Origin of the sequence: Leuconostoc garlicum (assembly GCF_001998805.1) — a bacterium.
Classification (GTDB): domain Bacteria; phylum Bacillota; class Bacilli; order Lactobacillales; family Lactobacillaceae; genus Leuconostoc; species Leuconostoc lactis.
In genome coordinates this window covers 230686-288356 of record NZ_CP016329.1, presented here as the reverse complement: position 1 = coordinate 288356, position 57671 = coordinate 230686, and the positions used below count along the sequence as shown (strand labels likewise).

The window sequence follows — 57671 nt, the reverse complement described above, 5'->3', positions numbered from 1 at the left end:
GAATTGGCAGAAGGGACCGAAAGCGATTTTCTATTTGGTAATGAATTATTAAAAATGTTACTGACGCTTAATGGTGTAACACCACAACTATTTTTTGCGTTGACGTTCCAGGATGATGCACTAGATCAGCAACTCATTCAAATCGCCACACGGATGCACCGTACGGTTGTACATGCCATTACGTATCGTGAATTACAACAAAAAGGGATTTTAACTGACGCGACCCAACGGGCTTATTTGGCTGGTGTGAAGTCAGAATTAACGGTTGAAAACGGCGAATTAGATGATGAAAGTCTCTGGCGCTTGTTGGCTTTGCTAGACGCTCTTGTATTTGCTGACGCGAGTGGGGCAGACTTTTCCGAATTGGCAACGCTGTACCCATTGGCGTATACAGCGGCGACCAAGTTGGTCGCACCAATTCTAGCTGCTGACTTAAAGCAACCACGGCACATCCGGCGTCAAATGACAGCGCTATTTGGTGGTGTCGATGAGGTGTTAACAGCTTGGGGTAAGCCAACAGTGAACGCTAAGGAATATGTCACGTTAATGAGTGTCCTATCTGAACGTCAACTATCATTGCCGGTCAGCCAAGTCTTTACGATTTATCATTCAGAAATGATTGATTTCCAAACAAAGAAGTCTGCCTATGTTGGCTTGGGAAAAATCGATTCACAAAATAGCTTTGTTGTGTCAAAGCCAGATGATCAAGATTCAGCGACATTCTTTAAAGCACTTTATCAAATGAAAGTCGGTGACCTCTTTAATAAGCTTGCTTTGCCATACATTCAACGGCGCTAAGGGGTGAGCAAGATGTTGGTCACACCAGAAATTCAAGCACAATTTGATACGGCTAAAAACATTGTTTTCATGACTGGTGCGGGTATTTCCACACCATCGGGGATTCCGGATTATCGCTCAAAAAATGGGTTATACCAAGGTAATACATTACAACCGGAATACTTATTGTCAGCGACTGCGTTTCAAGTGGCACCGGAAATGCAGTATCAATTTATGAAAGAGAATATGTATTTCCCGGATGCTGCCCCGAACGTCATCCATGACAAAATGGCACAATTTACCCAAAAAGGCCAAGCACGCATTATCACTCAAAATGTGGATGATTTACATGTGAAAGCCAACACGGTAGCATCACGCTTAATTCGATTTCATGGGTCATTGTATGACGTTTATGCGCCAGTTGACCAACAACCGGCAACGGTGGCTGAGTATTTGACAAGTATGCGCCGTGCTGATGGGGCGCTACTGCGGCCACGGATCACGTTTTATGAAGAAATGCCGTTTGAGGTTGATCAGGCTGTGACGTGGGTTAACCAAGCTGATTTGATTGTGATTGTCGGGACGAGTTTTCAAGTGTATCCCTTTGCTGGGCTATTGCAGTATGCTGTCGCTGGCACACCGATATTAGCCATTAATCTGACACCGATTGAGACATCTTATCCCGTCACGCAAATCATTGGGGATGCCACAACTTTTTTTGATACACTGACAGTATAGCCAACAGCGTTGGCTTTTTTTAATGTCGTGGCGTAGACAACGCAAAATTTAGGGATCAAAGGCCACTAATGACGTTTTGTTACACAAATGTAATTATTTAATGAAAGGGCTTACGGTTCCAGTTGTTATAAGTTAGGTTTATCATTTTAGCCAAAGATACGTCAAAAAAACGTCGGTGAGCCATGGCCGGCGTTTTTATTGTGTTGACGAACAGGGGGAAAAGTGGGATATTTAATATATATTAGGGCGTAAATAGCCGAGTTAGATACCTTTCATAAGCTTTCAACAACTGAGTTGAATGAAACCCTTTATGAAAAATATTTAGCACTTTAATACGCGTTTAGCTCACGGTTAAGCTGCGCCAAAAAAAGTGAATACTAAATGCGTACTTTAGTCGGAATTCGTATGTTTTTGTCCTGAAGAGAAATCCAAAGGAGAAGTAGAATGCAAGATTCAACAAAAGATCAAGCAAACACTAAGAAACATTTCGTCGAATCAACTGAGGAGCAACTCAGTTTAGGCGATGTAAATGGTTCAATCGAAGCCCCAAAGGACGGCTCATTTTGGCGCAAACTTTTAGCCTTTTCGGGGCCAGGTGCGTTAGTTGCCGTTGGGTATATGGATCCCGGTAACTGGGTGACATCTGTTAATGGTGGTGCTCAGTACCACTACGTTTTGTTGTCAATTGTTTTGATTTCCTCACTGATTGCCATGATGTTGCAATACATGGCGGGTAAGTTGGGGATGGTTAAGCAAGAAGACTTGGCACAAGCCACACGTGCCCGCACAAATAAAGCGGGTGGTTATGCGTTATGGGTGATTACGGAATTGGCCCTGATGGCAACTGATATCGCCGAAGTTATTGGTGCGGCCATTGCCTTGCACTTGTTGTTTGGTTGGTCAATGATTGCCTCAGTGCTGACCACGGCCTTTGATGTCCTCCTCTTGTTGTTACTGATGAAATTTGGTTTCCGCAAGATTGAGGCGATTGTCATGACATTGATTTTGACAATCTTATTGATTTTCGCTTATCTTGTGATTTTATCAAAGCCAGATGTTGTGGCGATGTTTGGCGGATATTTGCCACAATTGCAAGCAGTATCAACCCATGGGCCAGCTGGCGTCGATTCACCATTGCTGATGTCACTTGGTATTATTGGTGCGACCGTTATGCCGCATAATTTATACCTCCATTCATCAATTGCCCAAACGCGTAAAATTGATCGTGAAAATCCAGGTGAATTAAAAGAAGCTGTACGTCTGATGACGTGGGATTCAAACATTCAATTGTCATTAGCCTTTGTAATCAACTCATTGTTGTTGGTATTAGGTGCGGCCTTGTTCTTTGGCCATGCCGATCAGGTGGGAACGTTTGGTGCCATGTATGATGCGTTGGACAATAAGGCCATTGCTGGGGCGGTTGCGTCACCAGTATTGTCAACATTGTTTGCGGTGGCCTTGCTGGCCTCTGGTCAGAACTCAACAATCACAGGGACGCTAACGGGTGAAATTGTCATGGAAGGCTTTATCCGGTTGCGTATTCCAATGTGGATCCGTCGTGTTATCACGCGTGGCTTAGCATTGATTCCAGTAATTATCTTTACGTTGTTGTATGGTGGTGCCGAAGCTGAGTTAGATCAACTTCTGGTTTATTCACAAGTCTTCTTATCACTTGCCCTACCGTTTGCGATGGCACCGTTGATTTACTTTACGTCATCAAAGAAAATCATGGGCGAGTTTGCTAACCCACGTTGGATGGCCATTTTAGGTTGGATTATCTTTGCCGTCTTGACGATTTTAAACCTTCAGATTATTATTGACTTAGTGACAAAGGTAATGAGTCGTTAATTGTGTGTTAAAAAAGGAGAGACTGTATGAGTGAATTAAACCTAAACATCGAACCAATACAATTTAAGCGCATTTTGGTTGGTGTTGATGAGTCTGAGCAAGGGTATGTTGCGTTGGCAAATGCTATTCATCAAGCAAGTGAAGATGATGCGCACTTGATTATTGCCTCAGTACTGGAAATGGATGACCTATCAACCATTGATGCCCTCCACTTAGATGCCATTAAAGAACGTCGTGCGACGATCGAAGCTAATTTAGCCAAGTATGCTGCTTATGCCAAGTCAAAAGGCGCTGAAAACGTCACAACTATCTTTGCGGATGGTGACAAGGCTGGTGAAGTACTGTTGCAAGACGTGGCGCCAAAAGTTCAGGCAGACTTGATTATTGTTGGCGCACATTCGCGTGAAGGGTTCTGGGAATCATTAGGTTCTCAAGCCGCTTATATCGCACGTCATGCCAAGATTTCATCAATGGTAGCCCGTAAGTAATATAATAAAAAAATCGCCGATCGGCGATTTTTTTGTACACACGAAACCCCAGTAGCCTAACGCGGCTGCTGGGGTCTTTTTTGAGAGATTTATTTAAGAGAAAAGAATATTTGGGAGAGATTATTCGATGAGAAGTGTGACCCGTACGGGGTTTCGTGCGTTGATGGGACCCGTCAACTGGTGCCAAACATGGCAAATACCTACCTTCCTAAACGCGTCGTTGTTTGAGATGACTTGTTTTTTGATTGTCTATACTATAACGTCGAGAGATTAAATCAGTATAAAATAGCGTTGTTTTTAACACATGAAATAAATTTCATGTTATAATATATGAAAAATAATTCATATAAAAATTGGGGGATCCTTATGGTTGAAACATTATTAACGGCTTTAACATCATATATTGGGACCACGTCAGATTATTTCGTGGTACTACTCTTACTATTTGCGCAATTCCGTACGCAGCCGCAACGACAAGCCATTATGTGGGGCGCTTATCTGGGGAATGCGTTGCTAGTGTTTGTGGCGGTCGCAATTGCACTCTTGCTAAAGCGTGTGCCGGAAGAATGGGTGCTTGGTTTGTTGGGCTTTGTGCCAATTGCAATGGGCTTACAAAAGTTTTTCTCATCAAAGGATGAGGGGGAAGAGGTTGCTGAAAAGTTAGCACGACTAGATAAGCGTAAAATTGTGATGACTGTCATTGGACTCACGGCGGTCACTTGTGGTGCCGATAACTTAGCGCTTTATATTCCTTACTTTACGATGGCTAATTTTGCCTACTTACCAGCTATTTTGGTGATCTTCATCATCGTTTTGACGGTTGTGATTTATTTGGCTAAAAAGTTTACTGATTTTGCGCCAGTTCATCGTCTTATGAACAAGTATGGTGATTGGATTCAATTGATTATTTATGTTTTGTTAGGTAGTTATGTCTTATTTGATGCCGGTACCATCCAGCATTTGCTTAGCCTGTTATAATAGGAGTATGAACAAGAAATCGATTACTGAACTAGAAAAAATTTTTAAAGTCTTAGGCAATCGCCAACGTTTGACCATTTTGTCATTGTTGCAGGAACGCTCGTATACCGTTTCGGAAATTATGGCACAGCTTGATATGGAACAATCCGCCGTGTCACATCAATTAAAGGTATTGCGTGAAGCGCAGCTGGTGACAACGCAACGTCAAGGGCGTTTGGTTTTGTATTGCCTGAGTGATTCGCACATTTTGATTTTGTTAGATAACGCGCTCAAGCACGTCGATCACGTGTTTCACAACGATCAAGAAAAATCTGAGATTAAATTTGAAAAAAAGGGTTGACGAATTTGTTAATTCCTGGTATTCTTATATAGTTGTTTGATACGAAAAAAAAGCATAAGAATACATGCCGTTGTGGCGGAATTGGCAGACGCGCTGGACTCAAAATCCAGTGGTGGCAACACCGTGTGGGTTCGACTCCCACCGACGGCATCCTTAAAAAAGCTATCTCTTAATGAGATAGTTTTTTTGTCGCAATACAGGTCATAAAAAACACGCCAATAAGTTGGCGTGTTGTGATTAATTTTGTAGTTCTAACAGTCGCTTGCGCAAAGCGTCATCGTAAGCGGTCAGGTAAAGGCCGTACTTACCACGCTTGATGAGGACGTTTAAGACATTAGCAATGAAATCTTGGTATTGTGCCGGCGTAAATTGCATATCTTGGCGCTTCTTAAAAATTTCCTTGTGGGAATATTTTTCTGGGATAATGGTCATTTGATCGGTTTTTGGATCATAACCAAAGGATGGGCCAATAATCATGCCGACATAATTCAAATCAAAGCCTTGTAAAGTATAAATTGTGCCAACCTGGGTAATGGATGATTCGCGTTTCGCCCAGTGCGTGCGTTGCGGATCCCATTCATCCCAAGGCAAGGAGAAGGTATCCATTTCAACGTTGTGCCGCCCATCAATACGTGGGAAACCAGAAGTGGCGACCACGCGACTTAGGCCAACGGCTTTGTTTTGTGCTTTGATTTTTTCGTAGAGTTCGCCAGCCGTAGCAAACACTTCAAATTCAAAATCGCTGTCTTTTGGGAAGGGTGTCAGTGGCTGCTGTGCCGTGAGGCGATCCATCCAGTCCACTTGGGCTTGGCTGGCTACCATACGATACTGGAAATCCATATCGAATTGGCGATAAGGATGTTGGCCAATCGTTTTGCGTAGTAATTCTTGTGACCAATACATTTTAGATTGGAACACTTGGTTGAAATCGTAAACGACGACAACGACTTTGGCTAAATTCATTAAATCAGTCAACTGATTATTGCCGCGGTAATGTGCGTAAGGTTCAGACTTTGAATAGAGTAAATGGGCTTCGTCGACAAAAATCACATCGTATTGGCGGTGATTTTTCTGGGCGTCGTTAATGAGTGCCGTTGGTCGGCGGATCGCTTTAGGATTGAGGCCAGGAAAATCTTTGGCCATATCTTGGTAGGCTTTATACAGCTCAGGATGATTCACAACGAGCGCGGTTTTAAACCGTTTGTCTGTCATGTATTGTTTGACAAGTTGCATGAGGACTACGGATTTACCGGTACCAGCAGCACCTTGGATAACTGCTACGGCATGTTCTTTACCGGCTAAATGTTGCTTAATGTAGGTGTTCATGTCGGCAATGACATGTTTTTGATCATCAGAAAGATTGTCAATGAGAAATTGTTCTTTTAAAATTTTATTCATGATTACGCTCCAATACGCTCTATTATACTATAATTGCCTGATCATCATGAAGTAGCTGGTTAGCATGTGTATAATATAAGATATGAGAGATGAAAAAATGAGTGAAGTGATGACAACGCAGGCGACGATAGACCTGCTCGTGACGGTTGATGATCACTATGTGAAGCCGTTAAAAGTGTTACTATTTTCGATTAAACAAACCAATCCTGGGCAGCACTTTGATGTTTGGTTGTTGCATGCCAATATTACGCCATCAGTCTTGCAGGCGCTGGCGACTTTTGTTGACCAGTTGGGGTTTAACTTGCACGCGATTAAGGTACCGCTTGCCGCGTGGGCCGAAGCGCCTACTGCTAAATTCAAACAATATCCACCAGAAATGTATTTCCGGCTGTTGTGCGGGGATTATTTACCGGACACTTTGCATCGGGTCATTTATTTAGATCCAGATATTTTAGTGATCAACCCGATCAAACCGTTATTTGACATGCCGCTGGCAGGGCATATGTTGGCGGCCGCCAGTCACATGGGATTGACGGGTATTACGCAAACGATTAATCATGTGCGTCTCGGGACGCGTCAAGCCTATTTTAATTCCGGTGTGATGTTGATGGATTTGGATAAAATGCGTCAACGGGTGCGCTTGCAAGATATTTTTGATGTCATAGCATCGCGCGGTCGGGAACTGATTTTACCCGATCAAGATATCTTAAATTATTTATACGGGGCAGATATTTTGCCAATTCCAGAGGAAGTTTGGAACTATGATACGCGTGACAACATTGTGCATTATGCTAAGAGTTTTGGCGAAGTGGATATGCAGTGGGTGATGAAAAATACAGTCATTCTCCATTTTTGTGGCCGACCAAAGCCGTGGGAGAAGAGTATTATTAATCGCTATGCCGTGCTTTACCAACATTATGAACAATTATTGGTCAATACACAATTTGAATAATATAAAAAGGCAATCTCATCAGCTAGCGTTTCGACGCACTGGCTGATGAGATTGCCTTTTTTGCTGTTTAAGCAGACCATTGATTGGTTTGGAAATCGGTTAAAATACGATCAAATTCTAAGATTTGAGCCGCGTTTGAGAGATGATAGGCCTGATGAAAGTCATCCCACAGTTGTTGGACGCGCGCAGGCACGTGTTCCAGTAAAGTGTCGCCGGTAGCTTGGCTATAAGCGTTACGGCTCCACTCTGCAATAATGTTGTATTCTTGTCCGAGCATAAAATGTCATACCTTTAGTGTAAAAAATTTATTAGATATCCAATATAACATATAAAACCTTACACACCTATTTTTTTGCTTCCTAAAAGTAATAGGTTAGTATATTTCAAGTTAAATCAAATAATAATTTCATTTTATCATAGCGTTAAAAAAGTTGCACAAGTGGTATTGTTTTTAAAATAATGAGCTTGTCATATTATTTAGGTTAGATTATAATTAGTTTTATTAAGTAATAAGGAAATAGGATGTATGAAAAATTGGCAAAAATTTGCAGCGGGTGGCGCAGTTGTCGTCGTTGCATTAGCAGGAACGCGTGCCGCTGGTCTCTGGGGCACATCACAAACAAAAGATCATCAGGTATTACACTTTTCACTACCGACACCACTGAACGGATTAGATACCGCAACTGTCACGGATGAGTATTCAATGGATATTGTTGGTAATGCTGGGGAAGGTCTGATGCGTGCTGATAAAAACGGCACGCCACAACCAGCACAAGCAAAGTCGGTTAAGGCGTCTGCTGATGGTAAAACCTGGACCATCACGTTGCGACCAGACTTGAAGTGGTCAGATGGGTCAGCATTGACAGCAGATGATTTTGTTTATGGTTGGCAACGTGCTAACGACCCGGCAACAAAGTCGGAATATGCGTATTTGTATAGTGGGATTAAAAATGCCGATAAAATCCAAAGCGGTGACGCTGACAAGAAAACTTTGGGCATTAGCGCTAAAGGCAACGTTTTGACCGTCACCTTAGAAAAACCGCTCCCGCAGTTTGAAAGTCTATTGACCTTCCCAACATTTTTCCCACAGCAGCAAAAGTTTGTGGAAAAGCAGGGCAAGCAATTTGCCACCACTGCGGCCAAGTCTTTGTATAATGGCCCGTACAAGTTTGAAGGTTGGCAAGGGACGAACAACCAGTTTAAGCTTGTGAAGAATGAGCATTATTGGGATGCCAAAAACGTTAAAACACCAGAAATTGATTTCCAGGTCATTCAAAAACCTGAAGTGGCTGTACAAATGTACAAGACTGGTAAGCTAGATGCAGCGCTAGTGAATACGCCGCAGTTAGCACAGGCCAACAAAAACAATAAGGGCTATCGCGTTACGCCACAAGCAACAACTGTTTATTTAGCTTATAACCAAAGTGGCAGCGTGAAAGCCTTGACGAATGCTAAAATCCGACAAGCGTTGAATTTGGCGACAAATCGTTCTGAATTGAACTCACAAGTGCTATCTGGTACGTCAACAGCAGCAAATTCCTTTACACCAAAGGGCTTGAGTCAAGCTAATGGAGAAGACTTTGCAACGTATGCCAAGCAAGATTATGCATATAATCCAACTAAGGCGCGCGAATTGTTCAAGGAAGGGCTGGCTGAACTTGGGGTCAACGCTGTCACGTTGGAAATTGAAGCAGACACTGACCGTGTGGCCAATGCTAAAGATGTCGTGAACTACTTGCAAGGCCAGTGGAGCAAGACATTACCAGGTTTGACCGTGACCCAAAAGTTTGTGCCATTTAAGCAACGTTTGCAAGATGGTAGCAATAAGAACTTCCAAGTGATGCTGACGCAGTGGGGTGCTGATTACGCTGAACCAACAACCTTCTTGGATTTGGCCGCCACTGACAACCCGAACAACTATAATCACAATAGCACACCGGCCTATGATGCCTTGTTAGCCAAGGCTAAGGGCGTTGATGCGACTGATGATAAGCAACGGTCGGCTGATGAGTTGGGATTGGAAAAAATTATCCATGAACAAGCATTGTTGAACCCGCTTTATTATCAGGCACAACCAGAATTGGTAAATCCAAATATCAAGGGCTTCTACCACCATGCGGTAGGGGTGCCACTTGATTTCAAGACGGCTGTGCGCCAATAAAAAATGAAAAAGAACAGGTTGCGTTATCGCTACCTGTTCTTTTTTCAGGATAAGAAAAGCCATGCTAACCCAATTGTTAACATGACTGCTGCAATCGTAATGACCGCTTTTCCTTTAAGCGGCCAAAACAATTGCGCGATACATTGCTGTATGACTCAAAAGTTATGACCCCCTTTCCTAGATTGTTTACAGTGTACAAGTTCATACCGTTAAAATCAAATCATTTGCTTGAGATGAGTTTGTTATAATGAAAGATATCAAGTTAAAAAATGGAGGCGCGGCGTGACGAACACGCCCATGATCGATGACAAATAAAATACCGGTAATTTTTGATACAGATCCAGGGATTGATGATGCGGCGGCACTCACGGTGCTGTTAACGGATGATCGTTTTGACGTGAAATTAATCACTGCCGTTGCTGGTAACGTCTCTGTGGATAAAACAACCAAAAATGTTCTAAAATTAACCCATTTCTTTAACCGGCCAGATGTTGCGGTTGCACGTGGCGCGGCAAAGCCACTTGTGAAAGCCTATCAAGATGCGGCCAATATTCATGGTGTCGATGGTTTGGCTGGGTATCACTTTACCGAACCATCAACTAAAACCGTGTCCTTATCAGCGGTTGAAGCGATGCGGGCAACGTTGCTGGCGAGTGATGAAAAAATCACTTTGGTCGCTGTTGGCGCCTATACAAATATTGCCATGTTACTGCAAAGCTATCCAGAAGTAACCGATAAAATTGCGCGCATTGTGGTGATGGGGGGCAGTTTGTCCGGTGGTAATATGACGTCTGTTGCTGAATTTAATGTTTTCACGGATCCAGATGCAGCTAAAATTGTGTTTAATAGTGGGTTGGATGTGACGATGATTGGTTTGGACGTGACGCTAAAGGCGCTGCTGACGGCTGAATCAATGGTAACACTTGCGACAATGAATAAAACGGGTGAAATGCTAACGGCGTTGTTTAATGCTTATGGGGATGGCTCCATGGCAACAGGAAAACCCATGCATGATGTGAACACGTTATTTTATTTGCTTTCGCCGGAAAAGTACACAATTAAGGACTATTGGGTTGATGTGGTGACTGACGGACCAGCCATCGGGGCGACAGTGGCAGATAGCCATGCGAGAACCCATACGACCACGAATGTCCATGTGGCGACCGACATTGATGTGGCTGCCTTTAATGCGTGGTATTTATTAGAAATTGCGCAAATTAATGATGCGGCTGTGAATGCTGGAAAGCTTGAAAATTAGGCTTTTTTCAGGTATTCTAGTATTAGTTGTAATTGGCGCTTTTCGTGCTGCAAAAACTTGAAAACGGAGTAAGAAATTGACAGTCGATGAGTTTGTTTCAGCTTTGAAAAACGCTGGTATCCAGTTAACTGAAAATCAAATCCAACAATTTGAACAATACTTTGATATGTTGGTGACGACGAATGCGCATGTGAATCTCACGGCGATCACAGAGAAAAAGGATGTGTACTTAAAACACTTCTATGATTCTTTGACGGTGGCGCAATATGAGAAAGACCTACAGCAGACGACTGGGACGCTGATTGATGTGGGTACGGGGGCAGGTTTCCCGTCACTACCGCTTAAAATTGCCTTTCCAAACTTGCAAATTACCATGGTTGACGCGTTGCAAAAGCGTGTGAAATTCTTGCAAGATGTGGTCACAACGCTGGGCTTAACAGGCGTGACAATTGTGCATGGCCGTGCAGAAGACATTGGCCAAGACCCAAAGTATCGTGAACAATTTGACTACGCCACGGCACGGGCTGTGGCACGGACGAGTGTGCTTGCCGAATATACCTTGCCATTTGTAAAAATTGGTGGGGAATTCTTGGTGATGAAGGGTTCTGCTGCAGAGCAAGAACTAGCGGATGGCCAAAAAGCCTTAGCCACGTTAGGTGGTCAGTTACGTGAATCATTTGAATTCACCTTGCCTAATGGCGATACACGCTACGTACAAATTGTTGATAAAAATAAAAAAACACCAAAGAAGTATCCACGACAAGCTGGTACCCCTAGCAAAAAACCGATTGGATAATCTTAAAAACGCTTGGCGCCGATGCGTGCCGATCGGAACAAATAATTAGTGTTGACAGAAAGGACGTCAAAACCAAATGGCACAAATAATCGCATTAGCCAACCAAAAAGGTGGTGTCGGCAAAACGACGACGAGTGTAAACTTAGGTGCAGCGCTTGCCCAGGCCGGACAACGTGTTTTACTTGTGGATATTGATGCGCAAGGGAACGCAACCAGTGGTTCAGGCATTGATAAATCAGAACTTGAACGTGATAGTTATGATGTCATCGTTGATGGTGCGCCGTTACACGAAGTGATTGTGCCAACGGATAACTATGATTTGGTGCCAGCAACGATTCAATTGTCAGGTGCTGAAATTGAACTGGCTGATAAAAAAGAACGTGAATATCGCCTCAAAGCAGCACTTGCCACTGTGGCTGATGATTATGATTTCATTTTGATTGATAATCCACCAGCTTTAGGGTTACTGACGGTTAATGCTTTCACGGCAGCAGATGCCATCTTAATCCCCGTGCAAACGGAATTTTATGCCTTAGAAGGTTTGGGGCAATTGCTCAACACCATTGAACTGGTGCGTCAGCAGTTCAATCCGGACTTAGATATTGCGGGTATCTTATTGACAATGTATGACGGTCGGACGAATTTAGCCAAGCAAGTTGCCGAAGAAGTGCGTAATTATTTTGGTGATAAGGTCTATGAGACCGTGATTCCACGCACGGTGCGGTTGAGTGAGGCGCCATCATATGGCCAAGCAATTATTGATTTCGATCCACGCTCAGTTGGTGCACAAGTCTATACAGAACTGGCACAGGAGGTCTTGAAGCAATATGGCAACTAAAAAAGGTGGTCTGGGAAAAGGGCTTGGTGGCTTGTTTAATGCCAACAATGTGACGGAAGAAGCTTTAGAACACACAAAGTCAGTGACAAAAAAGGCGAGTGATACTGAGCAAGTTGAACGGCTGGCATTAGATAAAATTACCCCTAATCCGTTTCAGCCACGGCATCATTTTGATGCGGCTAAGTTAAACGAACTCGCCAAGTCGATTAAGGCTTCAGGGGTGCTGACACCAATCATTGTGCGCTGTTTGGGACGCGAATACCAAATTATTGCGGGTGAACGACGGGTGCGGGCTTCAAAGTTGGCCGGCCTAACAACAATTAGCGCCATTGTTCGGACAGTTGATGACGAGACGATGGCGGCAGTGGCTTTAATTGAAAACTTGCAGCGTGATGATTTGGATGCGATTGAAGAAGCGCAAGCTTACCAAGCATTAATGACGCAGCTGCAATTAACCCAAGCTCAAGTCGCTGAAAAGGTTGGTAAAGAACGGACAACTGTGGCCAATGCCGTCAGATTGTTGAATTTACCAACGTCAGTTCAAGATTTGGTGCAAGCTGGTGACCTATCAATGGGGCAAGCGCGGGCCATTTTGGGCTTGAAAGCGAAGTCACAAATTGAAAAAACCGCTGTGCTTGTCGTGGCACGACAATTAAGTGTTCGCCAAGTTGAAGCGCTCGTGAAGCAAATGAATGCGGGCGCTAGTGACAAACCAGAAAAGGTTGTGTCACCTTATGTGGTGGCCATTGCTTCACAATTAGAAGAAAAATTTGGGACAAAAGTCAAAGTCAATGCCGGTGCTAAAGGTAACGGGAAAATTGAAATTAACTATGTTTCTAACGATGATTTGAATCGCATTTTAGATTTATTAGACATTGAGGTCGAGTAATATGGTGCAACCATTAGACTACAAGTTAAATGACATTGTTGAAATGAAAAAGCCACACGCTTGCGGTGCTAATGCTTGGCGTATTACCCGCGTAGGTGCGGATATTAAGTTAAGCTGCACGCAGTGTGGCCGTGGCATTATGATGTCACGCTTTGACTTCAATAAACGTTTAAAGAAAATTTTACACTCAGCAGATGCTGAGATGTAATGGGTTTGATTAAGAAAGGAAACGTGCTCCAAAGATGCTAACGATGACGTGGGTATCTTTGTCACATACTTAAGATATGGCACTTACTGCTGGAATCGTCGGCTTACCAAACGTCGGCAAATCAACACTTTTTAATGCAATCACTAAAGCGGGCGCTGAAATGGCGAACTATCCCTTTGCCACGATTGAACCTAACGTAGGGATGGTTGAAGTCCCAGATGATCGTTTAGCACGGATTCAAGAACTCGTGCCTGCTGATAAAATCATTCCAACAACGTTTGAATTCACTGATATTGCTGGTATTGTAAAAGGGGCTTCACAAGGTGAAGGCTTAGGCAACAAGTTCTTAGAAAATATTCGTCAAGTGAATGCCATTGTGCACGTGGTGCGTGCGTTTGATGGCGATGATATTATTCACGTTAATGGGGTAGTTAATCCATTAGACGACATTGATACCATTAACACCGAGTTGATCTTGGCTGATTTGGAAACAGTGGAAAAGCGTTACGCAAAAGTTGCGCGTGCCGCCAAAGGGCAAGATAAAGATGCCAAAGCGGAATGTGCCGTTTTGGAAAAAATCAAGCCAGTGTTAGAAGCCGGCAAGTCAGTCCGCTCAATCACGTTTAATGATGATGAACAAAAAATCGTCAAAGGGTTATTCCTATTAACGACGAAGCCTGTCTTGTATGTTGCCAACTTAGCAGAAGACGACATGGCTGATCCAGAAGGTTCAAAGTACTTTAATGACATTAAAGCCTTTGCGGCAAGTGAAGGCGCAGATGTGATTGGTTTGTCAGCTAGTGCAGAAGAAGAAATTGCCCAATTAGCTGATGAAGATAAGGCTGAATTCTTAGAAATGGCTGGGGTCACAGAACCTGGTTTGAACAAGTTGATTCGGGCTGCCTATCATTTGTTGGACTTGCGGACATTCTTTACTGCTGGTGGTAAGGAAACACGCGCATGGACGTTTAAAGCAGGGATGAAGGCACCACAAACTGCGGGTGTAATCCATTCCGACTTTGAACGTGGCTTTATTCGTGCCGAAACAATCGCTTTTGATGACCTGGATGCTTTGGGTTCAGTTAAAGCGGTGAAAGAAGCGGGTAAGTTGCGTTCAGAAGGTAAAGAATATGTTGTCAATGATGGCGACATTATCGAATTTAGATTTAACGTGTAAGCATCACGGCCTGACGTGATGAAGCGGCAGGATGCCGCGTACATAATTGCCGGAGGAAGCAAAAATGTCAGAAGAAAAACAGCGACTAACGAAAAAAAATGAAGATTTTATATTTCACTTTAAAAAGCTATTGGCCCAAAACGGCCAATTGTCGCCTGAAAAAATTGAATCAGTGACAAATGAAGTCACTGAAAAATTACTTGAAGCACAACGAACTGGGACAACGGCTGCGCAATTGTATGGGACACCTACACAAGCGGTGGCACAGTTCCTTGATCCAAAGCAAACAGCGCGCAAGTTGCATGAGTATAAGTTCTGGGAATTAGCACTTGATACGTCAATGGCAATTTTGATGTTATTTGCTGGTGTTTTTGGATTGTCATTATTCTTTTCAAAGCAAGCAGGTGGTCAAGGTGCCGGTATTGCCTCACTCTTGTTGATTGCGTTCTTGGGTGGCTCACTTTACACGGCGGTTGTGTTGAAGTTAACGCCTAATCCAAAAGCACAAACAGCGGAACCAAGATCACGACGTTGGTTGTATCTTGGCCTAGCGTTAGTGGCTTGGGTCGTTGGCTTTATCGTCCTTGGTTTGTTACCACCAGTGATTAATCCAACTTTGCCACCAGTGGCTTACATCGTTGTTGCGGCTGTGGCTTATAGTGTTTTCCGTTGGAATCGACAACAAGCTGGCCTAAAGGGTGGCGGCTTCTTAGCCATCAGCCTATTGTCTCAGCAAGCCCGTTTAGAGGCTGCCCAAACTAAGAAGTAGAAGGAGCCGAAGATGAAGATTTTAGTTGTCGACGATGATATTGAAATTGCTGAATTACTTGAAATTTATCTCAAAAATGAAGGCTATGAACCTATCATGGCAACTGATGGTAAAGAAGCACTTTCAAAGCTCAATACCAATCCGGATATTGCGTTGATGATTCTGGATGTCATGATGCCAAATATGAATGGTTTGGAAGTGGTCAAGACAGTCCGTAAAGATAGTCGAATCCCAATTTTGATGTTATCTGCCAAATCAGGGGATATGGATAAGATTCAAGGTTTGATTACTGGCGCTGATGATTATGTGACGAAGCCATTTAATCCGTTGGAAGTGATGGCCCGTGTCCGATCACTTTTGCGGCGTGCGGAAAATGCGGTGCAAGATCAAACACCGGATGTCTTAGATATTGGGTCATTGATCATTAATAAAGATAGCCACGAAGTGAAGACATCTGATGGCGATTTGGTGAATTTAACAGCGTTAGAATTTGGCATTTTGTATCTTTTGGCGTCACACCCAAATCGTGTCTTTTCAGCAGATGATATTTTTGAACGCGTTTGGCAACAAGAATCAGTTGTGTCGGCAAAAACGGTCATGGTTCACGTGTCCCACTTACGTGATAAGATTGAAGAAGCAACGAACGGAGATCAAGTTATTCAAACCGTTTGGGGCGTTGGCTATAAGATTGAAGTAAATTAATGAAAAAATTGGCGTTGTTTTTAAAGCACAATCGCACAAAACTCTATTATGCGGTAGTGACAACTTTGTTACTACTGCTTTTTAGTTGGTCAATTTTTGCGGCGGCAATGCTGATGCAAGGTGATTTACAAAGTGCCCCAACGATCTGGCAATGGGGGACGTGGTCATTGATTGGTGTTGGTGATGTCGTGATTATCATTTGGCAATATGTGCGAATGCGACAAGTCGAAAGTCTCACACGCCTGATTCATGATATGCAGCAAATCGCGAGTGAAAATTCAGATCGCTTGATTGATTGGCAAGCCATGTATGCGCCAAAAACCCAAGCATTAATTGATGTGACCAATACCATTGCCAAACAAACACAAAAAATTCGTGAAGAGGAACGAGAAAGTGAACGTTCCAAAGACGAAATGATTACGAATATTTCGCATGATTTAAGAACACCACTGACAGCCATTATCGGGTATCTCGGTTTAGTTGAAATGAATGGTGAGCAATTAAGTGACGCCGATCGCGCCAAATACATCCACACCGCCTATAGCAAATCTAATCAGATGAAAGTGTTAGTGGAAGATTTGTTTGAATTTTCCAAGACACAGGCGCATGATGCCGTGTTGAACTTGACGACTTTAAGCTTGAGTGACTTATTTGCGCAGTTAATTGCCAGTTATGAAATTGAAGCACAAGAACATAACGTGGCGTTAACACAAATTGTGAAACCGGAGTTAATCGTTTTAGAAGCAGACTCCGATAAATTGGCACGCGCATTGATGAATTTAATCAGTAACGCCTTTAAGTATGGGGATGGCGCAACATTTATCAAATTGACGGCACAAGTTAAAGGGACTGATGTGGAAATTCGTGTTATTAATGATGGTATCAAAATTCCAAGTGAGGCGCTAACCGATATTTTTGATCGTTTCTACCGTGTTGAAAGTTCACGGAATAGTCAAACGGGTGGAACGGGACTTGGCTTAGCCATTGTAAAAGGCATTATTGCACAACACCATGGACAAGTGCGGGCCACATCAGATGATGAACTCACAACTTTTATCGTGACATTGCCTTTACGACAAACGGATATGACCACAGCGTCACCGGAAGTATAGCAACAGGTCTGTTGGCCTGTTTTTTTATTTGGCTAAAAATAATGATTAACTATTTCCAAAATGGCAAAAGTGTGTTATTATATTGGTATAGACCAAAGTGGTATAGACCAATAAGGAGAGTATGATGCGGATTATTAAAGTAAACAATCCAGATGTTGGCGCACAGCGTGCGTTTGAAATTTATGAAGACGCACTTGCCAAGGGCACGCAGGTACTTGGCTTAGCAACCGGCGCTACGCCTATTAAATTATACGAAAAGTTTGTGGATAGTTCACTGGACTTTTCCGATTTGACAGCAATTAATCTTGATGAGTACGTTGGCTTGACGCCACAAGACCCACAAAGTTACCATTATTTTATGCAGCAACACTTGTTTCAATACAAGCCGTTCAAGCAAACTTTTATCCCAGATGGTGCCAGTGATGATATTGAACAAGCTGCTAAGGCTTATGATGACATCATTGCGCAACATCCCATTGATTTACAATTATTAGGTTTAGGGCAAAATGGCCATATTGGCTTTAATGAACCTGGGACACCGTTTAATTCAACGACGCACGTGGTGAATCTAACCGAATCCACAATCGCTGCTAATGCGCGATTCTTTGACAATCCGGCATCAGTGCCGACGCAAGCCATTTCAATGGGCATTGCGTCAGTCATGTCGGCTAAAAAGATTCTCTTGCTAGCCTTTGGAGAAGCTAAGGCAGCGGCCGTGGCAGCAATGGTTAATGGCCCAGTGACTGAGGCTTTGCCGGCATCAATTCTACAAGAACATGCCGATGTGACCATTATTATTGATGACGCAGCCGCATCAAAATTGTGATAAAATAAAATTGTAAGCGCTTAACAAATTTTAAGGAGGAAATGCGCCGCCATCTTATTTTGATGGGGACGCTTGGCTAACGCTATGGCACACATCACACTTGATACAAAAAACATCGAAAATTTCGTCGGCGAACACGAATTTTCTGAAATGCAACCATTAATTACGATGGCGGATCAACAACTACGCAATCGGACGGGTGCAGGCGCTGAATATTCGGATTGGCTCACATTGCCAACGGATTATGACAAGGCAGAATTTGTGCGGATTAAAGCAGCCGCAAAACGCATTCAAAGCGAGTCAAAGATTCTTGTTGTCATTGGTATTGGTGGCTCATATCTTGGGGCTAAGATGGCAGTGGATTTCTTGAATCCAATGTTTAACAATGAATTACCAGATGACCAACGTCAAGGTGTCAAGATTTACTTTGCCGGTAACTCAACGTCAGCCGCATACCTTAACGATTTGGTACGTGTTATTGGGGACCAAGACTTCTCAGTGAATGTGATTTCAAAGTCTGGAACAACAACAGAACCTTCAATTGCCTTCCGTGTGTTCAAGCAATTACTTGAAAAGAAGTATGGTGCTGAGGCTGCTAAGCAACGTATTTATGCCACGACTGATGCTAATCGTGGGGCACTACATGACGAAGCTGTGGCAGCTGGGTATGAAACTTTCACGATCCCAGATGGTGTCGGTGGGCGTTTCTCAGTCTTGACGGCTGTCGGGCTATTGCCAATTGCTGCTAGCGGTGCTGACATTGATGCATTGATGGCGGGGGCCAAGGATGCGCAAGAGGCTTACTCAGATGCTGATTTGAATAAAAACGCGGCTTATAAATATGCCGCTGCCCGTCGTATTTTGTACGATAAGGGTTATACAACAGAACTTTTAATTAACTGGGAACCTTCAATGCAATATCTATCTGAATGGTGGAAGCAATTGATGGGTGAATCAGAAGGTAAGAACCAAAAGGGTATTTATCCCTCATCAGCCAATTATTCAACTGACTTACATTCACTTGGTCAATATATTCAAGAAGGTCGTCGTGACTTGTTTGAAACAGTTGTTAAGCTTGATAATCCTGTTTCAAATTTGGATTTGCCACGCGAAGCAGATAACAATGATGGCTTGCAATATCTTGAAGGCATTACCATTGATGAAGTTAACACAAAGGCGTCACAAGGCGTTATCTTAGCGCATGTCGATGGTGGTGTGCCTAACTTGGCTGTGCACTTACCTGCACAAGACGCCTACACGTTGGGTTACATGATTTACTTCTTTGAACTAGCAGTGGGCGCATCAGGTTATCTATTTGGCATTAATCCATTTAACCAACCTGGCGTTGAAGCCTATAAGACAGCCATGTTTGCCTTACTGGGTAAGCCAGGCTATGAAGCAGAAACGCAAGCATTCCGTGCGCGTTTAGGTGAATAATGATTTAAGCACTCAAGGATTGAGTGCTTTTTTTGTGAGCAAATATCGGTGTCTGCGTATCATAATGATGTGACAGAGGGAGTAATATGGAAACTATTTTAGAAGCAGCCATTGCAAACCATGCCAATGATATTTATCTATTACCACTTTCCGAAACGCACTATAGCGTTAAATTTCATATTGATGGCCGTGCGACACAGCATGTCACATTGACTACGGTTGCTGCCCAACAGATGATTGCTGCGGTGAAATATCGTGCCAAGATGAACATCTCTGAGCGTCGGCGCCCGCAACTTGGGCGGTTTAGCCACAAGGATATTTGGATTCGTGTCTCGACAGTCGGTGACTTTCTCAATCGCGAAACCTTGGTATTACGACTGATTTATCAAAAAGGTCAGCGACAGAACTGTTTAGCAGCAACGCAATTTGAAAAGCTTTATCAGCATATGCCGAGTGCCGGCTTGTTTTTAATTGCTGGTCCAACTGGGTCCGGCAAAACGACAACACTCTATCGGCTACTTGAACGGCTAGCAGAGGATAAGTTAGTCTTAACCATTGAGGATCCAGTTGAGATTCAGCAATCAAAATTTGTGCAACTACAAGTCAATGACGATGCGGGTATCCATTATGATGATCTCATCAAAGTGGCCTTACGGCATCGACCGGAAATTTTATTGGTTGGTGAAATTAGAGATCAATTAACAGCTGCGGCCGTAGTCAGAGCTGCCTTAAGTGGGCACTTGGTATTGAGTACGATTCATGCCATGTCGGCACGTGACGTTATTTTACGCCTACGCGACTTAGGTGTTGAACCGGCACAATTAGCGGTTGCTTTAACAGATGTCGTTTACCAGCGACTGGTCACAACCACGCAGCAGCAACAGGCGGCAATTATTGATCATTTAGGCAGTGATGATATTGCGCGCGTACTGCAAGGACAAACAGTCCCAAAGTTTTCAAATCAGTGGCAGGAGGTATTAGCACATGCATTGGCGACCAATAAAATTTCCAAAGCGCATTATCACCACTTCACACAACTTTAAACGTCAACATCAAGTGATGTTCTTTCAAGAGCTTGGTGAACTATTACAGTCAGGCTATAGTATTGCGCATAGTTTAGATATTCTTGCTGCTGCGCACACACCATGGACAACTTGGTTAGCAACTGTCAATGCGCGCTTAAATCAAGGGGTGCCGTTGCACGTTGTGTTAGATCAAACCGTTTCACAAGCTATTTTGTTACAAATTAAGCTGGCGGATCAGCATGGTAATTTGTCTGAAACGTTGGTCACAATTGGTCAGCATTTAGCCCAAGTGCAACAACAGCAACAAAAAATTAAGCAAGTATTGCAATATCCAATCGTTTTAATTGGATTGCTGGGACTGATGCTGATTGGTATGAAGCTTTTTTTATATCCGATTCTACAACAGTGGCAAGATACAGCAGTGTTAGATTCGGGTGAAACACAGCAGGTGATGTGGTATGTCATCGGCATGATTGTCGTGGCGTTGTGTTTTGGTATCTGGCATTGGCGTCGTTTGCCGGAACGTCAGCGATTGAAAATGCTATCACGATTATGGTTGATTGGACCAATTGTGAAAACAATTGTGACTTATCAAGTCGCGCAACAACTAGCGGTGTTACTGGCTAATGGTTTGACAGTACCAGAAATTTTAGCAGAAATGTGTGGTATTCAGGGTCAGAAAAATCAGCAGTTGGCAATTTTATTAGCTGAAGATGCGCATGTAGCCTTACAGTCAGGCTGTACGTTATCCGAATATATTCTTAAACAACCTTACTTTAATCAGGCATTAGCAGGCTATTTTGTTCGCGGTCACGAACCCAAACGCCTCGCAGGTTATCTCGCATATTATGCCAAGTTACAGTATCATCAAGTGATGCAACGGACGAATCGGTTGATTGACATGTTGCAACCTATCTTTTTTGGCGTGATCGGCATTGCTATCATTGCGGTCTATTTGTCGATGTTGTTACCCATGTACCAAACGATTGGCGGTTTATATCAATGACATTTTTTAAACGTAAGCATCCAGGATTTACATTAATTGAAACAGCAATTGTTCTTTTTATCATCAGTTTACTCATGTTACTGATCTTGCCCAATTTAAATACGCAACGTAAAAAAGCGGTTGCAACTCATGCAACCGTAATGGTATCAACCGTACAATCGCAAATTGATTTATATATTAACGAGCATCCGGATGATAAAATTGTGACGTATTCAGACTTAGTAGCTGCAGGTTATTTATCGCCTAAGCAAGTCCAAAAGGCGAAAGAACTACACATCAGCCTTGATAATAATGAAGCACATCAGTAAAGGCTATACCTTACTCGAATCACTGGTTGTACTCGGGATTGTGGCTGGTTTATTTTTACTCAGTAGTCGGATGCCAGTGTCAGCACCAAATATGTCACAATGGTCTGCGACGTTCAAATCAAGTTGGCAACAAGAACGGATATCGGCGCAAACACAGCAATGTCGGCGGACGGTTCGCTTTCGAGAAAATGGCATTGTTTTTAATCATACGCAACTGGCCTATCCCAAAGGGTATCATCACGACAAGACACAGACAATCCAAATTTTATCAACAGGTTATGTTGCCCCGACAACAGTGATACTCAGTAATGGTCAACATGTGATCAAAATTATTTTTAGTTTAGGAGGTGGGGCATATCGTATTACACAGTCGTAGATCAGCCTTTATTCTTGGCGAAGCTTTAGTCACCTTTGGCTTATTAAATGGGTTACTTTTATTAGAATATGAACAAATAACCCAATATAAACAGCAGGTACAACGTTTAGAAAAACGGTATCAAATGGCCCAACAAGAACGCTTAGCGGCGATGAAAGCATGGCATACCTATGAACAACCGTAAATTACCGGCGTTTACCATATTGGAAACATTGATTGCGTTGGGCGTAACGGGTTTGTTATTTGTCACGATTCAATTACTGTTACCTTGTTTTCGTGTGTCGCATGAACCGCCTTTAGATATGGCGTTACGTGCAGCTATCTACCAAATCACGACACAAAAATACGCGTTAAAGGGGATTTTGCCGCATGAATTACAGCTGATGAGTCATGATGGCAAAAAAATGACACTCAATATTGTTAAAAATCGCCTGCAATTGTCAGGTGAGGGCGCCGGCCAAGTTATTTTTATTTCCGAGGTAACAGCATTTCATGTTAAAGATTATGCGGCATATGTACAACTTGAATTATCAGGACAACAGCATCAGCAAGCAACAGAAGTTCTCTACCTACTGCGTGCGCAGATGGATGATTAAGCGTCAACGCGGGGCGGTTTTTGGCTCAGCGTTGATTATTTTGGCGCTCCTTGGCAGCCTAATGGTGTTACAAAACGTTGCCTGGCATGCGCAATTACAAACGCGTCAACAATTGACGGTGATGGCACAGTTGGACACAATCCAATTTAAGGCAAGTATCCTGTATGCTAAAACACAGCAAACCACGTTTAACTTAGCAGGCGCTAGCGTAACCGTTCAAGATGATAACCTTCGTATTCGCTTGGGGCAAACAATCTATACACGGGCGTTGCTCAGGCACGCGCCTTGAAAACCTTATGAAAACACGTTAAAATAGGGCTATGACACAAGATAAAATAGCACAATATTTCGATGATTTAACAACAAACTCACAGGCCTTAGCCGAGGATGCCGACATCAGTCTCACAGATGCGTTGATTGAACTTTTAGAAGATGTCGCAAACGGGCAAGTAGCCATTGAAGATGGTAAGCCAACCCCAGCAGTTGCTGAACAGATTGAAAAGTTTATTGCGGCGTTTGACTGGCGCAGTATGTCGCCAGCTGATCTCCGAAAGACGTTGCAATTAGCAATCTTAAAAGTCACTCGGGATGACCATACGCAGGCTAATTTCCAAATTACACCTGACGGTATTGGTTATTTGTTGGCTGATTTTTTGTTGCAAACGGCAGACCTTAAATCAGGGGATACAATTCTGGACATGACAGTTGGTGCTGGGAACTTATTGCAGACCGTCAATGACGTCTTGAAAATGAATGACCTAGATGTTAAGCGTATTGGAATTGATAACGATGAGACACAATTGGCCTTGGCAACGGCGGTTGATCAGTTATTGACCAAAGGGACAACGACTTTTTATGAGTCAGATGTTGTCGCATTGACTGAAATGCCAAAGGCCAAGGCTGTTATCGCTGACTTACCAGTTGGTTATTATCCATTAGAGCCAGCAGAAAGTTATCAAACACGTAACCAAGATGACCGCTCATTTGTTCACCATTTGTTGATTGAAAAAAGCTTGGAATTTGCAACTGATGATGGCTGGGTCTACTTGATTGTACCGGCCAATGTCATGATGGGCGACCAAGCAAAAGATCTGTTGAAATTTTTGACACAAAAAGCACAGCTTAAAGCATTTTTGCAATTACCAGCAGCCTTCTTCAAAGACCCACGCGCTGCCAAGGCGATTCTTGTACTTCGTAAACATGGGGTAGGCAGTCATGGCGAAGTGTTAATGGGGCAATACCCACCACTAAAAGATATTGAAGCGCTACAGAAGTTTTTGCAAGATATCAAAGCTTGGGTTAAACTGGATAAAGAGCAGAACAAAGCCTGATGTTGTGACAATGCACTAAATATTAGAGTGTTTACATAACGAAACACTACCATATCTGATATTTTAAACATGTCGCGGATCAGTACACGTTTAAGAAAGACAGGTAGAAATTTAATCATGGCTAAAACAATGGCTGTAAATGCTGGTAGTTCTTCATTGAAATTTCAATTATTAGAAATGCCGGCAGAACAGGTACTTGCACAAGGATTGATCGAGCGGATTGGCATGGATGATGCCATTGTGACGATTAAGTACGACGCCAAAGCGATGAATCAAGGCGGACGCTTGGACGATCAGTCGGTGGATGACAGCAATATTACAATTTCGAAAGATGGGCAAACACGAAAATATGAAACTGTTTTGCCAATCAAAGATCATCAACAAGCCATCAACTTTATGCTACAAAAATTAACTGATTTGGGCATTATCGTTGATTTCAATGAAATTACTGGTGTTGGACACCGTGTCGTGGCAGGTGGTGAGTGGTTTAATCATTCTGTTAAAGTGACAAAGGCGGTCTTGGAAAAGATTGATCGTCTAGCGGATTATGCCCCTTTGCACAATCCGGCGAATGCTATGGGCATTCGGGCCTTTCAAAAGTTATTACCAGATGCTGTTTCAGTTGCTGTGTTTGATACTTCTTTTTATCAAACGATGCCTGAAGAAAATTATTTATATGCGATACCGTATCAGTATTACACACGTTATGGTGCGCGTAAATACGGTGCGCACGGCACATCGCATCGCTATGTTGCCAATCGCGCGGCTGACATGTTACGACAACCACTTAAAGATTTGAAGGTCATCACGATGCACTTAGGTGCTGGCGATTCCATTACGGCAGTGAAAGATGGGAAAGCATTGGATACGTCAATGGGCTTCACGCCACTAGCTGGTGTGGCGATGGCTACGCGGTCTGGGGATGTCGATACGTCGTTGATTTACTATATTCAAGAACGTGAAGGTCTAACAAACGACCAGATGTTGAACATCTTAAATAAAAAGTCTGGCTTGTTAGGATTATCAACGATTTCGTCTGATATGCGCGACTTATTGGCAGTTTACGATACCAATGACCACGCACGATTAGCGATTAAAGTATTCGTGAATCGCATTGTCAAATATGTTGGTCAATATATTGCCGAAATGGGTGGTGTTGATGCCTTAGTCTTTACTGCGGGTATTGGTGAAAATTCAGCCCCAATTCGTCAAATGATTGCCGATAAGTTAGCCTATTTCGGGGTGGCTTTGGATGAAGCGGCCAACCAAAAACGCGGCGAAGAAATTGATATTTCTGCCAAAGATGCTCGGGTTAAAACGTTGGTTATTCCGACGAACGAAGAATTAATGATTGCGCGCGATGTGGAGTTATTCAAGTAATCTCCTTTTAATCTTTCGTCAAACGAAATATGATAGAATAAAACAAGTCGACTAGTGTGTCAGCACGCTAGTCGCTTTAATATTGAAGACATTTTTAGAAGGTGAATTATGGAATCGAGAAAAGAACGGCATCAGCACGAAATTCAAGCTGCTGAAGCACTTGATGCGGCGCAAAATAAGGCATCGTATGATCCCAAAAATCCATTTAATGACGTATATGGTAATGGGCCTCGCCGTAAAAAGCGTGGACCAGTGAAACGATTCGTAGCGATGTTGGCGTTGCTTTTGATTCTATTAGGCGTTGCGTTTGCCCTTAAAGCATTGTTTACGGATAAGTACGCGGCCTTAGATCCTAAAGATACAACGTTTATTACAGTCAAAATTCCGGCAGGCGCGACGGCGTTGCAGATGGGACAAACGTTACAAGATAAAAAGGTAATTACTGACGGCAAGGTATTCTATAAGTACGCTATGTCACAAGGGGCAGAAAAGCTACAAGCAGGGACGTACCGTTTGTCACCAGCCCAACCGATGCAACTCATTTTTAATCAAATGGCGGCTGGCCCATCATCAGCACCAATATTGCCAAAGGGTTATGGTTATGTGAGTGTTGGGCAAACACCAGATGAAGTTGCGGTGAATTTAGCTGATCAGGTGAAATCTGTTTCAGTCCAAGACATCTTGACAGCGTTTAATGACAAGCAATTAATCAACAAGATGTACCAAAAATACCCTGACTTACTACGCGGTGTGAAGCAATCAAGTACGAAGGATGCCAAGTTATTAGATTATGTGTATCCGCAAGCCTTTGACTTAAGACAAGCCAAGACAGCTGATGATATTGTTGGCGTTTTGCTTGAAACATCGAATAAGACAATGACGCCTTACTATAAGACCTTACGGGCCAATGGTATGGCAACACCAAACGTCATGGCGCTTATTGCAACATCAGGTAAGGGTGAATTCGAACGACGCTTAGCTTTCATTAATAAGATTGCCCCTTATGCACAGCAATTGGCTAAGCAATATGGTATTTTGGCTTCAATCTCAATTGCCCAAGCAGCCCATGAATCCAACTGGGATAATTCAAAATTGTCGTCAAAGTATAATAACTTTTACGGCGTTAAGACACAGGATACGACGCCTGGCAAGTCAGTGGTCTTGGATACAACTGAATATGTCGACGGTAAGCCACAAACTGAACAAGCACGTTTTGCAGTGTATGATAGTTGGAAAGACAGTATGAAGGAACATGCGGAAACGATTGTTAACGGTAATACTTGGAATCCGGATCAGTTTAAAGACGTCTTAGCAGCAAAAAATTATAAAGAAGCAGCAAAAGCCTTGTATGAAGATCATTATGCAACAGACATCAACTATACAAAATTGTTGATTAATTTGATTGAAACATGGAATTTACAACGCTTTGATAAGTAAAACTACCAAAATTTTGGTAGTTTTATTTTTTTTGAGATGATGACGATTTATGGCAATAACGTCATATTCATTGCTGAATGTTTGATAAGACGGTAATATTCTGATAGTTATTATGATAATTACGTGTGAAAACGTTGAAAAATAAATAAAAAAATGAAAACGTTTACAAAAAGTAACAAAAAGACTTGTGTAAACGTTTTCATTCGTGTAAAATAGTTCTAGTAAATATGTTATGCAATCAATGCATGATCAGAAATAAGGAGCGATTTAAAAAATGAATGCAGCACTTTTGTTGGCGCTTGTGCCAGCACTAGCATGGGGCTCAGTTGGCCTTGTTAATACTAAAATGGGTGGCTCAGCCGGTCAACAAACACTGGGAATGACTTTTGGTGCGTTGATCTTTGGTTTGGCCACAATGTTTTTCTACGTGATGCCAAACCACGCTTACTTGGGGTCACAAATTTGGATCGTTGGGATTCTTTCTGGTTTGGTTTGGGCAGTTGGAACTGCCGGCCAATTCTTAGCAATTAAGGATTTGGGTGTGTCACTTGCCATTCCGTTGTCAACTGCGGGTCAAATTGTCACCAACGCTTTGATGGCCGCTGTGGTCCTTGGCGACTGGAAGACAGGTAAGATGTGGGCGATTGGTATTATCTCAATCGTTGCCGTGGTGATCGGGGCAACTTTGATTTCTGCCCGTGATAAGGCACAAAAGTCAGACGTTGCAGCGCAACAAGCCGCAACAAAGAGCATGACCAAAGGGTTGGTTTATCTGGTTATTTCAACTGCTGGTTATATGTTCTACTTCGTTTTGCCAAACTTCTTGAACAAGATTGGTTACATTTCAGATGCGATCAAGGCAAAGAATAACGGTGTTGACTATATGACAGCAATCGTTGGCCCACAAGCCATCGGTCAAGTCATCGGTGCTTTCTTGATTGTGATCTTTGTTTTGAAAGAAGCAGATCAAATGTTTGAAAAGCCAACTTGGAAGAATATTTTGACTGGTTTGGTTTGGGCAACAGGTAACATCTTTATGTTCATCTCAGCCGCTAACCCAGCCGTTGGGCAAACAATTGCCACAACATTCTCACAACTTGGTATCATTGTTGCAACATTCGGTGGTATCTACTTGCTTGGTGAAAAGAAGTCAAGCTACCAAATGAAGATGATTATTGTCGGTACAATTCTTGTTGTCATCGGTGCAATCATCATCGGCAATATCAACCAATTTGCATAAGATACTTAAAAACCAGCTGCGTCTGGTTTTTTTGATCACAAAAAAAGACTAGCGACATGTTGTCGTTAGTCTTTTAAGTAATTACTTTTCAACTTTTAGAATTTCAACTTCAATACTGTCACCACTTGGCAATGGTACAGCAACTTTGTCGCCAACCTTTTTACCAAGCAAGGCCACAGCCATAGCTGATTCGTTTGAAATCTTACCAGCAAGTGGATCTGATTCTGTTGACCCAACAATCGCATATGTTTCAGGTTCTTCGTCAGGTAATTCCTTAAAGGTTACTGTCTTACCGAGTGATACTTCATCAGAAGCCGTAGCATTTGGATCGATGATTTGAGCATTTTCAATCATCTTCTTCAAAGTTAAGATACGACCTTCAACGAAGGCTTGTTCATCTTTGGCAGATTGATATTCAGAGTTTTCAGACAAGTCACCGTATGAACGGGCGATTTGGATACGATTGGTAATTTCAGGACGTTGATTTGAGATGAGATCTTCCAATTCAGCTTGTAGCTTTTCACGACCCTCAGCTGTCATTGGAAATACTTTTTCTTCTGACATAAAAAATAATTCCTTTCAATTTTGCGACATTATCGCAAATAATAAGCAAAATGAGCATATCATGCAGGCTTTGAACTTGCAAGCTTTTTTTGCCGGGCAAATGAGAAAATAAGCCCAAGTAGTGCGACACTGGAAATGGCAACGCCTAGCCACCAAAGTGGCGGCGTATAGCGCCAAGTGACGGTATGCCGACCAGGGGTTGTTTTAATGGCAATAAAGTAATCAGCCACTAGCGCGGGTTTAACGGGTTGACCATCAAGGGTGATGTGCCAACCTGGCGCTTTTGGAATGGTGGTCATGATTAAGGGTTGGTCGGCTGTTGTCGTGATAGTACCGGTTAATTGACGTGGACTAGAGGCCGTGATGTGTAATGGTTGCTTGGCCAATGTGGCAGCTTGTTGCTGGAATAGGTTTTGATCAATATGGTATAAGGTCACGTTATTGAGCACTAAGAACTTCGTTTGTTTAAATCGAATAGTGACGGTTTGTGGTTGTGATTTAGCGTTAGCGGCGAGGTTAATCACAATCGTATGACGATAGGAGCTGAATTGTTTAATCACTTGACCATTGAGCAGCAAATCGAAATCTTTGATTTGCAGGCCGCTACCAATTGTTAGATAGTAACTGTCATTGGTTGTCGGCGTGAATTGCAAATCTAAGCTGGCAGGTTGCGTGGGATCCTTTTTGGTAATGACGGCGTCGGTAATGATCGTTGGTGGCGTCGTGATGTTATGGCCAATAACCTGATTAAAATTAGCAACTTGCAAAGGCGATGTTGTTGCCCCAGTCAAGTTTTGCCATAAATTGGCTTGGTTTTGCATTGGATTATTGGTGAGTAATTTTGTTGAAAGCGCTGCGTTGTTTGCTGCAAAGGCAACTGGCAGAGCGTAGGAATTTTGCCACACAGCGGTTGTCTGATTGCGCGCTTTTAGATGGTAAAAACTGGTATCTGGCCGGTGACCAATCCGCAAGTTTTGTGGATCACCAGGTTGTCCTGGCGTTTGTGCACTCGGGGTAATGACGTATTTCATGCCTAACAAAGCATCCGATAATAGGCTACCGTTACTATAGTTGACAAAGTTATCCCCATCTGGCTGACCAAAATAGCCAAAGAATGTTGGCGTTGATTTTGAGATGGATGAACTAAAATGGGCGCCGCTATTATAGTTGAACATCATGGCATCCCCGCGCGTGCGTTGAAAGGTTTGGGCGACACGATACCAAGCCTTGTCTTGCTTTAGGATTTTATCGGCGCCTTGTAGGGATTGAATGGCGCGTTGATATTCGGTATTTGTTAAATAAGAAAAATGATTGAGCGTTGCATAGACATTGACAGTGAGGCTGCCAAGGGTTACTAAAAATAAGAGGGGCAAGCGCAGACGGTCAGATGATTGGAAGAGCAATAGGGCTAGCGTGATTAAGAAGAGCCCTGCGAAAATGGCGATGGTGCGATGGTTGATATAAGAAACGTGCTGATTTGACATCAGTGCGTAACTGACAATTGCCATCATGACAGCGAGGTATCCAACGACCGTGACGGCTTGCGGTTGCCAAGTTGGTTGCCATGAGAGCGCTGCAAGATAAATAATGAAAAAACTAATAATGAAACTAAACCGGTAAGGATACCAAACAGGGTACTGGAACCCGTGAAAGAGTAACGTCAACGGCGCCCAGGTTGTGGCCACGATTAAGAAGACGATAATGATAAAACCGCCGCCTTTCACGCGCCAGTGCCATAAATTGGTGGTTAAAAAAGTAATAAAAGTAATCAACACGAATGCTGACACATAAAAGTTTGCTAAGCCGGTCTGCATTTGATCGAAATCAAAGCTGCCAGGAATGAGTTTAAAAACAAGCTGTAGTGGATTGTTATCAAATCGCCAAGTCAGTGGTGAGTTATACTGCGATTTACCGATGCGTAATTGATAAATTGTGGGTAAGAGTAACCAGGCGCTTAGGGCACCAGCCGTTAAGCTCCCGTAAACAAAGCGTTTAAAAATTTGCCAGCGCGGCTGAACTTGTTGGGGCCAAGTGAGGCGCCAGAAAAAATAAAGGACAAGGAAAATAGCAATCATGTAACCAATATAGTAGTTACAAATAATGGTGGCGCCTAACAGTAGTGCATAACGCCACCAAGTGGCTTGTACAAATAGGCGTTCAAGCTGGAGAATAACCAATGGCAACAAAATCGCCGCGTCCAGCCAAAGGAGATTTAAATCATTGGCCACAAACCAACCAGACAGGGCATAGTTGACGGCAAAAAGCGTCACGTAATAGCCTCTTTGTAGGTTTAAACGGGCTAACAAGTAGGCCATGGTGAGGCCAGCGGCGCCAAATTTCAGAACGGTGACGCCTAAAATGGCTGCCGGTAAGTTGATGTTGGGGACGACTAAAAAAATGAGATTAAAAGGGCTCATTAAACAATAAGCCCATTCACTAATCATGTCGCCACCAAGGCCGTTACTAAATGAATAAAAGAAGCTGCTTGGATGGGCCAAAAAAGCCGTTTTAAAGGCAGCAAATTGGTCAATATATTGTTGTCCCAGATCAACCGTTAAGATGGAGTTCGTACCAAAAGGTGCCATCCCGCGATAAGCATAATAAGTCAGCATGATCACGGCCGGGAACCAAAAACTTAACGCGATTGGGGAAATAAAAAATCGTTTAATCGTCATATTACTAATATACCAAATTATCGGGATATTTTTAGCGCAAAAACTGGATTTGTGGTAATCTAGTTTAAGTAGTTTATTGTTAAATTGGGGATAAATATGCAACGAAATCCGTATTTAGAAGATCGGGATAAAAAAAATAGCGTCAGTGCTAACTTGCCAGTACGCTTAAATATATTATTAGGCATTGCGCTAACGTTGATGATTGCCTTAGTCATCCAGTTAGCGTTTTTAACGATTCAACAAGGGTCCTACTACCAAGGTGAAGTCAATCGTAGTGATGAAACGATTGAAAAAGGGAACGTTCCGCGTGGGATGTTTTACGATTCAAATGGCCGCGTGATTGTTGGTAATAAAGCACAAGCGGCGATTACCTTTACTCGTGGGACGTCTGTTACAGCAGCGAGTATGCGGCAAACCGCTATTAAGTTAAGTCGATTTTTAACGGTTGACACGCAACGTTTGAGTGAGCGTGCCAAAGCGGAATTTTACTTGGCTGATGACAAACAAAGTCAAAAGGTTGCCAAGCAAGTCACAAAGGCAAATGCTAAAAAAGGGGCAACCCTGACACCTTCTGAAGTGAATAATTTGATGGTTAATTACGTCCTCACACATCATTTGACGGATAATGTGGATGATAACGCTGCGATGATTTTTCAACGGATGAGTGGGGCTTACACATTGTCCACAACCTTCATTAAAGAATCTGACGTGTCAAATCAGGAATTAGCCGAAATTGGTGAACGTCTGAGTGAGTTCCCAGGGGTTAAATTAGGTACGAGTTGGACACGTCAATACCCAGAAGGGGATGCCTTTAAAGCGCTTGTTGGGACAGTGACGAATGAAGCGACTGGTTTGCCAGAAAACCGCTTGCATACTTTGCTGGCGCAGGGTTATTCACAAAATGAACCAGTAGGTAATTCAAGTCTTGAGATGGATTATGAATCGATCCTGAAAGGATCAGCCTCTCAGACGTTGGTCACGACAAATAGTGATGGCCAAGTGAAGTCGTCACAAGTTAAATATAATGGGCAAGCTGGGGATAACATTAAGCTGACAATTAATGCGCGTTTCCAAAGTGAAGTCCAAAAGATTTTGGAAGATAACTTACCAGGCGGTGATGTGCAAGGCGCTTACGCCACGGTAATTAATCCCTATACTGGTGGGATTTACGCCATGGCCGGGGTTGATCGTGATGCCGCGACAGGTAAGAAAACAGCCAATCCCCTGGGTAACATTAATCGTGGGATTGTCATGGGATCGGTAGTGAAGCCAGCGGTGCTTGCAACGGCCTTCCAAAAAGGGGTTATCTCAGCGAACAACACGGTCTTAAATGACCAAGGGATTAAAATTGCTGGGACTCAAGAAATTACGTCTTACTGGAACCGTAGCGGAAAAGCCATTCCAATTGATGCACAAACTGCGCTAGAACGGTCATCCAACACGTACTTTGTGCAGTTGGGGATGAAGATTGGTGGCCAGACTTATAGTCCTGGCTCACCATTAGCGTTACATGCGGATGCTTTCCAGACTTTGCGTAATGGGTTAGGCCAGTTTGGTTTGGGCACTAAGACTGGCATTGACATTACGGGGGAAACGGCCGGTTATCGTGGTCCAACCACCGGTGAAGCGCGTGGTAAATATTTGTATGAGTCATTTGGACAATATGATACTTACACGACATTACAACTCGCCCGCTATGTCGCAACGATTGCTAACGGCGGTTACTTAGTACAACCACATGTGGTCGGGTCAATTTTGCAAAGTCAGCCCAATAGTGATCGTGCCAAGACAGTTTGGACAGCATCACCGATTGTTCAAGGCCAGGTTAACCTCTCATCAAGTGAGTGGTCAATCATCAAAGAAGGGATGAACCGGGTTGCCAATGGCTCAGATTCTTGGAACACGGGTGGTTCTGACTTGCATAAATTGGTACCAAAAGTTTATGCTAAAACAGGAACAGCGGAAACTAAGACCAACGGCCATGATACGTTTACCGAATCGATGATCGCTTACGTGCCCGGTCAGCCTTTTGCTGTTGCGATGGCCATTCCGGGGATGAACAATTACTTGGATGGTACGAACGGTAAAATATCAGCTAAAATCATTGATGCTTATTGGCAGTATGTTGAAGCGAAACCAGATGCAAAATAAAACACCTGAAAATGACTTTCAGGTGTTTTTTTATTGCTGTGAAATCGCAACTGATTGGGCGATATAAGTATCCGGGTGTAAAATAAGTTGCGTGATAAATTCGGCAACGCTTGTGCGTGTAATTGGGCCACCAACAATTTGTTCGTGGGGATCAGTTTGGACGTGAATGGTCTGCATGATGTTATCATCAAGTAGCTCATTAGGCCGAATAATCGTATAATCGAGTGCCGACGACATAATCCGTGCAACGGCAGCGGCTTGATCGCCCATATAGGTGTTTTCGTTATCGGTTGTGCCGAGTAGATTAGCCCAAAGATCACGCTTGTCATCCGGTAGTTCATTATGGACACCGATTGTGGCCACCCAAATCAAACGCTGCACACCGGCAGTGTGCATGGCATTAACCACACTATTTGCAGCTGATTTTTGGCGGCCTTCAGCACCAATATTGGCATAAACGATGTCCACATCCTTCATCGCTGTGACGAGGGCATCTTCGTTAACGGCATCTAAGGCTCGAATGCCATGATCCGGCCGTGCGTGAAGTGAGGTTAAGATCGTTTCGGTATTGGTATGGGCAAGCATCGGCACCACAAGTTTTGCGATTTGGCCATTGGCCCCTAAAATTAGTAGTTTTGTCATGATTTTATTTTAGCATGAAACGTCCAGAAGGGGTACAATGGTTATTAGTAATGGCAGCATGACAGTGTGCTATTTGATCGACAATACTGGATACCCGTCTCCTGGCAGCAGACGGGTGGGTGCAACTGATCATTGTTGAAAAGATGGGGGTCAACTAGCACGAACTGATCATGCCACCACGAACCGAAAAAGTTATTTAAAGGAGCCATACTCATGGAAATTAATTTAGTTCTAGCACCTGAACAATCGCCAGCTACATTATTAGAGATGCAGGCTGCGCATCCTCAAAATTTCTTTTATTTGGGGAAAGTGTCGCAACTATCCGGCACGAATCTTTTGATTGTCGGCGAGCCAGCATTAGTTCAGCAATTTAAGCGACCAATGCCTTTTAACAGTCGCGTCATTAATGGAGAATTGCACGGTAATTTTATCCATCAAATTGCGTTCCAAAGTAAGGAACATAACGATGAATTGATTGGTCAATTGGTGTCAGCCAATGCCATTTTGGCACAAAGTGCGGATGGTAAGTCTGAGTATATGTTATGGACTTTTTGGCCAAATCAAGAAGCACTTGTTGAATTTTTGGAAAGTGATATTTATAAGCAAATGCAACGGTTGATGCGCAATGCTTATACGACGACTTACGCCCATGTGCTGTCAGAAGATCATCTCTCATTGATGCATAAAAAAGATGATGACAACAATCAAACGCAAAGCGTTTAAAACCGTTGCTTGCAATCCCTAAATTTCTACGCTAAAATGATGTCATAACTAAATAACACGATCTGGGGTGCCAAGTTGGCTGAGAAATACCCATTGAACCTGATCGCGGTAATGCGCGCGAAGGGAGATTCATTGATGAAGACTAATAAGTGGGTTAAACCATACTTTTTATGACCGTCACCTGTTTTTCCTGTGCGAAAAAAGGTGACGGTTTTTTATTTTTCTCGGTTAGCAACCCCAGTTCAGTAGAGGAGACGATTGTGGCAACAACGACAACAGCAGGGCTTGGTTCTCGGCGAACCGTACGAAAAATGGCGTTAGCAGGCGTGCTAACAGCCTTATCATTTGCGACATCTAGTGTCGTGGTGCTCCCCAATATGGCGCCGTTTCAACATTTTTTTAATGTCATCACAGCGGTGTTGTTAGGCCCTTGGTATGCGATTGCCGTGGCGTTTTTGACCGGCAGCTTGCGGATGATTTTAGCAGGACGTCCGATTTTGGCAATTGTGGGGGGCGGTGATTGGTGCGGGCTTGGCCGGTTTTTTATATCGCTGGACTGGCAAGTATAGCGCGGCGGTGATTGGTGAAGTAATTGGGACTGGGGTGATTTCAGCGATAGTTGCCGTACCACTGATGAATGTGCTATACCATGCTCATGTGCCAAGCCTTTTCTTCTATATCCCTTTCTTTATGCCGGCCGCAACCTTCGGGGCTGTGTTAGGCTACTTATTCTTAAAAGTGACCCAAAAAACTGGTTTGTTGGGTCGTTTAATGGATCGTTTCTAAACAAAATGAACGAGGTTAATCATGGATTTAAAAACTTTAAAAACAACATCGCCTTTAGTATTTAACTATGCTAACTATGTAACACCCCAATTTGTGGCCAACGTTGTCAATGTGGTTGGTGGCTCACCAATTATGGCCCGCGAAATTGCTGAATTTCCAGATTTAGTGGGCGTCAGTGATGCCGTGGTGATCAATACAGGCACTTGGCGTCGGGCGGAATTACTGGAAACCATTAAATTAGCGCAATTGGCTAATCAAGCTAAAAAAGTTGTGGTCTTGGATCCAGTGGCGGTTGGGATACCATCGCGTAGTGTGCCTGTTAAAGCGGTGATGGCAGATGCCAAAATTGATATTATTCGCGGTAATGCAGCAGAAATTGCCTGGTTTGCTGGGATTGATTTTGCCAGTCATGGCATTGATGCTACTGGTGAGGGGGATTTGCTTATGATTGCACAGCAGGCTGCCAAGAAAACTGGTGCTATTATTGCGATGAGTGGCGCCACGGATGTGGTGAGTGATGGGATGACAACGCAAACGATTGCCGTCGATGTTCCGTTATTGGCCACAAATGTGGGAACGGGCGATGCGCTGTCTGCTTTGATTGGTGCTTTTAACGGCGATGAAGTATCAGTCACCAATACGGTGCGGGCCATGGCGATGATGAAATTAGCTGGCGTACAGGCCGCAAAAAAAGTTACGACTCCTGGTTATTTTGCCAATCAGGTTTTAGATGAACTCTACTTATTAACAGCAGAAGCATTAGAAACATTTATGGCACAAGAGGTAAAAAATGGTTAATGAAACCCCACAAGTCATGACAATTGCAGGCACTGATTCTAGCGGTGGCGCGGGTATGACCGCTGATTTAAATACATTTGCGGCCCACGGCATTTATGGTGCGAATGTTGTCGTATCCGTGACTGCTCAAAATACATTGGGTGTCCAACACGTGCACATGCTACCCCCTGACATGGTGATGGCGCAACTCCAATCGGTAGCAGACGATTTGGCAATTCGCGCGGTAAAAACAGGGATGCTCGGTGATGCAGCCACGGTTAAAACAGTCGCACAAGGACTGCAGCAATTTAATTTTGGGCCATTAATTTTAGATCCCGTGATGGTAGCCAAAGGTGGTGCCCAGTTACTGTCGGATGAAGCTGTGGCAACTGTACGGACGACATTGATGCCGTTAGCCACGTTAATTACCCCAAATATTCCTGAAGCTGAAGTCTTAACCGGTCGCAGAATTCAATCGCCGAGTGATATTATGGCAGCAGCTGACAGGTTGCACAGTTTTGGGACGAAAAATATTTTAATCAAAGGTGGCCATGGCAATGCACGCGTGGTGACAGATTATGTGCGCTTAGAAAATGGCGAACATTTTTGGTTACAAACAACACGATTTGATACGCCTAGAACCCATGGTACTGGCGATACAATTTCAGCAGCAATTACTGCTCAACTAGGGTTGGGCGTAACGCTGAAAACAGCGATTATGCATGCCAAAGCGTATGTCGATGCCACAATTCGCGATGGTATTGCGGTCGGTAATGGGCATGGGCCATTGAACCATTTTCCAAAGGTAACGGCTAAAAATCAACCGGAGGTGTACGATGAGATTTGATCCAGCAGTATTAGCACGCTATTTTGTCTGTGGCACACAAGACGTGGCTAATGAGACAGCTTTTTTTGATGTGTTGACCCAAGCACTACAATCAGGCATTACGCTGTTCCAATATCGGGAAAAAGGGCCCGGTGCTTTGACGGGGAATGATAAATTACGGGTGGCACAGCAGGTACGTGATTTAACCCAGCAATGCGGTGTGCCGTTAATCATCGATGATGATGTGGCTTTGGCGCATGCCGTTCATGCGGATGGGGTGCATTTTGGTCAGGGAGATGGCGAACCAGCCGAAAATATCCAAACTGCCGGTAATCTTGTGGTTGGTATTTCGGTATCCAATCAGCAAGAATATGCCCGAATTGCGCACCTAGCCGGTATTGATCATATCGGAGTTGGGCCGGTTTATCCAACAACTAGTAAGGCTGATGCGAAACCGGCTATTGGCGTTACGGGATTACAGACATTAGTGGCGACAAGTCAATGGCCGAGTGTGGCCATTGGTGGGATTCAAACAGATAATTTAGCGGCTGTCTTAGCCACTGGTGTTGATGGTGCGGCAGTAATTAGTATGATTAGTCAGAGCCAAAATATTGCAGCAACACTGGCGTTTTGGCAACAAATCACCACAAAAAAAGAGCCATGAGGCTCTTTTTTTTAAACGAATTGTTCTGATAATTGCAGAAATTCATCGATATCTTGTTGAATTAAGTCAGCACCCGCTTGCCAGAAGTCAGGTTGTGTCAAATCAACGTCGAGATGCTTTTTGGCAAGTTCTTCAGCTGTCATATTAGCTGTGTCCCGTAGCAATGCAATGTATTTATCTTCAAAGTTAGCCCTATCTTGTTGGGCACGTGCGTAAATACCCGCTGAGAAGAGATAGCCAAAGGTATAAGGGAAGTTATAGAATGGCACAGAATCAATGAAGAAGTGGAGTTTTGATGACCAGAAGTGAGGATGGCGGACATCTAACATACCATCAAAAGCAGCTTCTTGCGCAGCATCCATCAATTCGTTCAAACGTTGTGGCGTCACAACCCCGTTTTGACGTTCGGTATAAAAAGCGTCTTCAAATAGGAAGCGGGCATGGATATTTAAAAACATCGCAATCGGATTGGTCATTTTAGCATCTAACAGTACCAGCTTTTCAGCATCAGACTTTGCACCGCGAACATTGGCATCATTGACAATGAGTTCAGCGAACGTAGATGCCGTTTCGGCCACGTTCATGGCATAGGCATCACGCCAAAGTGGTAAGTCAACAAGTTGTGCCGAGTGGAAGGCATGTCCCAACTCATGGGCAATTGTTGCCGCATCATTAACAGAACCCGTATATGTTAAGAAAATACGTGATTCATGTAAGTCAGGCACAGATTCCATGTAACCGCCAGGCTGTTTACCTGGTCGATTTTCCGCTTCAATCCAACGCTTCTCAAAAGCCATTTTGGCAAAATCAGCCATTTTAGGTGAGAATTGTCCGAATTGTTCAATAATGAAAGCTGCGGCATCATCATAAGACACATCGGTTGGTTGGTAATCACCAACATGCGTTAAGGGCGCAACTTGGTCTTGCCAGCCGAGCTTTTCAAGACCCAAAAGTTGCTGCTTTCGTTCAAAGTAGGGTTTAAACATCGCCTTGTTGGCATCTACGACGGCCCACATCGCATCCAAAGTGGCTTGTGACATGCGGTTCATTTCGAGGGGTTGTTCAAGATGTGACTGGTAACCATGAGCTTTTTGGTTCGTTAAACGGAAACCGGCTAAATGATTGAGCGTATCAGCGGTGAGATTTTCGGCACTGGCCCACATTTTTTCGTAGCTCGCCATAATGTTGGCACGTGTTTCGTTGTTAGGTTCACCATCTAACATGTTCAAAGCTTGACCAGCAGAAATCTGTCGCTTTTGGCCATCTTCGGCATCCGTATAAGTTAGGGATAGACCAGCCGAAATCGTATCATAATGTTGGGACCAAGCTTGTTGTCCATCTAAATCAAATTGATTAATTAAGGCCTCGGTGTGATCATCTAGTAAGCGCTTGGCATCGGTGCGTAGCTCGGTGAGGTAGAATTGAATGGGACGCAAACGTTCGGTTGCGAGAGCGGCTGCAAATTCAGTGTCATCAAGTTGTAATAGCAGTTTTTTAAATTGATTCATGGGTGCCGCGAAAGCGACAAAGAGTTGCCCAAGTTTGTCAAAGTGAGGGCCGTAGGCGCTGTTACCGTAATCAACTGACGCCCAACCATTAATAAAAATACTAATCGTCCCTAAACCAGCACCGATTTTTTGTGCTAAATCAGACAAGTCAGCAATTGTCTCGGCAGATGGCTGGGCTTGAGCGACTTGTTGTGCAAAAAATTGAATATCTTGCGCAACAGTTTGGTACTTATTTGCCAGTTCTGGAGACGTAATGCCGCCGGGATAAATACTGTCTAAATCCCATGTCTGTGAATACACCATGTGAATACCTCTTTTATGATTTTCTTTCAAGTATACCATTTTATCATTTAAACATTGCAACATGATGAAGAAATTATCATGAAATGACGTGAAAATAATAGAAAAATTGTTTGCGGGGATGTCAGCGGTAGTGTAAAATTGTTGTTTTAAGGGGTAAACAACTATGCAAAACTTAGTCAAATGGCTACTCGGCTTTGTATTGGTGATGATTGTGATTTTGGTAGTCGCCGGACAATATTTTTTCCACGTCGCCCAAGTGCGAGATCCAAAATCGAATCAGCCGGATGCATTACGTCAAAAAGATGATCCACTGTATCGCTATGAACATGATTTTTTAGCACGTGACAAGCAAATTTGGTACGAAACGACTGCTGATGGGCTTAAGCTTGATGCTTGGTATGTTCCAGCGGCGCAAAAAACCAATAAAACGGCCATTTTGGCACATGGTTGGCATAATAATAAAACGACCATGGCGATTTATGGTGAGTTATTCCATGAATTAGGTTACAACGTGTTAATTCCAGATAACCGCGCGCACGGGCAATCACAAGGTAAAATCATTGGCTATGGCTGGCTAGATCGGCGTGATTATATTCAATGGTTGAACCAAATCATTGCCCGTAATGGCCAGGATTCAGATATTGTCATGTATGGGATGAGTATGGGTGCGGCCACGGTCCTATCCACTTCTGGTGAGGCTGACTTGCCTAAGCAAGTCAAGGCCGTGATTGCTGATTCGTCGTACACGAGTTTACTGGAAGAAATCAAACATGAAGCTGGCGAAATGTATCATTTACCGTGGTTCCCGCTGGTGAATGTGGTTTCCGGTATTTCTAAGTTACGAGCCGGTTACTTTTATGCAGAGGCGAGTCCGCTTAAGCAAGTGGCTAAAAGCAAGACGCCGACGTTCTTGATTCATGGCGACGCGGATACGTTTGTCCCAACTAAAATGGTCTATCCATTGTACGAGGCACTCAAGGTACCGAAGGCGCTTTGGGTCACTTCTGGTTCAAAGCACGTGCAAAGTTTCCACGATCACCCACAGGCCTATCGTGATAAAATTCAAGCTTTCTTAGCTCAGTATGATCAATAATTTAAAAAACACCAGTCTATCGCCGATAGACTGGTGTTTTTTATCAAAGAGCTTAATGAACATGATATAATAATGGAGATTAAATGAGGAAATAATGATGATGTGATATCGTCATAAAAGCAACAAATAAGTTTACAAAGGATAAAATCAGCATGTCAGAAGTGGTTGATCAAGCGCCAATAGCTAAGCAGTGGCGGCGTGTCGTGGTTAAAGTGGGCACGAGTAGTATTGTCGATGCGGCCGGTGAAATTAAATATCCTGTTATTAACCGATTAGCTCAGACCTTAACGCAACTGGAACAAACCGGATATGAGGTGATTTTAGTCACGTCTGGTGCCATTGGCGTGGCGCTCAAACAAATGCATCAAACAAAACGCCCAACAGAAATTCCAGCCCAGCAGGCCTTAGCCGCGATTGGCCAAAGTTATTTGATGGCGATTTATAATCAAAGTTTTGCGTTTTATCAGCAACACGTGGGTCAAGTCCTGTTGACTTATGATGTGTTTCATAACAAACAAATGTTGCGCCATACCGTCGATGCCATTGCGGCCATGTTGCAGCAGCGTGTGATTCCAATTATTAACGAAAATGATGTGATCGCTGTCGATGAATTGGATCATCAACATTCATTTGGCGATAATGACCGCCTGGCCGCCATGGTAACGCATGAGACGAATGCTGATGCGTTGATTGTCTTAAGTGATATCGATGCGCTGTATACGGCTAATCCGCACGTTGACCCAACAGCACAACCCATTCCGTTGGTAACTGCGGTGACGGATAGTCTACGCGCCGGTGCACGAGGATCATCAACGCTTGGGACAGGTGGGATGGCTACTAAGTTAGTGGCAGCCGATTACTTGTTGCAACATGGGCGACAAATGGTACTGATTAATGGTGAAAATCCGGCCAGAATTTTAGAAGTCTTAGCGGGCGAGCCAGTTGGCACATTGTTTAAGGGAGAGTAAATGACATGGCATTAAGTGTACAAGAAATGGGGCAACGGGCCAAAAAGGCCACAGCACAAGTTGCGGGGTTGTCTTTGGCGACTCGAAACACCTTACTTAAAAATATGGGTGCCGCCTTGTTGATGCGCCAAGACGAAATTATCGCAGCTAACCAACAAGATTTGGTCGCGTATGGGGCGAGTTTGAGTCGGCCAATGCAAAAGCGACTAACACTGGATTCAGATGCCTTAACGGCGATTGCGGAATCGTTGGCTGCTGTCGCGACCTTGCCAGATCCGCTCGCTGGTCCTTATGACACATGGGAAAATCATGCGGGTTTGAAGATTGTGAAAAAAATTGTGCCGTTGGGCGTGGTGGCGATGATTTATGAAGCACGGCCCAATGTCACCGTGGATGCAGCTGCCTTAGCTTTGAAGTCGGGCAATGCCGTCATTTTGCGTGGTGGTAAAGAAGCGATTCACAGTAACACAGTGCTCGCCACGATTTTACGGGATGTGCTGATTGATCAGAACTTAAACCCAGATATTATCCAACTTATTACAGATACGACCCACGAATCAGTTAACACGCTACTACATATGCGTGAGGCCATTGACGTTTTGATTCCACGGGGCTCAGCCGCCTTCATTGATTTTGTGGTGGCCAATGCGACCGTCCCTGTGATTGAAACCGGTGCGGGGAACACGCATATTTTTGTGGATGCCTCTGCTGATCAAGCCGCTGCTTTACGGATTATTCATAATGCGAAAACGCAAAAACCAGCCGTTTGTAACGCGGCTGAAAAACTATTAATCCATGAAGCGATTGCTCAAGAATTTTTACCAAAAATTGCGGATGATTTGATTGCCGCACGGGTGGCGTTGCGCGGTGATCAAGCCAGTTTGGGGATTGATGGCCGCCTTACCCCAGCCAGTGACGCTGACTGGGATACGGAATATAATGATTTGGTGATGGGCATTAAGATTGTGCCGGACGTCACGGCGGCGATTGATTGGATAAACACGCATACGACGCATCATTCAGAGACCATCATTAGCCAAGACCCTGATAACATTGCGGCGTTTATGAACCAAGTCGATGCGGCAGTGGTTTATCAAAACGCTTCTAGTCGCTTCACTGATGGGTTTGAATTTGGTTTTGGGGCAGAGATTGGGATTTCAACGCAGAAGTTGCATGCGCGGGGACCAATGGGGTTGTCAGCCTTGACGACAATCAAATACGAAGTCTTTGGCGATGGCCAAATTCGGGCATAAAAAAAGTGTTGCAGGATGACTGCAACACTTTTTTTGTTTAAGCTAATACCTTGAGCATGAGTTGTTGGAAATCAGTGACAAAACGATCGGTATCCACCAGAATGGCGGCTTTAGTTGTGGTTGGTTCTAAGAGTTTCTCTTTATCACCAATTGTACGACCATAATCACCGCTTTCACGATCATACGTCACGTGCATGGCTAAAGGCATCGTCGTCACATAAGATGGGTCAATCCCAACAGCGACTGCCAATGGGTCGTGTAAGGCAGCGCCTTTCTTGTCGATGTCAAGATTGTAATAGGCATCAATATAGAAATCCATTAAATCAGCATATTTTGTGGCAGCAACCGTGCCCAAAGCGCGCCAAGCGGCTGTTTCTTTTTTGGTGAGTAACGTCCGCAATGTCACATCAAGGCCGACCATTGTCAAATTCTTTTGGTGCGTGAAGGCATAATCAGCGTCTTCTGGGTCTTGATGAATGTTGGCTTCGGTAAATGGTGTCACATTGCCCGGTACGGTCAAGGCACCACCCATTAAGGTCGTGTTGCCAATGAGTTGAGCCACTTCAGGGTCTTTTTTGATAGCTGTGGCTAAGTTGGTCAATGGGCCAGTTGGGATAAAGATCAAGTCATCACCGTATTGGTGTGCTGCTTCAATCAAAAAGTCGACACCAGATTGAGCCTCAACGGCGCGTGGCGCCGTAGCTAAGGCCACTTCACCGACACCATTTTTACCATGAATTAGTTGTGAAATTTCCATGACGTCAAAGTGATCAGTCGTTGATGAGTGGCTTTCGCCGAGGAAAACGGGGACATCATCTGCACCGAGGAGATGCAGTAAGTTTAATGAATTTTGGGCGGCTGTTGTCACCAACGTATTACCGTAACTTGAAATAATACCAATCAAGTCAACATTAGGATCGCCCACGGCATAAGCGAGTGCTAAAGCATCATCGATACCTGTATCCAAATCGAGGATCATTTTCTTTTGAGCCATAATCGTGTTGTGCGCAGGCAGCTGGTGACCTGTGAGCACATTTCCTCCAATAAAATTGATACCTTTATTATACGCACTCTGAAGAAATTTTGCGTGCCATGACGTATTTTGCGTATAATAAACTTTAAATACATTAGCGTTGAAAGGATGTGCGGGTCAAGCGCACAGTTTAAACAAATGACACAAGAACCATACGATATTGCCATTATTGGCGGTGGCCCAGTGGGCATGTTTGCAGCGTTTTATGCCAGTTTGCGTGATACCAAGGTTGTTTTGATTGAAAGTTTGGCTATGCTAGGCGGTCAGGTGATGTCCTTATATCCTGAAAAACGTATTCTTGATGTGGCGGGCTTTCCAGGTGTGAAAGGGGCAGACTTTATTGCAGCCTTAGACCAGCAGTTAGGCATGTTTCCCGTCGATGTGAAGTTAAATACGACGGTGACCAATGTTGAACAAGCAACCGACTTATTTCATTTGGCAACGAGTCAAGGGGAAACCATTCAAGCAAAAACGGTGATTATCACGACCGGAAAAGGCGCCTTTGAACCACGGAAAATGCAAGTTGATGGCGTGGATGAACTGGTGGGCCAAGGGGTGCATTATTTTGTGACTGATCCACAGATATTTAAGAATCACGACATCGCTATTGCCGGTGGTGGCGACTCAGCAGTTGATATGGCGGTTATGTTAAATGATATCGCCGCCTCAACGCGTTTGATTCACCGCCGAGAAACTTTTCGTGCGATGGAACAAAGTGTTAACGCGTTGAACGCCTCGGACGTTATCCAAGAAACACCCCAAAAAATCGTGGCGATTGAGAAGTTGGCAAATGGGCAATTACAGTTGACATTAGCGCATGTGAAAGACGACCAAAAAACCCATGTTATCCGGGTTGATGATTTGATGATTAACTATGGGTTTATTTCGGAACGTCAAACAATTGAAAGTTGGACGATACAACCCGCATTAGCTGGGAACGGTTTTGCGGTTGATCAGGAAATGCGAACCAGTATTCCTGGCGTTTTTGCAATCGGGGATGCCAACCACTATGTCGGGAAAGCCGATTTAATTGCGGTCGGGTTTGGTGAGGCACCAAACGCCGTTAATGCGGCTATTCGTTACTTTGATCCCCATCGTGGTGGCCCCGTACATTCCAGCTCTTTGACATTAAAAACGGATGATTGAGGTCACGCGCCAAAATAAAAAGCAGCCATACTTGGCTGCTTTTTATTTTACATGATTTTGGATCGTGACTTTACCAGTTTGATAATCAATAGTGATCCCAGGCTGGACGTTGAAAATCCAGTAATTTAAGTTTAACGTTTTCCCGTTATCTTGCACAGATTTGGCCATATAATGGACACCACGCGCAATCCGTTCAGTGCCAACATACAAGGGGGTAACTTGCCCACGAATCGTGATGTTGGGGTGTTGATTAATGGCTTGACGGATATCATCCTCAGGCACGAGTTGGCCTGGATAAGCATTTTGAACACGTGTCCCAGCAATCATATTTTCCGTCACCATGGTTGGCATCCCAAAAAATTGGTAGCCGACAAGATGAGACTTGTTCCATAACGCTTGTTTGCCTTTGCCAAGTTTGACGTTTGGATTGCTGTGGTAGCCACCGACCCATTTCGTGCCATCGAAACGATCGTTGATGAACCAACCAGAGGGTCTGACTTGATAATCAATCGTGTCTGGTCGTGGCGTCACCTTATTAATAGCGTCACGACTGGCTAAAAAGTTGGCTTGTTGGGTCCGGCCCAGTGCGTCTAATGGGGATAGGCTCAAACCATCCACTGGACGTAGTTTAGATCCATGTGAGGGAAAGGTTTCCTGCATCTCGGCGGGGGTAAAAGTGGCCTTATTTTGATTCACATGCACAAGGTCACCATCCAGCGTGCCATCCCATTGCAAGTTCAGCAAGGCTTGGTTGTCGGGTGCTGAAACTGTCGCATATTTAGATTGTTGGGTTATGGGGGCTGGGTGTTGGGTTTGATTATTTTGCCAGAGATAAAAACCAATCAGCAGTAATAAGATGACTGATCCAATCAACTGTTGTTTAGGGGACGGGTTTTGTCGTCGCGTTGTGCGTTTTCTAGCCATGATTATTCTCCATTTTGAAGCTCATAACAGCATATCATTTTTCGACAAAAATGAAAAACAGTGTGGCAAACATCAACTGCACTAAAAAGTCATGGCGTTTAAAAAGCGTTGAATCCGCGGATCTTGTGCTTGGAAAAAACCGGTTGATGGGCCATCATAACCTATTTTACCATCTTCCATGAAAATGATTTTATCGGCAACGGCTTGTGCAAATGCTAAATTATGGGTGACAATCACCATGGATTTCTTTTGATTAGCAAGATCGCGTAAGACACGTAAGACTTGAGCTTCTAGCTCAGGATCCAACGCACTGGTCGGTTCGTCAAGGAGCAGATAATCGGGCTGCATGGCCAAGGCGCGGAGAATGGCGACGCGTTGTTGTTGCCCACCAGATAGTCGATACGGATAGCGGGGAGCGAGGGCGGCCATATCAAATTGGGTCAACAGGTTGGTGGCTTGCGCAGTCGCTTGATCGGCTGGGATACCCTTGACTTTAATGGGCCCTTGGGTGAGGTTTTTAAGTACCGTTAAGTGAGTAAACAAAGCTTTTTCCTGGAAAACCATGCCAAAATGCTGCCGAACAGCTAATAATTTCGGTGCGGTTAATGGCTGACTTAAATCAAGTGTCTGTTCGCCAATGGTCAAAGTACCAGACGTTGGTTGCGCTAATAGATTCAAAGTGCGCAGTAACGTTGATTTACCCGAGCCGGATGGGCCAAGAATGACGGTTGTTTGCTCAGCGGGGAAAGTTGTGGATACTTGATCTAATGCGCGGCGGTCGCCATATTGTTGGACTAAATTTTTGACAGTAATCATTGGGCAAACCTCGATGTATAGCGTTCTAACTGATGTTGGGCAAGCGATAAAATGGTGGTGAAGACAGCGTAAACAAATGCAGCTAAAATGTACATGGTCAGGATTTGATAATTTTCGGCAGCAATTTGTTGACTGAGGTAAAACATTTCCACAATGGTAATCACGCTGGCGAGCGAGGTATCTTTTAACAAACCGATTAAAGCATTGCTTAACGGTGGAATTGAGATTCGCGCTGCTTGTGGCAAAATGACATCCGCAAAGACTTGCCAGCGATTCATCCCTAATGATTCAGCCGCTTCAATTTGGACGCGCGGGACCGACGAAATTGCGGCACGGACACTTTCCGAAGCATAGGCCCCTGTATTAAGGGAGAAAACGGTAATCGCTGATAGCCAAGCGTTGGCAAAGAGTGTCACATGCGCGCTGGGGAGACCATAAAACACAATAAACAATTGCACAATCATGGGTGTTGACCGGAAAAGCCACACGTAAAAGCCGGCAATGGCTTTAAGTCCTCGCAGTAGCAAGCGCGGAATCGGCGCTGCGGGTAACTTGGCTAAACGAATGAGCGCCGTGATGACGGCAAATACAAGTGCTAAAGCAAATGATATGACGGTCAGTGGTAATGTGTAAATTAATGCGGCCCGAAAAAGTTGGGGCAGATATTGGACGGCGAGGGGGATAAAATCAGACATGGGTAGGATTCCTTTTAGCGACGATTTGATTCAATTAACGTTTGAGCCGTGAACCAGTTGGTTTATGGCTGGGTGAGATCAGTATTGAAGTATTTGAGTGACAATTTTTTGAGTGTGCCATCAGCTTCTAAGTCTTTTAAGGCGTTATTAATGGCCTTTTGAAGGGCTGTATTTTGTTTGTTGAGCAGTGGTGCGGCTGGGGTTGCCGGACTTTCTTGACTTAAATCAACGGCGGTTGTAGCAGCGTCAGGATTGGCCTTTTTCCATGTGGCATAAGCACCTAAGTCATTGAGCGCACCGTCAGCGCGCTTGGTTGTCACTAAATTCATGGCTTCAGTCATGCCAGGGACAGCAACGATATCAGCGCCGCTTTTTTTAGCCAGGGCACCAAAGTTCGAAGTAGTTGATTGCGCCATCTTTTTACCTTTAAGATCAGCTAACGTGTTGAGATGGGTTTCATCGGTACGCTTGATGAGGACCGTTTTAGCATATAGATATGGTGTGGCAAATAAGTAAGCTTTTTGGCGTTCCGGTGTGATCCCGACATCATTGAAAATGACATCGTAACGCTTAGCACCAAGGCCTGCAATGAGCGAATCCCACTTTGTTTGGACGTATTTGGGTTTCAAACCGAGTTTTTTGGCAATGGCAGTTGATAAGTCCACTTCAAAACCGGTCAATTGCCCATTTTGACGGTAAGAAAATGGCGCAAAAGTCCCTTCTAACCCAATAGTGAGCGTGCCAGGGGTGATCGTTTGTGAGGCTTCTTTTGGCCGGGCTTGGTGTTGGGTAAGGCCGATAGCTAAACCGGCTACAACAACGAGGCTGGCGACGATGATGATGATTTTTTTCATTTTGCTTCTCCTGTGGGCAAATAAAAAGCGCCAACTAGTGAAATACCTAGTTGGCGCTGCGTTAGTCCGTATGATAGTTTGATCAAATGTATGTCAAAATACCGGTGCTAAACAAAGCGCCGGTGTGAGCAATATTCAGTTGCTGCGATTAACTTTAACATAACATCCTCCAAAACAACTTCATTCTAGCGATGATTCAAGCACTTGTCAATGGTTTTACTTCGTCAGTTCCCATTCGGCCTTGAACTGGTCTAAGAAGGCTAACATGAATTGATGCCGAGTTTCGGCTATTTGACGGGCTGTGTCGGTGTTGAGGTGCGCTTTAATGTGCAATAGTTTTTCGTAAAAATGATTGATTGTTGTGCCATCAGTTTGCCGATACTGAGTCTTGTCATGAATCGTGCGTGGGGGAATGGCTGGATCGTAGAGCACGCGGTTTTTCACAGCACCATAGGTTATGGTGCGGGCAATCGCAATGGCGCCAATAGCTTCAAGGCGGTCGGCATCTTGAACGATTTGGCCGTTAATGTCTAGTGGGGCGGCTTTCCCATCAAGATGTTTGGACCATGACATATTGTCAATAATGTGAAAAATTTGCGCCTGAGTATCTGGCGATACCGCAATGGTCATTAAAAAATCAGCCAAGGTGTTTTTGGCTGCGACCACTTCGGTAGGTGTGTGAAATAATTTATCATCGTAGACATCATGCAATAAAGCAGCAGCTTGGACGATAAACGGGTCTGCAGTTGGTTCTTGAGCTAAAATTTTATTGGCTAAGGCAACCACGCGCTCAATGTGGTCAACACTATGGCCGGATTGATCAGCAGCTAGGGCTTGCTGCATATAATGGGTAATTTGGATGAGTTGCGACATAAAATAGCCTCCTGTTTAACCGAGCGGTCATACCTTTACTTTAGCATTTTGGCTAGGATTTGCATAGCTAAACCAACGGTAGCGTCTGTCGGAAAACAACCTTAAAAAACTATGAAATACGGTTAAAATTCGTTATAATTAGCATAGTAGAGACTGCCTCATATGGCGCAAGTCACGTGACAAAACACGCGAATTAGAAAGAGAGACTCATATGTCAGAACCAAATAACGTCTTGTTTAACACAGCTAATCTCACAGATTCAGCTGTCATTTACGACAAGTTTTCCAAAGCGGAACAACAATTTTCCGTGAAGAAAGATCAAACTTTTTATATCACCACGCCGATTTACTACCCATCTGGGAAGTTACAATTAGGTAATACTTATACGACTGTGTTAGCTGATGCCGCAGCACGTTACCACCGTTTGCTTGGTGAAGACGTGTTCTTCTTGACTGGGACCGATGAACATGGTCTTAAGATCCAACAAAAAGCAAAAGCAGCCGGTATATCCGAAATCGCCTATTTGGATGAGATGGCCGAACAGATTAAAGCACTCTGGGAATTGATGGACATTGCCTATGACGACTTTATTCGGACAACAGAACCACGTCATGAAAAAGCGGTGCAAAAAATCTTTACGACATTGCTTGAAAAGGGTGATATTTACAAAGGTGAGTATGAAGGTTGGTATTCTGTTTCCGATGAAGAATACTTTACTGAATCACAATTAGCAGAAGTTTATCGTGATGAAAATGGTCAGGTAACAGGCGGAAAAGCCCCTTCTGGTCACGAAGTTGAATTAGTTAAAGAAGAAGCGTACTTCTTCAAGATGAGCAAGTATGCGGATTGGCTACTTGATTATTACAAGACACACCCAGAATTCATCCAACCAGAAGCACGGATGAATGAAATGATTAACAATTTCATTGCACCTGGTTTGGAAGACTTGGCGGTGACGCGGACATCATTTGACTGGGGTATTCCTGTACCAGGGGATGAAAAGCACGTCATCTATGTGTGGATTGATGCCTTGTCAAACTATATTACGGCTTTGGGTTACGATACTGACGATGCGGCGCTGTTTGATAAGTTCTGGCCAGCCAATGTGCAATTGGTGGGTAAGGAAATTGTTCGCTTCCATACGATTTATTGGCCAATTATGTTACACGCCTTGGGTATTGATTTGCCAAAGACCATTATTGGTCACGGTTGGTTAGTCATGAAAGATGGCAAGATGTCAAAGTCAAAGGGAAATGTCATTTACCCTGAAGTGCTTAAAGAACGTTATGGCTTGGATGCCGTACGTTACTACTTGCTACGCGCGATGCCATTTGGTAATGATGGGGTCTTTACACCAGAAGACTTTGTTGCCCGTGTGAACTTTGATTTGGCCAATGATTTGGGTAACTTGCTCAATCGCACAGTGGCCATGATTAATAAGTATGAAAACGGGATTGTGCCAGAATTGCATACTGGTAAGACCGACTTCGACGAAGGTTTGGTTCAAACAATTGAAGCGGCGATTGTTGATTACAACAAGCATTTCCAAGCCATGCGAACAGCTGATGCCTTAGAAAGTGTTTGGACAATTATTCGTCGTGCTAATAAGTACATCGATGAAACACAACCATGGGTTTTGGCGAAGGATGAGACACAAAAGGCTGTGTTATCAAATGTGATGGCGCATTTGGCTGGGGCCTTACGTGTGGCAGCTGTCTTGTTGCAACCGGTTTTGACGCAAGCGCCAAAGAAAATCTACGAACAGCTAGGCTTTGATTACCCTGAAAACGGTGTGAAAATTGCTGGCTTGACTTTTGGTAAGTTACCAACGGGTGGCCAAGTGGTGAAGAAGGGTGAACCAATTTTCCCACGTCAAGATGTTGACGCTGAAGTAGCCTTTATTTCAGGCCTGGTGTCAAAAGATACCAAGGGTAAGGGCCGTGCTGCCAAGGAAGCAGCTAAGAAGGCGGCTGCTGAAGCCGAAGCAGCCGCAGAACCAGCCCGTGAATTGATTACTTATGATGATTTTGCGAAAGTCGAAATTTTGGCAGCTAAAATTACGGCTGGTGAAATCGTTGAAAAATCTGACAAGTTGTTGAAGTTCACGCTCGATGATGGCTCAGGTAAGCCACGTCAAATTTTGTCAGGTATTCGCAAGTGGTATGCTGATCCAGCTGTATTGGTTGGGAAAACAGTTGCGATTGTGGCGAACATGAAACCACGTAAGATGGCAGGTGAAGTTTCTGAAGGCATGATTTTGTCAGCGGAGAAAAACGACATTGTCACGGTAACAATCTTGCCAGATACGATTGAACCTGGTTCAGGGATCGAATAATTGGTCTGCACAGTCGCTGACCGTGTGCAATTTTGTTTTGTGGCGGCCATTTTTCAGTGAAGCGCTCACATTAATGTACATTTATTCACAACCACTCACGCGATTAGCAGGTGAGTGGTTTTTTTTGATAAAGGATGTTAGCTATCGGTAACTGTATTTTATACATAAATTTTGTGATTTTATGAGCGAATACAAGTGCTTCTATTCGCTCATAAACCAACTTTGTGCTATAATATTGGTGTTGACATAAGTCAAAAATTTTTGGAGGATCTAAACACATGACTGTTAAGATTGGTATTAACGGATTTGGACGTATTGGCCGTTTGGCTTTCCGTCGTATTCTTGAGTTGTCAGACACAGCTTCAGACATCGAAGTTGTTGCGATTAACGATTTGACTTCACCAGAAATGTTGGCATACTTGTTGAAGTATGACTCAATTCACGGTGTATTGAAGGCTGATGTTTCATCTGATGAAACTGGTATTATCGTTAACGGTAAGCACTACACAGTTTACGCAGAACGCAACGCAGCTGACTTGAAGTGGGTTGAAAACGATGGCGTTGAATATGTATTGGAAGCTACTGGTTTCTATACTTCAGCCGAAAAGTCACAAGCTCACTTGGATGCCGGTGCCAAGAAGGTTTTGATTTCAGCACCAGCTGGTAAGATTCCTACAGTTGTTTACGGTGTTAACCAAGACATCTTGAAGCCAGAAGACACAATCGTTTCTGCTGGTTCATGCACAACGCAATCATTGGCACCTATGGCAAATGCTTTGTCAAAGGAATTCGGTGTTAAGACTGGTTTGATGTTGACAGTCCACGCTTACACAGCTTCACAAAGCTTGCAAGATGGTCCTAAGACTTCAAACTTCGCAAAGCGTCAAGCTAACCGCGATGCTGCATCAAACTCATTGCCACACTCATCAGGTGCTGCCAAGGCTATCGGTCTTGTTGTGCCTGAATTGGATGGTAAGTTGACTGGTTCAGCTATCCGTGTCCCAGTACCTGCTGGTTCAATTACTGAATTGTCAGTAATCTTGGACAAGGAAGTAACTGTTGACGAAGTGAACGCAGCAATGAAGAAGTACGAATCAGACTCATTTGGTTACAATGGTGATGGTTTGGTTTCAACTGATATCATTGGTGACACACACGGTACAGTCTTTGATCCAACACAAACTGAAATCGTTTCAGGTGACGGTGCACAACTTGTTAAGGTTGCTGCATGGTACGATAACGAATACGGTTTCACTTCAAACATGATCCGTACATTGTTGTACTTCGCAACTTTGTAAGATAAATCGCAATTTTCAAACCTGCTTCGGCAGGTTTTTTGCGTTCTAACAGCCTTTTCAACGGATTTGTGCTATACTTTATTCAGTAATTTGAAAGAGGATTCGCGTGTGAAGGTTGCATTTTCATCTGACAATCATTTTGATTTGAATAAAATAGATGTTCAACGGGCCATGCATGTGCAGGCACTTTATTTATTGAACCAAAATGTCACATTGTATGTGATTGCCGGAGACTTGTTTAATGATTTTGAACAATCATTAGCTTTTGCACGAGACATGCAGGCCGCTTTGGCTGATAAAATCCAGATTCGATTTTTAGCGGGTAACCATGACATGGGGCGCGGGGTCACTTATGACGAATTGGAAAGTGATTTAGATCCGCTATATTTCCATAATAAATTTATTGATTTGACACCGGATGTGCGCTTAATTGGTAATAATGGTTGGTATAATTACGATTTTGTGGGCCAAGATTATACAACAGAACAGATTTTACAGTTTAAAAATAATTTCTGGTTCGACCGTCGGATCCAACAACCAGTCTCGGATCAGGAACGTTTTGACCGTAATATGGCGCAATTACAAGCACAATTTGATGCCGCAGATCGGAAGCAAACCGTAGTGGTGTCACACTTTGTGCCACGAACGGATTATATTAAACGCTTTCCCTATGGCAATACGCGGCTGGATATGGCAAATGCGTTATTAGGGAGCCAAGCGCTCGGAGATAAACTGGATCACTCGTATACGATTAATACGATTACTGGGCATCTTCATGTGCATCCAGCACCGTTGAAGGTTGGCAATAATACGTATTATAATGCTGCTGTTGGTTACAACACGGCACGTGTTCATGAGTGGGCAAGTGATGATTTCATCACAGAGTGGCAAAACCGCTTGGTTATCCTTGAATTTTAAGGCACGCAGTGGCGTGTCTTTTTTTATTTTCAATAATTAGTTTGACTATCGAAATAAATCGTGCGATAATTTCAATATTAGATATTTCGATAGTCGAAGTATTAGACGAAAGGAAAAGCGCTCAAGTGAGGCCGTTATTGCAATCAAGCGGTACGGGCAACTGACTGAAAGCGCACTGAAGACTTATGCCAGTTCTCACAACAACCGAAATTATGGCACTGATTCCGAATCGTTATCCAATCTTGTATATGGATTACGTTGAAGAAATGGTGCCAGATGAATCGATTGTCGCTGTTAAAAATGTGACAATTAATGAACAGTTTTTCCAAGGACATTTCCCTGGTAATCCCGTGATGCCAGGTGTCTTGATTATTGAATCACTCGCCCAAGCGGCCTCAATCTTAATTTTGTCATCCCCACAATTTAAGGGGAAGACAGCCTACATGACGGGTATCGATGATGCCAAGTTTAAAAAGATGGTTGTGCCAGGTGATGTGTTGAAGTTACATGTGACATTTGGTAAGTTACGCGCCAACATGGGTAGCGTATTGGTTGAAGCTAAAGTTGATGGGAAGACAGCAACCTCTGCCGAATTGATGTTTGTTGTTTCGCCAGATGAAAAAGATGAATGAAGCCGTTACATTAGAATTTGAAGAATTAAATAGTGAACTCGTCGATGTGTTTAATAATGTGATGTGGATTGAAGAAGCCGCGTTAAAGCAAAGTGATTTTTCAGATATTACGTTAAAAGATATGCATACAATCGATGCGATATCGATGTATTCTGAAAAAAGCGCTTCACAAGTCGCGAAGATGATCCACTTAACACCGAGCGCGATGACAACTGCCATTGATAAGCTCGTTGAAAAAGGATATGTCGAGCGTCGTCGTTCTAATAAAGATCGGCGGGTGGTTCGCCTTGGACTGACCCATAAAGGGCGGGTTGTGTATCGTGCCCACCAAGGGTTCCATCGTGACTTGGCACACAATTTGCTAAAAGATATGCAACCCAGTGAGATGGACACGGTAAAGCGTGCCATTCATAATTTGGTGAGCTATCTTGCAAACGTTATTAAGCAGTAAAAAGGGGAGTTATGGAACACTTAAAAATCGTGGCCTCGGCGCGTCAAGTGCCTAGCCGCCTGGTGACGAATGACGAATTAAGTACCATGATGGAGACCAACGATGATTGGATCTATACACGGACAGGGATTCGTCAACGCCAAGTGGTGACCACGGAAAACACGAGCGATTTAGCCATTCAAGTGGCTGAGCAGTTATTGGCAAAGGCCCAAGTATCAGCTGAAAGTTTGGACTTTATTATTGTCAGTACGATGTCACCAGATAGTTTGTCACCAAGCACGGCTGCCATTGTCCAAGGTGCCATTGGAGCCAATCGGGCCTTTGCGTTTGACTTGAGTGCCGCTTGCTCGGGGTTGGTTTATGGCATGAGCGTGGCGTCCAGTTTATTGTCAACCCGATATCGTCGCGGTTTGGTGATTGGTGCCGAAGTCTTATCAAAACTCGTGGATTGGCAAGACCGCACGACGGCTGTGTTGTTTGGCGATGGCGCCGCTGGCGTACTCGTTGAAACAACGGCTGAAGCGATTGGATTACTGAGTGAGGAGTTGCGGACATTTGGTGATAAGGGCGATAACTTAGTTGCTGGCCGCTTTGGTAATGCCAACCCGTTTTCAGGTGACATTACACCAGCTGATCCTTACTTCCACCAAAACGGCCGTGAGGTATATAATTTTGCCACGCGTGAAGTGCCGGATGCGTTAGCAGCGGCGTTGGCCAAAGCGCAACTCTCAGCAGATGATGTGGATTATTATTTGTTACATCAAGCCAATGCGCGCATTGTGTCAACAATTGCTAAACGTTTTGGTCAACCAGAAACCAAGTTCCCAACCAATATGGCCAGCAACGGTAACACGAGTGCGGCTAGCATTGGGATTCTCTTGGATGAATTGGTTGAATCTGGTCAAGTACATGCCGGGCAAACCATTGCCTTAGTAGGTTTTGGTGGTGGCTTGACGGTTGGCGCGCAAATTTGGAAAATTTAAACAACATCGGTGTAGTCGGCTGCACCGCAAAAATCTAACGAAAATACTGAAAAAATACTAGGAGACGAACACTATGACAGATGCAGAAATTTTTGACAAGGTTAAGGAAATTTTGGTTGACCAATTTGATTTGGAAGAAGACGAAGTGTCATTAACAACTGACTTGACAAATGACATCGATGCCGATTCTTTGGACTTGTTTGAAGTTTTGAACCGTGTCGAAGACGACTTTGACATCAAGTTGGCCGTTGCTGAAGACATCAAGACAACCCAAGACTTGGTTGACAAGGTTAAAGAACAATTGGCAGCTTAATGTGACAGGTGATCATGCTTGAATGGTCACGTACATAGTATAAGAGTTAAAAGGAAAATAAAATGGTAGTAAACGTAGAGAACCCGCTTTTTAAAAAACTTGGCATGAAGTATCCCATCGTTGAAGGTGGGATGACTTGGGCTGGAACCGGTGCATTGGCTGCAGCAATTTCTGAAGCGGGTGGTTTAGGCTTTATCGGTACAGGTTACTGGCACGGTGAAGATGTCCGCAAAGAAATCAAACGCGTCAAGGCATTGACGGACAAGCCATTTGGTGTCAACGTGATGCTTTTGAGTCGCCATATTCGGGAAGTCTTTGACGTGATCATTGAAGAAGGCGTGAAAGTGGTTGCCACAGGAGCGGGTGATCCGTCACCATTCTTGGATGAATTACACGCGGCTGGTATTATCGTCATGCCGGTTGTCCCTTCTGTGTCATTAGCTAAGATGATGGAAAAGAAGGGTGTCGATGCTGTGATTGCTGAAGGAATGGAATCTGGTGGGCATATCGGCATGTTGACAACGATGACGTTAGTACCACAAGTAGTCGACGCTGTTGATATTCCAGTCATTGCTGCTGGTGGTATTGGCGATGGTCGTGGTGTTGCCGCCGCCTTCATGTTGGGGGCTGCTGGGGCTCAAATGGGAACGCGTTTCTTGACGGCAACAGAATCTGAAATTCACCCCAACTTTAAAGAAAAAATCATTAAAGCCAAGGACATTGACACGATTGTTACTGGCCAACTGATGGGAAACCGCGCACGTGTTTTGAAGAACAAGATGGCTAAGAACTTCGTTAAAAACGAAGTCTTTGAAATCCAAAAAGAAAAGCCAGATGCTGCCGCAATTGAAAAGTTGGAATCCGGTACTTTGCGTCGGGCTGTTCAAGAAGGTGACAAAGAAGGTGGCGCTTTCATGGCTGGTCAAATCTCTGGTTTGATCAAAGATGAAAAGCCAGCCGCACAAATTTTGTCTGATATTTGGGCAGAAGCAACTGACTTGATGGGTATTGAAAATACAACATTGTAACCACAGCGCTGACACGTCAGCAAATTTTACATGGGGACTAATATGAAA

Annotated in this window: 62 protein-coding genes, 1 tRNA gene and 1 riboswitch (2 of these 64 only partly in view); of the genes, 51 read left to right on the top strand and 12 right to left on the bottom strand. The window is 43.8% G+C overall.

The features are described 5' to 3' along the window. The 7 genes from A9176_RS01435 to A9176_RS01405 form a co-directional block, all read left to right on the top strand. Positions 1–798 carry the 3' portion of a nitrate ABC transporter ATPase gene (locus A9176_RS01435; RefSeq protein WP_077281946.1) on the top strand. 144 nt of this gene lie to the left of the window's left edge, so the window shows 798 of its 942 coding nt (coding positions 145–942); its start codon lies off the left edge, out of view; the stop codon is at positions 796–798. A gap of 12 nt (positions 799–810) precedes the next feature. Further along, positions 811–1515, top strand: coding sequence for an NAD-dependent protein deacylase (locus A9176_RS01430; RefSeq protein ID WP_077281945.1), 705 nt, complete (start codon positions 811–813; stop codon positions 1513–1515). 444 nt (positions 1516–1959) lie between these two features. Continuing rightward, on the top strand, positions 1960–3363 hold the full coding sequence (locus A9176_RS01425; RefSeq protein ID WP_029510290.1) for an Nramp family divalent metal transporter: 1404 nt from the start codon (positions 1960–1962) through the stop codon (positions 3361–3363). A 26-nt stretch (positions 3364–3389) separates the two neighbouring features. Then, positions 3390–3851, top strand: coding sequence for a universal stress protein (locus A9176_RS01420; protein WP_009999766.1), 462 nt, complete (start codon positions 3390–3392; stop codon positions 3849–3851). Between the two features lie 366 nt (positions 3852–4217). Beyond that, positions 4218–4829, top strand: coding sequence for a cadmium resistance transporter (locus A9176_RS01415; protein WP_048700622.1), 612 nt, complete (start codon positions 4218–4220; stop codon positions 4827–4829). 7 nt (positions 4830–4836) lie between these two features. Continuing rightward, a complete protein-coding gene (locus A9176_RS01410) occupies positions 4837–5169 on the top strand; it encodes an ArsR/SmtB family transcription factor (protein ID WP_077281944.1) in 333 nt (110 codons plus the stop codon). Positions 5170–5235: 66 nt separating this feature from the next. Then, positions 5236–5319: transfer RNA gene (locus A9176_RS01405), tRNA-Leu, on the top strand. Positions 5320–5406: 87 nt separating this feature from the next. On the opposite strand, the gene A9176_RS01400 is transcribed toward A9176_RS01405, so the two are convergent. Beyond that, positions 5407–6567: a DUF2075 domain-containing protein gene (locus A9176_RS01400; RefSeq protein ID WP_029510287.1), complete on the bottom strand. Its 1161-nt coding sequence runs from the start codon at positions 6565–6567 to the stop codon at positions 5407–5409. 82 nt (positions 6568–6649) lie between these two features. On the opposite strand from A9176_RS01400, the gene A9176_RS01395 reads away from it, so the two are divergent. Continuing rightward, positions 6650–7519 carry a glycosyltransferase family 8 protein gene (locus A9176_RS01395; protein ID WP_237049513.1) on the top strand — a complete coding sequence of 290 codons (870 nt, stop codon included), beginning with the start codon at positions 6650–6652 and terminating at the stop codon, positions 7517–7519. A gap of 67 nt (positions 7520–7586) precedes the next feature. Here the strand turns inward: A9176_RS01395 and A9176_RS01390 are convergent, their stop codons facing one another. Further along, positions 7587–7796 (bottom strand): hypothetical protein, encoded by a 210-nt coding sequence (locus A9176_RS01390; protein ID WP_029510285.1) that lies wholly within the window; start codon positions 7794–7796, stop codon positions 7587–7589. A gap of 249 nt (positions 7797–8045) precedes the next feature. On the opposite strand from A9176_RS01390, the gene A9176_RS01385 reads away from it, so the two are divergent. The 23 genes from A9176_RS01385 to A9176_RS01275 all read left to right on the top strand — a co-directional run bounded on the left by A9176_RS01385 (position 8046) and on the right by A9176_RS01275 (position 28391). Next, a complete protein-coding gene (locus A9176_RS01385; protein WP_077281942.1) occupies positions 8046–9680 on the top strand; it encodes a peptide ABC transporter substrate-binding protein in 1635 nt (544 codons plus the stop codon). A 304-nt stretch (positions 9681–9984) separates the two neighbouring features. Continuing rightward, positions 9985–10938 (top strand): ribonucleoside hydrolase RihC, encoded by a 954-nt coding sequence (rihC, locus tag A9176_RS01380; protein WP_077281941.1) that lies wholly within the window; start codon positions 9985–9987, stop codon positions 10936–10938. A gap of 76 nt (positions 10939–11014) precedes the next feature. Next, positions 11015–11734 (top strand): 16S rRNA (guanine(527)-N(7))-methyltransferase RsmG, encoded by a 720-nt coding sequence (gene rsmG / locus A9176_RS01375; protein WP_048700613.1) that lies wholly within the window; start codon positions 11015–11017, stop codon positions 11732–11734. A gap of 76 nt (positions 11735–11810) precedes the next feature. Further along, positions 11811–12572: a ParA family protein gene (locus A9176_RS01370; protein ID WP_009999754.1), complete on the top strand. Its 762-nt coding sequence runs from the start codon at positions 11811–11813 to the stop codon at positions 12570–12572. Further along, positions 12562–13461, top strand: coding sequence for a ParB/RepB/Spo0J family partition protein (locus A9176_RS01365; protein WP_077281940.1), 900 nt, complete (start codon positions 12562–12564; stop codon positions 13459–13461). Before A9176_RS01370 ends, A9176_RS01365 begins: the two co-directional genes overlap by 11 nt. A 1-nt stretch (position 13462) precedes the next feature. Next, positions 13463–13669 carry a DUF951 domain-containing protein gene (locus A9176_RS01360; RefSeq protein ID WP_029510280.1) on the top strand — a complete coding sequence of 69 codons (207 nt, stop codon included), beginning with the start codon at positions 13463–13465 and terminating at the stop codon, positions 13667–13669. A gap of 76 nt (positions 13670–13745) precedes the next feature. Continuing rightward, positions 13746–14846, top strand: a complete 1101-nt coding sequence (ychF, locus tag A9176_RS01355) for a redox-regulated ATPase YchF (RefSeq protein ID WP_077281939.1) — start codon at positions 13746–13748, stop codon at positions 14844–14846. Positions 14847–14910: 64 nt separating this feature from the next. Beyond that, complete coding sequence (locus tag A9176_RS01350; RefSeq protein WP_077281938.1) at positions 14911–15615, top strand: DUF1129 domain-containing protein; 705 nt, start codon at positions 14911–14913, stop codon at positions 15613–15615. Positions 15616–15627: 12 nt separating this feature from the next. Further along, positions 15628–16317, top strand: a complete 690-nt coding sequence (locus tag A9176_RS01345) for a response regulator transcription factor (RefSeq protein WP_009999749.1) — start codon at positions 15628–15630, stop codon at positions 16315–16317. Continuing rightward, positions 16317–17429 carry a sensor histidine kinase gene (locus tag A9176_RS01340; protein WP_077281937.1) on the top strand — a complete coding sequence of 371 codons (1113 nt, stop codon included), beginning with the start codon at positions 16317–16319 and terminating at the stop codon, positions 17427–17429. Before A9176_RS01345 ends, A9176_RS01340 begins: the two co-directional genes overlap by 1 nt. Before the next feature lie 124 nt (positions 17430–17553). Continuing rightward, on the top strand, positions 17554–18255 hold the full coding sequence (nagB, locus tag A9176_RS01335; RefSeq protein WP_029510272.1) for a glucosamine-6-phosphate deaminase: 702 nt from the start codon (positions 17554–17556) through the stop codon (positions 18253–18255). An 84-nt stretch (positions 18256–18339) separates the two neighbouring features. After that, on the top strand, positions 18340–19692 hold the full coding sequence (locus tag A9176_RS01330) for a glucose-6-phosphate isomerase (RefSeq protein ID WP_077283216.1): 1353 nt from the start codon (positions 18340–18342) through the stop codon (positions 19690–19692). Between the two features lie 86 nt (positions 19693–19778). Next, a complete protein-coding gene (gene comGA / locus A9176_RS01325; protein WP_077281936.1) occupies positions 19779–20735 on the top strand; it encodes a competence type IV pilus ATPase ComGA in 957 nt (318 codons plus the stop codon). Next, positions 20677–21723 carry a type II secretion system F family protein gene (locus A9176_RS01320; RefSeq protein ID WP_077281935.1) on the top strand — a complete coding sequence of 349 codons (1047 nt, stop codon included), beginning with the start codon at positions 20677–20679 and terminating at the stop codon, positions 21721–21723. The genes comGA and A9176_RS01320 overlap by 59 nt, the downstream gene beginning before the upstream one ends. Beyond that, positions 21720–22031 (top strand): prepilin-type N-terminal cleavage/methylation domain-containing protein, encoded by a 312-nt coding sequence (locus A9176_RS01315; protein WP_077281934.1) that lies wholly within the window; start codon positions 21720–21722, stop codon positions 22029–22031. Before A9176_RS01320 ends, A9176_RS01315 begins: the two co-directional genes overlap by 4 nt. Then, a complete protein-coding gene (locus A9176_RS01310; protein ID WP_077281933.1) occupies positions 22015–22407 on the top strand; it encodes a pilus assembly FimT family protein in 393 nt (130 codons plus the stop codon). The genes A9176_RS01315 and A9176_RS01310 overlap by 17 nt, the downstream gene beginning before the upstream one ends. Beyond that, positions 22379–22591, top strand: a complete 213-nt coding sequence (locus A9176_RS01305) for a hypothetical protein (RefSeq protein ID WP_077281932.1) — start codon at positions 22379–22381, stop codon at positions 22589–22591. The genes A9176_RS01310 and A9176_RS01305 overlap by 29 nt, the downstream gene beginning before the upstream one ends. Further along, positions 22578–23003, top strand: a complete 426-nt coding sequence (locus tag A9176_RS01300; protein ID WP_077281931.1) for a hypothetical protein — start codon at positions 22578–22580, stop codon at positions 23001–23003. Before A9176_RS01305 ends, A9176_RS01300 begins: the two co-directional genes overlap by 14 nt. Then, positions 22996–23292 carry a hypothetical protein gene (locus A9176_RS01295; RefSeq protein WP_077281930.1) on the top strand — a complete coding sequence of 99 codons (297 nt, stop codon included), beginning with the start codon at positions 22996–22998 and terminating at the stop codon, positions 23290–23292. The genes A9176_RS01300 and A9176_RS01295 overlap by 8 nt, the downstream gene beginning before the upstream one ends. A 31-nt stretch (positions 23293–23323) precedes the next feature. Next, positions 23324–24334 (top strand): class I SAM-dependent methyltransferase, encoded by a 1011-nt coding sequence (locus tag A9176_RS01290; RefSeq protein ID WP_077281929.1) that lies wholly within the window; start codon positions 23324–23326, stop codon positions 24332–24334. Positions 24335–24451: 117 nt separating this feature from the next. Beyond that, complete coding sequence (locus tag A9176_RS01285) at positions 24452–25714, top strand: acetate/propionate family kinase (protein WP_029510256.1); 1263 nt, start codon at positions 24452–24454, stop codon at positions 25712–25714. 108 nt (positions 25715–25822) lie between these two features. Continuing rightward, positions 25823–27151: an endolytic transglycosylase MltG gene (locus A9176_RS01280; protein ID WP_077281928.1), complete on the top strand. Its 1329-nt coding sequence runs from the start codon at positions 25823–25825 to the stop codon at positions 27149–27151. 274 nt (positions 27152–27425) lie between these two features. Then, a complete protein-coding gene (locus tag A9176_RS01275) occupies positions 27426–28391 on the top strand; it encodes a GRP family sugar transporter (RefSeq protein WP_010681820.1) in 966 nt (321 codons plus the stop codon). Between the two features lie 81 nt (positions 28392–28472). On the opposite strand, the gene greA is transcribed toward A9176_RS01275, so the two are convergent. Continuing rightward, positions 28473–28955 (bottom strand): transcription elongation factor GreA, encoded by a 483-nt coding sequence (gene greA, locus A9176_RS01270; RefSeq protein ID WP_010003959.1) that lies wholly within the window; start codon positions 28953–28955, stop codon positions 28473–28475. A gap of 59 nt (positions 28956–29014) precedes the next feature. Then, complete coding sequence (locus A9176_RS01265) at positions 29015–31630, bottom strand: YfhO family protein (RefSeq protein WP_077281927.1); 2616 nt, start codon at positions 31628–31630, stop codon at positions 29015–29017. A gap of 96 nt (positions 31631–31726) precedes the next feature. Between A9176_RS01265 and A9176_RS01260 the strand changes: the two genes are divergently transcribed. Then, entirely contained in the window at positions 31727–33781 is a 2055-nt protein-coding gene (locus tag A9176_RS01260) for a peptidoglycan D,D-transpeptidase FtsI family protein (RefSeq protein ID WP_077281926.1), read from the top strand. Between the two features lie 30 nt (positions 33782–33811). Here the strand turns inward: A9176_RS01260 and A9176_RS01255 are convergent, their stop codons facing one another. Next, positions 33812–34423: an NAD(P)H-binding protein gene (locus A9176_RS01255; protein WP_068850863.1), complete on the bottom strand. Its 612-nt coding sequence runs from the start codon at positions 34421–34423 to the stop codon at positions 33812–33814. Positions 34424–34636: 213 nt separating this feature from the next. On the opposite strand from A9176_RS01255, the gene A9176_RS01250 reads away from it, so the two are divergent. From A9176_RS01250 to thiE, 6 genes are all read left to right on the top strand, one after another. Beyond that, positions 34637–35146: a hypothetical protein gene (locus A9176_RS01250; protein WP_077281925.1), complete on the top strand. Its 510-nt coding sequence runs from the start codon at positions 34637–34639 to the stop codon at positions 35144–35146. Positions 35147–35199: 53 nt separating this feature from the next. After that, a riboswitch (TPP riboswitch) is annotated at positions 35200–35289 on the top strand. A gap of 117 nt (positions 35290–35406) precedes the next feature. Continuing rightward, complete coding sequence (locus A9176_RS08865; RefSeq protein WP_242943231.1) at positions 35407–35715, top strand: energy coupling factor transporter S component ThiW; 309 nt, start codon at positions 35407–35409, stop codon at positions 35713–35715. Next, complete coding sequence (locus A9176_RS08860) at positions 35678–35932, top strand: energy coupling factor transporter S component ThiW (RefSeq protein WP_242943230.1); 255 nt, start codon at positions 35678–35680, stop codon at positions 35930–35932. The genes A9176_RS08865 and A9176_RS08860 overlap by 38 nt, the downstream gene beginning before the upstream one ends. A 21-nt stretch (positions 35933–35953) precedes the next feature. Continuing rightward, entirely contained in the window at positions 35954–36730 is a 777-nt protein-coding gene (gene thiM / locus A9176_RS01240; protein ID WP_077281924.1) for a hydroxyethylthiazole kinase, read from the top strand. Beyond that, a complete protein-coding gene (gene thiD, locus A9176_RS01235; protein WP_077281923.1) occupies positions 36723–37556 on the top strand; it encodes a bifunctional hydroxymethylpyrimidine kinase/phosphomethylpyrimidine kinase in 834 nt (277 codons plus the stop codon). Before thiM ends, thiD begins: the two co-directional genes overlap by 8 nt. Further along, complete coding sequence (gene thiE / locus A9176_RS01230; protein ID WP_077281922.1) at positions 37546–38199, top strand: thiamine phosphate synthase; 654 nt, start codon at positions 37546–37548, stop codon at positions 38197–38199. Before thiD ends, thiE begins: the two co-directional genes overlap by 11 nt. Positions 38200–38210: 11 nt before the next feature. Here thiE and A9176_RS01225 read toward each other — a convergent pair whose 3' ends face one another. Further along, a complete protein-coding gene (locus A9176_RS01225; RefSeq protein WP_077281921.1) occupies positions 38211–40010 on the bottom strand; it encodes a M3 family oligoendopeptidase in 1800 nt (599 codons plus the stop codon). A 163-nt stretch (positions 40011–40173) separates the two neighbouring features. On the opposite strand from A9176_RS01225, the gene A9176_RS01220 reads away from it, so the two are divergent. The 3 genes from A9176_RS01220 (at position 40174) to A9176_RS01210 (ending at position 43324) form a co-directional block, all read left to right on the top strand. Continuing rightward, a complete protein-coding gene (locus A9176_RS01220; RefSeq protein WP_029510237.1) occupies positions 40174–41103 on the top strand; it encodes an alpha/beta hydrolase in 930 nt (309 codons plus the stop codon). Between the two features lie 152 nt (positions 41104–41255). Beyond that, the gene (gene proB / locus A9176_RS01215) at positions 41256–42071 is read left to right on the top strand and encodes a glutamate 5-kinase (RefSeq protein WP_077281920.1); all 816 of its coding nucleotides are present in this window, start codon (positions 41256–41258) and stop codon (positions 42069–42071) included. 5 nt (positions 42072–42076) lie between these two features. Continuing rightward, on the top strand, positions 42077–43324 hold the full coding sequence (locus A9176_RS01210) for a glutamate-5-semialdehyde dehydrogenase (RefSeq protein WP_077281919.1): 1248 nt from the start codon (positions 42077–42079) through the stop codon (positions 43322–43324). 37 nt (positions 43325–43361) lie between these two features. Here A9176_RS01210 and A9176_RS01205 read toward each other — a convergent pair whose 3' ends face one another. Further along, positions 43362–44318 carry a nucleoside hydrolase gene (locus A9176_RS01205; protein ID WP_029510234.1) on the bottom strand — a complete coding sequence of 319 codons (957 nt, stop codon included), beginning with the start codon at positions 44316–44318 and terminating at the stop codon, positions 43362–43364. A gap of 177 nt (positions 44319–44495) precedes the next feature. Between A9176_RS01205 and A9176_RS01200 the strand changes: the two genes are divergently transcribed. Beyond that, positions 44496–45503, top strand: a complete 1008-nt coding sequence (locus A9176_RS01200) for an NAD(P)/FAD-dependent oxidoreductase (protein ID WP_077281918.1) — start codon at positions 44496–44498, stop codon at positions 45501–45503. Positions 45504–45545: 42 nt separating this feature from the next. On the opposite strand, the gene A9176_RS01195 is transcribed toward A9176_RS01200, so the two are convergent. The 5 genes from A9176_RS01195 to A9176_RS01175 form a co-directional block, all read right to left on the bottom strand. Beyond that, complete coding sequence (locus tag A9176_RS01195) at positions 45546–46427, bottom strand: DNA/RNA non-specific endonuclease (RefSeq protein WP_077281917.1); 882 nt, start codon at positions 46425–46427, stop codon at positions 45546–45548. Between the two features lie 81 nt (positions 46428–46508). Continuing rightward, complete coding sequence (locus A9176_RS01190) at positions 46509–47243, bottom strand: amino acid ABC transporter ATP-binding protein (protein WP_077281916.1); 735 nt, start codon at positions 47241–47243, stop codon at positions 46509–46511. Next, positions 47240–47938 carry an amino acid ABC transporter permease gene (locus tag A9176_RS01185; RefSeq protein WP_077281915.1) on the bottom strand — a complete coding sequence of 233 codons (699 nt, stop codon included), beginning with the start codon at positions 47936–47938 and terminating at the stop codon, positions 47240–47242. Before A9176_RS01185 ends, A9176_RS01190 begins: the two co-directional genes overlap by 4 nt. A 62-nt stretch (positions 47939–48000) precedes the next feature. Next, positions 48001–48792, bottom strand: coding sequence for a transporter substrate-binding domain-containing protein (locus A9176_RS01180; protein WP_068850827.1), 792 nt, complete (start codon positions 48790–48792; stop codon positions 48001–48003). Positions 48793–49008: 216 nt separating this feature from the next. Then, positions 49009–49665, bottom strand: a complete 657-nt coding sequence (locus A9176_RS01175) for an HD domain-containing protein (RefSeq protein ID WP_077281914.1) — start codon at positions 49663–49665, stop codon at positions 49009–49011. Positions 49666–49876: 211 nt separating this feature from the next. Between A9176_RS01175 and metG the strand changes: the two genes are divergently transcribed. The 9 genes from metG to A9176_RS01130 all read left to right on the top strand — a co-directional run. Continuing rightward, entirely contained in the window at positions 49877–52000 is a 2124-nt protein-coding gene (gene metG, locus A9176_RS01170) for a methionine--tRNA ligase (RefSeq protein ID WP_077281913.1), read from the top strand. 278 nt (positions 52001–52278) lie between these two features. After that, on the top strand, positions 52279–53298 hold the full coding sequence (gene gap / locus A9176_RS01165) for a type I glyceraldehyde-3-phosphate dehydrogenase (protein ID WP_010003102.1): 1020 nt from the start codon (positions 52279–52281) through the stop codon (positions 53296–53298). A gap of 108 nt (positions 53299–53406) precedes the next feature. After that, positions 53407–54216 carry a metallophosphoesterase gene (locus A9176_RS01160; RefSeq protein ID WP_068850818.1) on the top strand — a complete coding sequence of 270 codons (810 nt, stop codon included), beginning with the start codon at positions 53407–53409 and terminating at the stop codon, positions 54214–54216. Positions 54217–54401: 185 nt separating this feature from the next. Then, positions 54402–54848 (top strand): 3-hydroxyacyl-ACP dehydratase FabZ, encoded by a 447-nt coding sequence (gene fabZ / locus A9176_RS01155; RefSeq protein WP_010001650.1) that lies wholly within the window; start codon positions 54402–54404, stop codon positions 54846–54848. Then, positions 54841–55299: a MarR family winged helix-turn-helix transcriptional regulator gene (locus A9176_RS01150; RefSeq protein WP_010001649.1), complete on the top strand. Its 459-nt coding sequence runs from the start codon at positions 54841–54843 to the stop codon at positions 55297–55299. The genes fabZ and A9176_RS01150 overlap by 8 nt, the downstream gene beginning before the upstream one ends. 11 nt (positions 55300–55310) lie before the next feature. After that, positions 55311–56282, top strand: a complete 972-nt coding sequence (locus tag A9176_RS01145) for a beta-ketoacyl-ACP synthase III (protein ID WP_077281912.1) — start codon at positions 55311–55313, stop codon at positions 56280–56282. A 73-nt stretch (positions 56283–56355) separates the two neighbouring features. Further along, positions 56356–56595 (top strand): acyl carrier protein, encoded by a 240-nt coding sequence (locus A9176_RS01140; RefSeq protein WP_010001645.1) that lies wholly within the window; start codon positions 56356–56358, stop codon positions 56593–56595. Between the two features lie 62 nt (positions 56596–56657). Further along, complete coding sequence (locus tag A9176_RS01135; RefSeq protein ID WP_010006403.1) at positions 56658–57623, top strand: nitronate monooxygenase; 966 nt, start codon at positions 56658–56660, stop codon at positions 57621–57623. Between the two features lie 42 nt (positions 57624–57665). Next, positions 57666–57671, top strand: the 5' portion of a protein-coding gene (locus A9176_RS01130; RefSeq protein WP_077281911.1) for an ACP S-malonyltransferase. The gene runs 939 nt beyond the window's last position; 6 of the gene's 945 nt are visible here — the first part of the coding sequence; its start codon is at positions 57666–57668; its stop codon lies beyond the right edge, outside the window.

Excerpts from the sequence above, each read along its gene's own strand:
- A9176_RS01430 (WP_077281945.1), top strand. The coding sequence starts at position 811 with ATGTTGGTCACACCAGAAATTCAAGCACAATTTGATACGGCTAAAAAC.
- A9176_RS01425 (WP_029510290.1), top strand. The coding sequence starts at position 1,960 with ATGCAAGATTCAACAAAAGATCAAGCAAACACTAAGAAACATTTCGTC.
- A9176_RS01420 (WP_009999766.1), top strand. The coding sequence starts at position 3,390 with ATGAGTGAATTAAACCTAAACATCGAACCAATACAATTTAAGCGCATT.
- A9176_RS01415 (WP_048700622.1), top strand. The coding sequence starts at position 4,218 with ATGGTTGAAACATTATTAACGGCTTTAACATCATATATTGGGACCACG.
- A9176_RS01410 (WP_077281944.1), top strand. The coding sequence starts at position 4,837 with ATGAACAAGAAATCGATTACTGAACTAGAAAAAATTTTTAAAGTCTTA.
- A9176_RS01400 (WP_029510287.1), bottom strand. The coding sequence starts at position 6,567 with ATGAATAAAATTTTAAAAGAACAATTTCTCATTGACAATCTTTCTGAT.
- A9176_RS01395 (WP_237049513.1), top strand. The coding sequence starts at position 6,650 with ATGAGAGATGAAAAAATGAGTGAAGTGATGACAACGCAGGCGACGATA.
- A9176_RS01390 (WP_029510285.1), bottom strand. The coding sequence starts at position 7,796 with ATGCTCGGACAAGAATACAACATTATTGCAGAGTGGAGCCGTAACGCT.
- A9176_RS01385 (WP_077281942.1), top strand. The coding sequence starts at position 8,046 with ATGAAAAATTGGCAAAAATTTGCAGCGGGTGGCGCAGTTGTCGTCGTT.
- rihC (WP_077281941.1), top strand. The coding sequence starts at position 9,985 with ATGACAAATAAAATACCGGTAATTTTTGATACAGATCCAGGGATTGAT.
- A9176_RS01370 (WP_009999754.1), top strand. The coding sequence starts at position 11,811 with ATGGCACAAATAATCGCATTAGCCAACCAAAAAGGTGGTGTCGGCAAA.
- A9176_RS01365 (WP_077281940.1), top strand. The coding sequence starts at position 12,562 with ATGGCAACTAAAAAAGGTGGTCTGGGAAAAGGGCTTGGTGGCTTGTTT.
- A9176_RS01360 (WP_029510280.1), top strand. The coding sequence starts at position 13,463 with ATGGTGCAACCATTAGACTACAAGTTAAATGACATTGTTGAAATGAAA.
- ychF (WP_077281939.1), top strand. The coding sequence starts at position 13,746 with ATGGCACTTACTGCTGGAATCGTCGGCTTACCAAACGTCGGCAAATCA.
- A9176_RS01350 (WP_077281938.1), top strand. The coding sequence starts at position 14,911 with ATGTCAGAAGAAAAACAGCGACTAACGAAAAAAAATGAAGATTTTATA.
- A9176_RS01345 (WP_009999749.1), top strand. The coding sequence starts at position 15,628 with ATGAAGATTTTAGTTGTCGACGATGATATTGAAATTGCTGAATTACTT.
- A9176_RS01340 (WP_077281937.1), top strand. The coding sequence starts at position 16,317 with ATGAAAAAATTGGCGTTGTTTTTAAAGCACAATCGCACAAAACTCTAT.
- nagB (WP_029510272.1), top strand. The coding sequence starts at position 17,554 with ATGCGGATTATTAAAGTAAACAATCCAGATGTTGGCGCACAGCGTGCG.
- A9176_RS01330 (WP_077283216.1), top strand. The coding sequence starts at position 18,340 with ATGGCACACATCACACTTGATACAAAAAACATCGAAAATTTCGTCGGC.
- comGA (WP_077281936.1), top strand. The coding sequence starts at position 19,779 with ATGGAAACTATTTTAGAAGCAGCCATTGCAAACCATGCCAATGATATT.
- A9176_RS01320 (WP_077281935.1), top strand. The coding sequence starts at position 20,677 with ATGCATTGGCGACCAATAAAATTTCCAAAGCGCATTATCACCACTTCA.
- A9176_RS01315 (WP_077281934.1), top strand. The coding sequence starts at position 21,720 with ATGACATTTTTTAAACGTAAGCATCCAGGATTTACATTAATTGAAACA.
- A9176_RS01310 (WP_077281933.1), top strand. The coding sequence starts at position 22,015 with ATGAAGCACATCAGTAAAGGCTATACCTTACTCGAATCACTGGTTGTA.
- A9176_RS01300 (WP_077281931.1), top strand. The coding sequence starts at position 22,578 with ATGAACAACCGTAAATTACCGGCGTTTACCATATTGGAAACATTGATT.
- A9176_RS01295 (WP_077281930.1), top strand. The coding sequence starts at position 22,996 with ATGATTAAGCGTCAACGCGGGGCGGTTTTTGGCTCAGCGTTGATTATT.
- A9176_RS01290 (WP_077281929.1), top strand. The coding sequence starts at position 23,324 with ATGACACAAGATAAAATAGCACAATATTTCGATGATTTAACAACAAAC.
- A9176_RS01285 (WP_029510256.1), top strand. The coding sequence starts at position 24,452 with ATGGCTAAAACAATGGCTGTAAATGCTGGTAGTTCTTCATTGAAATTT.
- A9176_RS01280 (WP_077281928.1), top strand. The coding sequence starts at position 25,823 with ATGGAATCGAGAAAAGAACGGCATCAGCACGAAATTCAAGCTGCTGAA.
- A9176_RS01275 (WP_010681820.1), top strand. The coding sequence starts at position 27,426 with ATGAATGCAGCACTTTTGTTGGCGCTTGTGCCAGCACTAGCATGGGGC.
- greA (WP_010003959.1), bottom strand. The coding sequence starts at position 28,955 with ATGTCAGAAGAAAAAGTATTTCCAATGACAGCTGAGGGTCGTGAAAAG.
- A9176_RS01265 (WP_077281927.1), bottom strand. The coding sequence starts at position 31,630 with ATGACGATTAAACGATTTTTTATTTCCCCAATCGCGTTAAGTTTTTGG.
- A9176_RS01260 (WP_077281926.1), top strand. The coding sequence starts at position 31,727 with ATGCAACGAAATCCGTATTTAGAAGATCGGGATAAAAAAAATAGCGTC.
- A9176_RS01255 (WP_068850863.1), bottom strand. The coding sequence starts at position 34,423 with ATGACAAAACTACTAATTTTAGGGGCCAATGGCCAAATCGCAAAACTT.
- A9176_RS01250 (WP_077281925.1), top strand. The coding sequence starts at position 34,637 with ATGGAAATTAATTTAGTTCTAGCACCTGAACAATCGCCAGCTACATTA.
- thiM (WP_077281924.1), top strand. The coding sequence starts at position 35,954 with ATGGATTTAAAAACTTTAAAAACAACATCGCCTTTAGTATTTAACTAT.
- thiD (WP_077281923.1), top strand. The coding sequence starts at position 36,723 with ATGGTTAATGAAACCCCACAAGTCATGACAATTGCAGGCACTGATTCT.
- thiE (WP_077281922.1), top strand. The coding sequence starts at position 37,546 with ATGAGATTTGATCCAGCAGTATTAGCACGCTATTTTGTCTGTGGCACA.
- A9176_RS01225 (WP_077281921.1), bottom strand. The coding sequence starts at position 40,010 with ATGGTGTATTCACAGACATGGGATTTAGACAGTATTTATCCCGGCGGC.
- A9176_RS01220 (WP_029510237.1), top strand. The coding sequence starts at position 40,174 with ATGCAAAACTTAGTCAAATGGCTACTCGGCTTTGTATTGGTGATGATT.
- proB (WP_077281920.1), top strand. The coding sequence starts at position 41,256 with ATGTCAGAAGTGGTTGATCAAGCGCCAATAGCTAAGCAGTGGCGGCGT.
- A9176_RS01210 (WP_077281919.1), top strand. The coding sequence starts at position 42,077 with ATGGCATTAAGTGTACAAGAAATGGGGCAACGGGCCAAAAAGGCCACA.
- A9176_RS01205 (WP_029510234.1), bottom strand. The coding sequence starts at position 44,318 with ATGGCTCAAAAGAAAATGATCCTCGATTTGGATACAGGTATCGATGAT.
- A9176_RS01200 (WP_077281918.1), top strand. The coding sequence starts at position 44,496 with ATGACACAAGAACCATACGATATTGCCATTATTGGCGGTGGCCCAGTG.
- A9176_RS01195 (WP_077281917.1), bottom strand. The coding sequence starts at position 46,427 with ATGGCTAGAAAACGCACAACGCGACGACAAAACCCGTCCCCTAAACAA.
- A9176_RS01190 (WP_077281916.1), bottom strand. The coding sequence starts at position 47,243 with ATGATTACTGTCAAAAATTTAGTCCAACAATATGGCGACCGCCGCGCA.
- A9176_RS01185 (WP_077281915.1), bottom strand. The coding sequence starts at position 47,938 with ATGTCTGATTTTATCCCCCTCGCCGTCCAATATCTGCCCCAACTTTTT.
- A9176_RS01180 (WP_068850827.1), bottom strand. The coding sequence starts at position 48,792 with ATGAAAAAAATCATCATCATCGTCGCCAGCCTCGTTGTTGTAGCCGGT.
- A9176_RS01175 (WP_077281914.1), bottom strand. The coding sequence starts at position 49,665 with ATGTCGCAACTCATCCAAATTACCCATTATATGCAGCAAGCCCTAGCT.
- metG (WP_077281913.1), top strand. The coding sequence starts at position 49,877 with ATGTCAGAACCAAATAACGTCTTGTTTAACACAGCTAATCTCACAGAT.
- gap (WP_010003102.1), top strand. The coding sequence starts at position 52,279 with ATGACTGTTAAGATTGGTATTAACGGATTTGGACGTATTGGCCGTTTG.
- fabZ (WP_010001650.1), top strand. The coding sequence starts at position 54,402 with ATGCCAGTTCTCACAACAACCGAAATTATGGCACTGATTCCGAATCGT.
- A9176_RS01150 (WP_010001649.1), top strand. The coding sequence starts at position 54,841 with ATGAATGAAGCCGTTACATTAGAATTTGAAGAATTAAATAGTGAACTC.
- A9176_RS01145 (WP_077281912.1), top strand. The coding sequence starts at position 55,311 with ATGGAACACTTAAAAATCGTGGCCTCGGCGCGTCAAGTGCCTAGCCGC.
- A9176_RS01140 (WP_010001645.1), top strand. The coding sequence starts at position 56,356 with ATGACAGATGCAGAAATTTTTGACAAGGTTAAGGAAATTTTGGTTGAC.
- A9176_RS01135 (WP_010006403.1), top strand. The coding sequence starts at position 56,658 with ATGGTAGTAAACGTAGAGAACCCGCTTTTTAAAAAACTTGGCATGAAG.